Origin of the sequence: Streptomyces sp. MS19, from assembly GCF_047200595.1 — a bacterium.
Taxonomy (GTDB): Bacteria; Actinomycetota; Actinomycetes; order Streptomycetales; family Streptomycetaceae; genus Streptomyces.
This window is the reverse complement of record NZ_JBJZOH010000016.1, coordinates 1-57,671: the sequence shown is the minus strand read 5'-3', so window position 1 is coordinate 57,671 and position 57,671 is coordinate 1. Positions and strand designations below refer to the sequence as shown.

The following is a 57,671-nucleotide window of genomic DNA, read 5'->3' as shown; positions in this document are numbered from 1 at the left end:
CCCCGTGCGCCCGCCCGGCTCACCTGCCCCGGCTCGCCTTGACCCGTTCGGCGTCGGGCAGTTCCGGCCTGCGGGCCAGCGGCGCCGCGGCCGCTTCCGGCGCGCACGGGCGTCCTCCAGCTCCTCCCCGGATCCGGTATTTGGGCGATCCTCCGGGCTCCGGCGCCGCGGCGGCCGGGCATTCTGTGGTGTCGGCCAGTCGTCCGGCCGCGCCCTCGATGCTTCACTGACGGTCATGGACCTGAACACGGTGGTGGAGGTGCGCGACGCCCGCGATCCCACGCCCTGGCGCCCCGGCGACGCCTGGCTCGGCGGCGGCACGTACCTGTTCTCCGAGCCGCAGCCGCACCTGCGGCGCCTGGTGGACCTCAGCCGCACCGGCTGGACCCCCGCGCGGCTCCACGGCGACGGCTCGCTGGAGATCGCCGCTACGTGCACGATCGCCCAGCTGTCCCGTTACGCCAAGGGCCTCGCCGCCGCGGCGGCGCCGCTGTTCGAGCAGTGCTGCCGCGCGTTCCTCGCCTCGGCCAAGATCTGGAACATGGCCACGGTCGGCGGGAACCTCTGCAACGCCCTCCCGGCCGGACCGATGATCTCCCTGACGGCGGCGCTGGACGGCGACTGCCTGCTCCTCGCCCAGGACGGCACGCGCCGCCGGGTGCCCGTCGCGGACTTCGTCACCGGCGCGGGCCGCACCGTGCTGGCCGAGGGCGAGTTGCTGCGCTCCGTCACCCTGCCGGCCCGCGCGCTCGCCCGCCGCACGGCCTTCCGCCAGGCGTCGCTGTACGGCCTCGGCCGCTCCGGTGTGCTGGTGACCGGCACGGCGGACCCGGCCACGGGCGCCTTCGCCGTCACGGTCACCGCCTCGACGGTCCGGCCGGTGCGGCCGGCGTTCCCGCTGCCGCCGGACGCCGCCGCGCTGCGGGCGGCGATCGGAGCGGCCGTGGCCGACGGCGAGTGGTGCGACGACATCCACGGACTGCCCGCGTGGCGCAGGCACATGACGCTCCGGTACGCGGAGGAGATCCGCCGCGAGCTGGGGCGGGAGGCGGCGTGACGCCGGGGATCGAGGTGAACGGGCGCGCGTTCGCCGAGGAGCCGCGCCCCGGCCAGTGCCTGCGCACCTGGCTGCGCGAACGCGGCTGGTTCGGCGTGAAGAAGGGCTGCGACAGCGGGGACTGCGGGGCGTGCACGGTCCATGTGGACGGCGAGCCGGTGCACAGCTGCCTCTACCCGGCGTTCCGCGCCGCGGGCCGCCGCGTCACGACGGTCGAGGGACTGGCCGCCGAGGACGGCGGGCTCCACCCCGTGCAGCGGCGGTTCCTCGACGCGCAGGGCTTCCAGTGCGGCTTCTGCACGGCCGGGTTCCTCATGACGACGGCCGCGCTGGACGAGGAGCAGCTCGCCGACCTGCCGCGCGCGTTCAAGGGCAGTCTGTGCCGCTGCACGGGCTACCGGGCCATCGAGGACGCGGTGCGAGGCGTGTGCCACACCGAGGCGCCGGAGGCGGGTGAGGCGGTCGGCCGCAGCCTGCCCGCGCCCGCCGGGCCGGAGATCGTCACCGGCAGGGCCCGCTACACGTTCGACGTCGATGTCCCCGGCGTGCTGCACATGAAGCTGCTGCGCTCACCGCACGCGCACGCCCGCATCACCGCCATCGACACGTCCGCCGCGCTGCGCGTCCCCGGCGTGCACGCCGTCCTGACCCATCACGACGCGCCCGCGCGGCACTTCTCCACCGCACGCCACGAGCACCCCACCGAGGACCCGGCCGACACGCGCGTCCTCGACGACACGGTCCGCCACGTCGGGCAGCGCGTCGCCGCCGTCGTCGCGGACAGCGAGGCGGCGGCCGAGGAGGGCTGCCGCCGCGTGCGGGTGACGTACGAGGTGCTGCCCGCCGTCCTCACCCCGGAGGCGGCGATGCGGCCGGGCGCGCCCGTGGTGCACGACAAGGACGCGGCGGAGGCGCGGATCGCCCGTCCGGCGGACAACGTGGTCGGCGAGACGCACGTGGAGACGGGCGATGTCGCGGCGGGCTTCGCGGAGGCGGACGAGGTGTACGAGGGGGTGTACCGCACCCAGCGCGTGCAGCACGCCAGCCTGGAGACGCACGGCGCGGTGGCGTGGCTGGACGAGGAAGGGCGGCTCACCGTGCGCTCCAGCACGCAGACCCCGTTCCTGACCCGGCGCGGCCTGTGCGACCTGTTCGGCCTCCCGGCGGAGCGCGTGCGGGTCGTCGCGGGGCGGGTGGGCGGGGGGTTCGGCGGCAAGCAGGAGATGCTGGTCGAGGACGTCGTGGCGCTGGCCGTGCTGCGGCTGCGGCGGCCGGTGAAGCTGGAGTACACGCGGGCCGAGCAGTTCCACGGGGCGACGACGCGGCATCCGTTCACCGTCCGCGTGAAGGTGGGCGGGCGGCGGGACGGCACCCTGACGGCGATCCAGCTGCACGTGGTGGCGGACACGGGCGCGTACGGCAACCACGGGCCCGCCGTCATGTTCCACAGCGTGGGCGAGTCCCTGGCGGTCTACCGCGCGCCGCACAAGAGGGCCGACGCGTTCTCCGTCTACACGCACACCGTCCCGGCCGGGGCGTTCCGTGGCTACGGGCTCGGGCAGGTGACGTTCGCGCTGGAGTCGGCGCTGGACGAACTGGCGCGCGGGCTGGGCCTCGACCCGCTGGACTTCCGCGCGGCGAACGTCATCGGGCCGGGCGACGAGGTGGACACCCCCGGCGAGGACGACGACCTGCACAACGCCGGCTACGGCCTCGACCAGTGCGTCGGGATCATCCGCCGCGCGCGGGACGAGCCGGTGACGGAACCGGTGCCGGACGGCTGGCTCGTCGGCGAGGGCGCCGCGCTCGCGATGATCGCCACGGGGCCGCCCGGCGGCCACTTCGCCGACGCCACCGCTTCCCTTCTCCCAGACGGCACGTTCCAACTATCGGTCGGCACAGCGGAGTTCGGGAACGGCACCACCACCGTGCACCGCCAGATCGCCGCCGGCGAACTCGGCACCACTGTGGACCGGATCACGGTGCGCCAGTCGGACACCGACCTCGTACGGCACGACACCGGCGCGTTCGCCTCAACCGGCATCGTGGTGGCGGGCAAGGCGACGCTACGGGCCTCCCGCGCGCTCGCCGCCACACTGCTCGACTTCGCCGCCACCCGCCTCGGCGTGCCGCGCGACGCCTGCCGCCTCACCGGGGAAGCCGTGCTCCATCCCGCCGGACGTTTCCCCCTCAAGACCCTCCACGAGGCGGCCAGGACGGCCGGCGTCCCCCTGACCGCCGACGGCCGTTTCGACGGCACACCACGCTCCGTCGCGTTCAACGCGCAGTGGTTCCGCGTCGCGGTCGATCCGGACACCGGCGAACTCCGCATCCTGCGCAGCGTCCACGCCGCCGACGCGGGCACGGTCATGAACCCGATGCAGTGCCGGGGCCAGATCGAGGGCGGTGTCGCCCAGGGCCTGGGCGCGGCGCTCTACGAGACCGTGCGCATCGACGCACACGGCGAGGTGGAGACAGCGTCCTTCCGCCAGTACCGCCTCCCCCAGTACGCCGACATCCCGCGCACGGAAGTCCACTTCACGGAAACAGCGGACGCAATCGGCCCGCTGGGTGCCAAATCCATGAGCGAGAGCCCCTTCAACCCGGTGGCCCCCGCAATCGCCAACGCACTGCGCGACGCGACCGGTGTCCGCTTCACCACCCTCCCCCTGACCCGCGACCGCATCTGGCTCGCCCTCTACGAGTCGGCCGCCGACGGCCGGCTCGCAGGACGTCCCACGGCGGGAACGTCAGGCGGTCGCGGCCGCGCGGGCACCGCGGGAGTCGCGGGCGAGGAAGGTGCCGAGGATCAGCACGGTGGCCGGGGCGAGTGCGAGGACTGCCGTGCCGGCCACGAGATCCCACAGGTCACCGTTGTCAGGATCACCGGAGAGCAGGGCGATCAACGCCGCCCCGCCCCGGACGAGGCAGAAGAGGGCGAAGTGGAGCAGGACCAGCCGTACGCACCATAGGAGTTCCCACACGGTGCACCCCCGGGGGTGCCGGAGAGGGACAGGTGGCAGGGAGCGGGACCTCGCCCCATGGCACCAGCTGTCCGGGACAGCCCGTGGACGCATGAGTCCGAAGTTCCCGGTGGTCGTCGGCGGTCGGCGCGTTCTCGACCGGGGCGTCCGCGGCCGGACGTGACGAATTCGCCCAGGTCAGCCCCAGCGGGTGGTGGCCGGTGCGTGCGCGGCGCCGATTGCCGTGGCGATCGCGTCGGCGAGGGGGGTGATGTCGTCCTTCCGCAGTGTCGAGACCGTCAGGCGGATGCCGGGGGGAGCGGCCAGGCGGAAGCGTGCGCCCGGTGCGGGGACCCAGCCCGCCTGGGACAGCGCCGTGACGGCCGCCGTCTCGTCGGGGACGGGCACCCACACGTTCATCCCGCTGCGGCCGGTGGCGTGTACGCCGCGTTCGGCGAGGGCGGCGAGGAGTGCCGCGCGGCGGGCGTCGTACGCGCGGGCGGCGGCGGACGGGCTGTCCGCCCACAGCCGCTCCACCGCGTCCTGGAGCAGGTGGCTGACCCAGCCGGGGCCGAGGCGCTGTCTGCCGCGCACGCGGTCGACCGTCACGCCGTCGCCCGTCCAGACCGCGAGCCGCAGGTCCGGGCCGAACGCCTTGGCGGTGGAGCGGACGAACGCCCAGCGGTGGCTGTGGCCCGCCAGGGAGTGCAGTGGCTGGTCGACGATGCCGTGGCCGTGGTCGTCCTCGATCACGAGCGTGTCGGGGTGGTCGGCGAGCACGGCGCGCAACTCCCCGGCGCGCGCGGCGGAGACGGCGGCGCCCGTCGGGTTCTGGGCGCGTGTGGTGACGATGAGGGCGCGCGCGCCGCCCACGAGCGCCTGGGCGGCGCGGTCGGGCAGGGGCCCGTCGTCGTCCACGGCGACCGGGACGGGGCGCAGGCCGAGGGCGGGCACGAGGTCGAGGAGGCTGCCCCAGCCCGGGTCCTCGACGGCGACGGCGTCCCCCGGCCGCAGCCAGGCGGCGAGGACGCGTTCCACGCAGTCGAGGGTCCCCGAGGTGACGGCGACGGGCCCGGCGGGCACGCCCTCGCGGTCGAACGCGGCCCGCGCGGCGCGGGCGAGGCCGGGCGAGACCGGCGCGGTGCCGTACAACGCCGGGGAGCGCCCGGCGCGTTCCGCCGCCGCCGCGAGGGCCGGGCCGAGCGGGGGCAGGAGGGCGCGGTCCGGGTTGCCGTCCGAGAGGTCGCGGGCGCCGGGCGGGACGGGGGCGCGCACGGCGTCCCGCGGCGTGGAGGCGGGGCGGGCGCGCACGCGGCTGCCGCGGCGGCCCGCCGTCTCGATGACGCCCCGGTCGCGGAGGAGCCGGTAGGCGGCGGCGACGGTGTTGGGGTTCACGCCGAGCTGTGCGGCGAGGTCACGCAGGGGCGGGAGCGGCTGTCCGGGGCCGAGGGCGCCGCCGGCCACGCCCCGTTCGACGCTGGCCGCGATATCGGCGGCGCCGCACCCCTCGATCGTATATTCTCCTGACACAAAGCACAGTATGCACTAGTTCAAAGTCGTTTGCCAAACGGTCAGAAAGGAACGTCCGGTGCCCGAAACCGACAGCTACTCCCCCACTCCCCGCACCACGCCCACCCGGGGCCGCGAACGGGCCTCCTACGACCGCGCGCTGGTGCACTCCATCCTGGACGAGGGCTACCTCTGCCACCTCGGCTTCGTCCGCGACGGCGCACCCTTCGTCCTGCCGACCCTGTACGCGCGGGTCGGCGAGCGCCTCTACCTGCACGGCTCCACCGGCCAGCGCCCCGCCCGCGCCGCCGCCTCCGGCGGCCTGCCGGTGTGCGTGACGGTGACGCACGTCGACGGCATCGTCCTCGCCAAGTCCGCGTTCCACCACTCCATGAACTACCGCTCGGTCGTCGTGCACGGCACCGCGACGCCCGTGACGGACCCGGCGGAACGCGCCCTCGGCTTCGACGCCACCGTCGACCAGGCCGTCCCCGGCAGGGCCGCCGACTGCCGCCCGGCGAGCCGCAAGGAAAGCGCCGCCACGGCGCTGCTCGCCCTCGACCTCGCCGAGGTCTCCGCGAAGGTCCGCACCGGCGGCCCCAACGAGGACCCGGCGGACGCCGGTCTCCCGTACTGGAACGGGGTCCTGCCGGTCCGCACGGTGTACGGCCCGCCGCTCGCGGTCGGCGACCCCCGCATAACCGGGGCGAACTGGGACACCGCCGGGGACGCGGAAGCCCCCGCGTACCTCACGGCGTACGCCAGGCGCTGACCCGGCGGCCCCCCGCACCGGCGATGTCGCGTCTTCCGTGCGTCCGGTGGCCCCGGGCAGGGCAGCAGGAAGACATGCACGAAAGCGGACGGCCCGCCGGCCGCGACGACCCCGCGGCCGGCACCGGGCGGACGGCGGCGGTGGAACCACGTGTTCCGCCACGACGTCACATCCGCGAGCAGCACGGAGCGACCCTCCGCGCCATCGGTTCCCCCACGAGAAGGACCATCATGGCTGTTCATCACCGGCGTCCCGCCGCACTCACCACGCTCGCCGCCCTCGCCGTGCTCGCCGCGGCCGGATGCGCCGAGGACCCCGCCGAGTCGTCCGCCGCCGGGGACCCCCCGGCCTCCTCGGAGAGCCAGGACGCCTCCCCCACGACACCGCCGGACACCGGGGACGGGGACGGGGACGGGGACGCCCCGTCCGCCGCCGCGGGCGGCGCGGGCGAGGAGGCCGGCGGCGCGCCCGGCGAGGGCACGGAGACCGGCGCCGCCTCGGACGACTGGTGCACGACCGACGCGCTGTCGGCGGAGATCACCGGTCTCGACTCGGGCGCGGGCCAGCGCTACGCCGCGCTCGTCCTCACCAACACCTCGGACACGGCCTGCCGCACGGAGGGCTGGCCCGGCCTCCAGCTCACGGCCGAGGACGGCGGACCGCTCCCCACCAACACCGTGCGCGACGACTCGGAGGAGGCCGCCCAGATCACCGTGGAGCCGGGTGCCAGCGCGTGGGCCCAGCTGCACTGGACCGTCGTCCCGGGCGAGGACGACCCGGCCGACGGCTCCTGCGGGCCCGATCCGGCCGGGGTGCAGGTCATCCCGCCGGACGAGTACGACCCGACGGACGCCGCCTGGGACCTCGGCGCGGTCTGCGGCGGGGGCACCATCGAGGCGCTGCCGCTCGCCGAGGGCGCAGGGCCCGCCGCCTGACACGGCCCCGCGCACGCGCGCGGGCCGCCCTGACCCGCTGGATCCGGGCCACACCGCCCGGCACCACCAGCGGGTCGGCGGCCCGGGGCCGGGCGCGGCTCAGGCGGTCGGCAGCCAGCTCACATGGCCGGCCAGCAGCCCGTACCCGACGAAGGCCACGATGTCGATCAGCGCGTGCGCGACGACCAGCGGCATCACGCGCCCCCACCGCCGGTAGAGCCAGACGAAGATGACGCCCATCGCCACGTTCCCGAAGAAGCCGCCGACGCCCTGGTAGAGGTGGTACGAGCCGCGCAGCACCGAGCTGGCCACGAGCGCCGCGGCGGGCGACCACCCGAGCTGCTGGAGGCGCCGCAGCAGGTAGCCGACGACGATGACCTCCTCCAGCACCGAGTTCTGCACCGCGGAGGCGACGAGGACCGGGTACTTCCACCACTCGTCCGGCAGGGACTCCGGCACCACGGTGAGACTGGCCCCGGCGGCGTGCGCGCCGAGGTAGAGCAGCAGGCCACTGCCGCCGATGCCCGCCGCGACGAGCGCGCCCCACCCCAGGTCGAAGCCGGGCCGCCGCAGGTCGAAGCCGATGCCCCGCAGCCCGGGGCCGCCGTACGCGCCGCCGCGCTCGCGCAGCAGCAGGTGGGCGACGAGCGCGACGGGCACGAGCGCGGTGCTGATGCCGAACAGCTGCCACGCCAGGTCGAGCCACGGCCGGTCGGGCGCCCGGGACCCGTTGAGCGTCGCCGCGTGGTCGCTGAGGCCGCCCGGCCTGGTGAGGACCCCGGTGAACGAGATGATCGCGCTGATGCCGCTCGCGCCGAGCGACAGGGCGAGCACGAGCAGCAGTTCGTGGCGCAGCACGCGCGGCGGCACCCGCGGCGCCGTGTCCGGCGCCCCGGTGTCCCGCGCCACCGCGTCCCGTGGGGGCGTGGTCGAGCCCACTCCGTCTCCCGTCCGCACGCGCCGGGCCGCCCGTCCGTGCGCGGGCCCGGCGCGTGCGGCGGGGTCAGTCGCCGGTCGGCCAGGTGTGCACGGGGGCGTCCGTACGCGACAGTTCGCAGTACCGGCGTACGAGCCCGCGCAGCGCGCTCGTACGGTCCACTCCGTCCGCCACCAAGCGGTGGTACACGGCAGTCTGCCAGCCCGCGCCGGTGACGCGGCGGCGGCACCGTTCCCCGATGACGCCCAGGTAGTGCTCGCGGTCGGACGCGGCGACGCCCGCGGCGGCGAGGCCCTGGTCGGCGAGCGGCAGCAGGCGCTCGGGGATCAGCTCGTACGCCGGGCGGTCGCCCTCGCCCGGCCAGGTCAGGTGCGCCTCGACGCCGTTGCGGCAGGCCTCGTCGAAGTTGCGCTCCGCGTCGGCGAACGCGAGCCGGGTCCACACGGGGTCCGGGTCGTCGGCGAGTGCCCTGACGAGGCCGTGGAAGAACGCGGCGTTGGCGACCGTGTCGGTGACGGTGGGGCCGGTGGAGAGGATGCGGTTCTCGACGCGGAGGTGGGGGACGCCGTCGGCGATGTCGTAGACCGGGCGGTTCCAGCGGTAGACGCTGCCGTTGTGGAGGCACAGCTCGGTCAGCTCGGGGATGCCGCCGGAGTCGAGGACGGCGAGGGGGTCCTCGTCCGAGCAGACGGGCAGCAGCGCCGGAAAGTAGCGGACGTTCTCCTCGAACAGGTCGGCGGCCGAGGTGATCCAGCGCTCGCCGAACCAGGTGCGCGGGCGCACGCCCTGCGCGGCCAGCTCGGGCGGGCGGCTGTCGGTGGCCTGGCTGAAAAGCATCGGCCTGGTCTCGTGCCACAGCTCCTGGCCGAAGACGAACGGGGCGTTGGCGCCGACGGCGATCTGCGGGCCGGCGATGGCCTGGGCGGCGTTCCAGACGGCGGCGAACCGGTCGGGCGTCACCTGGGTGTGGAACTGCACCGAGGTGCAGGCGGCCTCCGGCGCGATGGACTCGAAGGACCGGTCGAGGGTCTCCGCGCCGCTGATGGCCAGGGTGATGGCCTCGCCGCGCAGCGCGAGGATCTGGTCGTTGAGCAGGGTGTAGCGGCCTTCGGGCGAGAGGGTGCCGGGGCCGACCTGCTCCGGTTCGATCGTCGGCAGCACGCCGGTCAGGACGAGCTGGGCGCCGAATTCGCCGCCCGTGCGGTCTGCGTATCCCACGGCGACACGCAGCTCTTCGGCCATATCGTCGAAGACCCGGCCGGAGAGCCGGTGGGGTGGCATATTGAGTTCGATCGTGAATTTACCCAGTTCGCTCTGGAAATCCTGGGTGGCCATTCGCGCGAGGAGGTCCCTGTTCACCATCCGCGGCGCCCCGTCCGAATCGGCGAGGCACAACTCCATCTCCAGGCCGATCAGATCGCGCGGCCCCTCGAAGCGCTCCTCGTGCAGCATGCGGTCCAGCGCGTCGAGACACTCGCGCAGCCGCGCGCGGAACCGCTGCCGGGCGGTCAGGTCGAACCGGTCGGCCACGACTTCTGCCCCCATGGGACACCTCCTGCGTCGGACAGTGTTCCGATACTGCCCCCGCCCCGCGAGACCTAACGTGTCCCGTCCGGCCCCCGGGCACCTCACACCGGCATATTCCACTGGAATACGCGCCCCTCGCGCCCCCCGTTCCGGCGTCCTGTTTTGTTCTTGCCGAAACATCACGGGTCGGCTACTGGAAACATGAAGAGAACACCCGGCGGATAACATTCCCCTACGGCGTGTCTCCTATTAAGAGGCGACCTACTCCAAAGCGAGAGGCGACCCATCATGCCCTTGAACGTTCCCCCGGTACCCGCCGGAGCGGAGGCCAGCGTCCTGGACGCCCTCCGCGAGCCCACCGTGTGGCTCCCGCTCCCGTTGCAGCGCCACCGTGAGTCGCTGCGGCTCGTGTGCCCCCTGCCCGTGCACGAGCTGGCCCCCGTCACCGGCCTGACCGTGCCCCCGCGCTCCCGGCTCGCCGGGTGGCGCTTCCTCCTCGACCGCGACGGCGTGACCGTGGGCGGAGCCCAGACCGATCTCACCGCGAGCGGCTGGGAGTTCTCCCACTTCTCCGCCGGGCCGTTCATCGCCTCGACGGCACGTGCCGTGGCGCTGGCGGAGTCGATGGCGACTCCGTTCCAGCCGCGGCTGCTGTCCGTCCCCGAGCTGTACATGGTCACACTGTGGCTGCACGCGGACCCGGCCGCCGACCCGGCGTCGGGCAGCCCCGAGCCGCAGGATCTGCTGGTGCCGCTGGCGCCGGCGCCGCCCGGCATCGCCGCCGAGCGCCCGGCGCGCACCGACGCGCTGCTGCCGCTCGTGACGAGCCGCCTGGCGCCGCTCGGCCTGGCGAGCTGACCGGACCGGGGCGTGCGCGGGCGGCCGTCGGCCCGCGTACGCCCCGGTGCCGTGCGTCAGCCCGCGTACTCCTCGACCGGCGGGCAGGAGCACACCAGGTTGCGGTCCCCGAAGGCGCCGTCGATGCGCCGGACCGGCGGCCAGTACTTGTCGTGCCCCGTGCCGTGCCCGGCGCCGAGCCCCGCGCCGCCCGGGTAGACGGCCTCCCGCCGCGTGTACGGGTGCGGCCAGTCCCCGGCGGTCTGCTCGGCGGTGTGCGGGGCGTTGCGCAGCGGGTTGTCGTCGCGCGGCCACTCCCCCGAGGCGACACGGTCGATCTCCCCGCGGATGGCGATCATCGCCTCGCAGAACCGGTCGAGTTCCGCCAGGTCCTCGCTCTCGGTCGGCTCGACCATCAGCGTCCCGGCGACGGGGAAGGACATCGTCGGCGCGTGGAACCCGTAGTCGATCAGGCGCTTCGCCACGTCGTCGATGGTCACGCCGGTGGCCTTGGTGAGCGGCCGGACGTCGATGATGCACTCGTGGGCGACCAGCCCGCCCGGCCCGGTGTACAGGACCGGATAGTGCGGCTCCAGGCGTTTGGCGACGTAGTTGGCGGCGAGCACGGCGGACTGCGTGGCGCGGCGCAGGCCCTCGGCGCCCATCAGCCGCACGTACGCCCAGGAGATCGGCAGGATTCCGGCGGAGCCCCAGGGCGCGGCCGAGACCGGGCCGGTGCCGCCGCCCTCCGGGCCCGCCGCGGGCTGGAGGGGGTGTCCCGGCAGGTACGGCGCGAGGTGCTCGCGGACGGCCACCGGGCCGACACCGGGGCCGCCGCCGCCGTGCGGGATGCAGAAGGTCTTGTGCAGGTTGAGGTGCGAGACGTCGGCGCCGAAGCGGCCCGGCCTGGCGAGTCCGACGAGCGCGTTGAGGTTGGCGCCGTCCACGTAGACCTGGCCGCCCGCGTCGTGCACGGCCGCGCAGATGGCGGTGATGTCCTCCTCGAACACGCCGTGCGTGGACGGGTAGGTGACCATGAGGACGGCCAGTTCGTCGCGGTGCCGCTCGATCTTGGCGCGCAGGTCGTCCGCGTCCACGTCGCCGTTCTCGCCGGTGGCGACGACCACCACCCGCATGCCCGCCATCACGGCGCTGGCGGCGTTCGTGCCGTGCGCGGAGGACGGGATGAGGCAGACGGTGCGCTCCGGCTGCCCGTTCGCGCGGTGGTGGGCGCGGACGGCGAGGAGCCCGGCGAGCTCCCCCTGCGAACCGGCGTTGGGCTGGAGGGAGACGGCGGCGTAGCCGGTGATCTCGGCGAGCGTGTCCTCCAGTTCGCGGATCAGCGTCAGGTAGCCCTCGGCCTGCTCGGCGGGGGCGAACGGGTGGAGGTCCGCGAACTCCGGCCAGGTGACGGCCGCCATCTCCGCCGTCGCGTTGAGCTTCATCGTGCAGGAGCCCAGCGGGATCATGCCGCGGTCGAGCGCGTAGTCGCGGTCCGCGAGGCGCCGCAGGTAGCGCAGCAGCGCCGTCTCGGAGCGGTGGCGGTGGAAGACGGGGTGGGTGAGGTACGCGTCGGTGCGCAGCAGTCCGGCGGGCAGCGCGTCGTCGGTGCGGGCGTCGAGCGCGTCGATCGCGCCGCCGTCCGCCGGGACGCCGAACGCGGCCCAGACGGCGGTGAGATCGGCGCGGCGGGTCGTCTCGTCGCAGCTGATGCCGACGTGGTCGGCGTCCGTGAGGCGGAGGTTGACGCCCGCCTCGCGCGCCGCCGCGACGACCTCGGCGGCGCGGCCGGGCACCTGGGCGGTGACCGTGTCGAAGTACCGCTCGTGGACGGTCTCCACGCCGCCGTCGCGCAGCCCGGCGGCGAGCAGGGCGGCGTACCGGTGGGTGCGGCGGGCGATGGCGGCGAGCCCGTCGGGGCCGTGGTGGACGGCGTACATGCCGGCCATCACCGCGAGCAGGACCTGCGCCGTGCAGATGTTGCTGGTGGCCTTCTCGCGGCGGATGTGCTGCTCGCGGGTCTGGAGGGCCAGGCGGTACGCCGGGTCGCCCGCAGCGTCGCGCGAGACGCCGACGAGCCGTCCTGGCAGGCTGCGCGCATACGCCTCGCGGACCGCCATGAACCCGGCGTGCGGGCCGCCGAAGCCCATCGGCACGCCGAACCGCTGGCTGGAGCCGACCGCGATGTCCGCGCCGAGGTCGCCGGGCGACGCCAGCAGGGTGAGGGCGAGCAGGTCGGCGGCGACGGTCACGACGGCGCCGAGCGCGTGCGCCGCCTCGATGACGGGCCGCGGGTCGCGCACCGCGCCGGAGGCGCCGGGGTACTGGAGGAGGACGCCGAAGACGCCGCGCTCGGCGGCCTCCGCCGGGATGCCGTCGGACAGGTCGGCGACGACGACCTCGACACCGGTGGGCTCGGCGCGGGTGGTGACAACGGCGACGGTCTGCGGCAGGCAGTCGGCGTCCACGAGGAACACGCCGTCCTTCACCTTGCCCACGCGGCGTGACAGGGCCATCGCCTCGGCCGCGGCCGTGGCCTCGTCGAGCAGCGAGGCGCCCGCGGTGGGCAGGCCCGTGAGGTCGGAGACGACCGTCTGGAACGTGAGGAGCGCTTCGAGGCGGCCCTGGGAGATCTCGGGCTGGTAGGGCGTGTAGGCCGTGTACCAGGCGGGGTTCTCCATGACGTTGCGCAGGACGACCGGCGGCGTGAACGTGCCGTGGTAGCCGAGCCCGATCATGGAGCGGGCGACCGTGTTGCGCGCGGCGAGGGACCGCAGTCCGGCGAGGACGGCGGCCTCGTCGCGGGCGTCGGGCAGGGCCAGCGCCTCGGTGGCGCGGATCGTCTCGGGGACCGCGGCGGCCGTGAGGTCGTCCAGGGAGCCGAAGCCGACCTGGGCGAGCATCTTGGCGTGGTCGCCCTCGCCGGGGCCGATGTGGCGGCCGGCGAACGGCGCGGCCCGTTCGAGATCGGAGAGCGGGGTACGGCTGACGGTCATGTGTGGAGGCTCCTCACGGGGCACGGCGACCTCGGGGCACCGGGCGGCGCTGCCCGGCCTGCCTCCCCCTCTGTCATCCGGGTGCGGTCCGGACCTGAGAGCTTCACCGGGCGGTCGTGCGCCCGGCTTGCACCGTCGGTGAGGGCGGCCGGCCCGGCTCGCGCCGGGTACGCCGTCCTGCTTTCCAGAGTGGTCTGACTCGTGCGGTACGTGGGCCTGAGAGATTCCGGGGAGGAGTTGCTCCTTCGGCGCCTGCCGTCCGGGGACGCCAGGGCTCTCCCGCACGAGGTCGTCAACCACTTCGAGCCTACCAGCGCCCCCCGCCGGGGCTACCGGGGGAACGCCCCGACTGGCCGCCCGGCCGGAAGTGACCTTTTGTTGGGGGTACAGGGCATCTGCCGGACCAGTGGCGATCAGTTGGAGGAACCCGTGCAGACCGACATCGACCCCCGCAGTCTGATCGGGCGCAAGGCCCTCGACCGCGACGGCACCAAGATCGGCACGGTGGACGAGGTCTACCTCGACGACGCCACCGGCGTGCCCGAGTGGGCCGCCGTGCGCACGGGGCTGTTCAGCCGGGACGCGTTCGTGCCGCTGGAGCCGAGCGAACTGGTCGGCGGCGTCCTGCGCGTGCCGTACGAGCGCGCGCTCATCAAGGAGGCACCGGACTTCGGCGTCGGCAGGCACCTGTCGCCCGAGCAGGAGCTCCAGCTGTACCACCACTACGGCCTGGACGTGCCGGGCGCGGCCCCGCCACCGCCCGACGCCGACTTCGGGCGGCTGGCACGTCCCGAGCCACCGGCGGGCGAGGCCACCGGCGAGAGCTGATCCGGCACGAGCGGCAGGGGCTCCCCCGGGCTCAGCGCCGGGTCGTCCACGGGGAACGTGCGCACCCGGCCCGGCGGGGTGTCCGGCCGTTCGAAGCGCACGGTCACCCGGCCCACGCCGCTGCCCTGCACCCAGCCGGGACCGTGCTCTGCGTGGCGGACGTCCTGCCCCGGCAGCCACCGCCGCTCGCGGGACGTCCCGGCCTCCCCCGCCGGACCCGGCGAGGTCTCGGGCGGCGTCCCGTCCGGCGGGGCGGATGTGGCGGTCTCACCGCCGTCGGCCGCCCGCACCGCCTGGGCGAACAGGTCCTCCTGCGTGAACCCGGCGAGCCCCGTGACGCCCACCCCCAGCAGCCGCACGCCCTCGGTCGTGTCCACGCCCTCCAGCAGCCGCGCGGCCGCCTCACGCACCACGGCGGGGTCGTCGGTCGGCCCTCTGAGCGTCTCGGAGCGGGTGAGGGTCGTGAAGTCGTAGCGCCGCACCTTGAGCACGACCGTGCGCCCCGAACGCCCCGCCGCGCGCAGCCGCTCCACACACCGGCCGGCAAGGCGCGCCACCTCGTACCGCACCCGGGCGCGGTCGGTGACGTCGGTGTCGAAGGTGTCCTCGACCGAGACGGACTTGGCGTCGCGCTCGGCGACCACAGGGCGGTCGTCCCTGCCGCGGGCCATGGCGAAGAGCCCGTGCCCGTGCGCCTTGCCGAGCAGCCGCAGCAGTTCCGCCTCGCCCGCCTCCGCGGCCTCGCCGACCGTGTGCAGCCCGGCCCGGCGCAGCGTCTCGGCGGTCGCGGGGCCGACGCCCGGCAGGGTGCGGACGGGCATCGGGGCGAGCAGGTCCCGTTCGGTGCCCGGCTCGATGAGCAGCAGCCCGTCCGGCTTGGCCTGCTCGGAGGCGATCTTGGCGAGCATCTTGGACCCGGCGAGGCCCACCGAGCCGGTCAGCCCGGTGTGGGCCAGGATGCGGCGACGCAGTTCCTCGCCCGCGGCAAGGGCCTCGGCGGCGGTGGCGGCCGTCCCGCCCGCCGCCAGATCGACGAACGCCTCGTCCAGGCTCAGTGGCTCGACCAGCGGCGACAGCTCGGCGAGCAGCGCCATCACGCGCTCGCTGACGGCCCGGTAGACGGCGAAGCGCGGGACGAGGAAGGCGGCGTTCGGCGTGCGGCGGCGAGCCTGGGCCGTCGGCATGGCGGAGTGGACGCCGGAGCGGCGCGCCTCGTACGACGCGGTGGCGACCACGCCGCGCGGCCCCAGGCCGCCCACCACGACCGGCTTGCCGCGCAGGCTCGGCTTGGCCGCCTGCTCCACCGAGGCGTAGAAGGCGTCCATGTCGAGATGGAGGATGGTCGGACTGCCGCGCACGTGTCCGATGGTGCCGTACGGGTCTGACATCCGGCGGGCGGCAGCACGGCGGCGCGCGCCCGGGTCACAGCCCCCGGTTGCGGCGGCGGGCCAGTTCGTCCGCGGGGTGGTCGGCGGTGACCGTCTCGCCGGTGAGCGCGTGCTCGGCGTGCAGGCCCTCCAGGGCGCCCTGGACGTCCTGCCAGACGGCGCCGACCGCGATGCCGAAGACGCCCCGGCCGTCCTGGAGCAGCTCGGCGAGGTCGTCGGGCGAGGTGCAGCGGTAGACGGCCGCCCCGTCGCTCATCAGGGTCATGCCGGACAGTTCTGCCAGGTCGGTGGCGCACAGGGCGCGCACGGCCGTCCTGATGGACTGGAGCGAGACACCGGCGTCGAGCAGCCGCTTCACGATCTTGAGGACGACCACGTCCCGGAAGCTGTACAGCCGCTGGGTGCCGGAGCCGTGGGCGGGGCGCACGCTCGGCTGGACCAGGCCGGTGCGGGCCCAGTAGTCGAGCTGCCGGTAGGTGATCCCGGCGGCGGCGCAGGCGCTCGGACCGCGATAGCCGAGCGCGTCCGGGGTGGGCCGCCCCTGCGGCGCGGCCGACGGCAGCTGACCGTGCCGCGCCGGGCCGGGAAGGGCGGTCGCGCCCCCGACCGCTCTGCTGTCGCCGTTACCTGTCACGCCGGCCTCCGTTCCGCATGTCCTGTCCGCGCCCTCGTCGCTCACCGGCTGTCACGGCGGGCACGCGCGCGGCGTTCCTCACAAGACATGCCCCGTCGACGCTGGGCATCCACACCCGTCGTGCGGGTGATCCTCCCGTGCACCGCTACTGGCTGCTCCTGCCGAAGTCCTCGGGAGAGATCTGGTCGAGGAACTCGCGGAACCGTTCCACCTCGTCCTCCTGCTCGTCGGGGATGATGATCCCCGCGTCGTCGAGGACCGCGTCGCTGCCGTAGATGGGGCTGCCGACCCGCAGGGCGAGGGCTATGGCGTCGGACGGCCTGGCGCTGACCTCGACCCCGCTGGCGAACACCAGCTCCGCGTAGAAGACGCCGTCCCGCAGGTCGGTGATCCGCACGGAGCTGAGCTCCTGTCCGACGGCTTCCAGCACGTTCTTGAAGAGGTCGTGCGTCAGCGGCCGGGCAGGGGTCATCCCCTGCTGGGCGAACGCGATGGCGGTCGCCTCCCCCGGTCCGATCCAGATCGGGAGGTAGCGATCACCGCCGACTTCACGGAGTAGCACGATGGGCTGATTGTTGGGCATTTCCACCCGTACACCCACGACGTCGAGCTGATTCACACAGCAACCCTAGGCGGTGCCCGGGGCATTTGGATAGTCGAGCACCGCCACGCGGCCCCCGGCGTGCCCCGGGCGAGTCGGTCAGAACCCCTGCCTGCTGGCGAAGAAGACCAGCCGGTACTTGCCGATCTGGACCTCGTCACCGTTCGCGAGCACCGTCGAGTCGATGGGCTCGCGGTTGACGTAGGTGCCGTTGAGGCTGCCGACGTCACTGGCGGTGAACGTGCCGTCCGGCTGCCTGCGGAACTCCACGTGGCGGCGGGAGACCGTCACGTCGTCCAGGAAGATGTCGCACTGCGGGTGGCGCCCCGCGGTGGTCAGCTCGCCGTCCAGCAGGAAGCGGCTGCCCGAGTTCGGGCCGCGGCGCACGATCAGGAGCGCGGAGCCGGGCGGCAGCGCGTCCACGGCGGCCTGGGCCTCCGCGGAGAGCGCGGGGGCGGGGTGCTGGCCGGTGATCTCCGCCTCGTAGGCCTCCAGGCCGCTGATCGAGATCGTGGAGGTCGTCTCGGAGGAGCCTTCGAGGCCGGGGCGCAGCGGGTTGCCGCAGTTGGAGCAGAACCGGCTGGTCCCCGCGTTGCGGTGGCCACAGCGCGCGCAGGCCTGGACGTCCGCGCTGGCGCCGCCGGGGGCGCCTATCCCGGCGGGGGCGCCGACCTCGTCACGGAACAACGGCCGCCCCTGCTCGGCACCGGACGCCGACGCTGGCGTGTCGCCATGCTGGCGGGCGCGGGGCCGGTCGGCACTGTGCATGCCGCTCTGACGCCTGCCGAACAACCGAGCGAAAAAACTCACCAGCGATCCCCTCGCACCTAGCCCGTCCCGCCGGCGGCGGGACGGTCCATTCTCTCTCACCGGCCGCCGCGGACGAACCGAGAACGTCCGCGGCCCCGTTCAGTTTCCCTTACACAGCGCCACCGGGGACGGGCAGCCCCCGGGTGGCCGGTCGGCTCACGGTGACGACTGAGCGTAGTCAGGCTGCTCCGCCCGCCGCAAGGCGTCCACCGTGATCCTCTCGGGCCGCTCAACGCTCACGGACGCCGAATCGTTCTCCAGGGACTGCACGACTCCCCCGGGGATGTTCAGCGCCGGCTCCAGATCCTGGGGCCGGCCGATGGCCCGGACGACGTACGGCGCGGAGACCGGCTCGCCGTCCAGCCGGACACCGCCGTTGCGGTCCGTGAACGCGGTCTCCGCGACGATCCTGACCTCGTTGATCTGGATGGCCTCGGCGCCCGCCGCGCGCAGTTCCTGCACCGCGTCGAGCAGCATATCCGCCCCGACGCCGCCCAGTGGGTCACCGATGCGCAGCGTGATACCGGGTCCCTCGGCGGCGACGGTCCCGGCGAGGATGCCGAGGCCGCGCTCGCGCTCCTCGTTCTGGCGGCGTGCCTCCTCGGCCTGGTCGGAGCTGGTCTCCAGCTCGGTCCGCTGGGCCTCCAGCTGCCGCTTCTCGTCCTCCAGGCGCGCCGTGCGGTCGTCGAGGTCGCTGAGGATGCGCACGAGGTCCTCGGGGCGTGCGCCGCGCAGCGCGGTGTCGTCGCTGCCGGCCGCGCGGACCTGGATGGCGAGGCCGAGGCCGAGGACGAACAGGAGGGCGGCGGCGACGAGCTGGCCGCGTGTGGCGCGCGGGGGCCATAGGGCGTCGAGGAGGAGCCGGGCGCCGGCCGGGGCGGCGGGGTCGGTGGCCTCGCCGTCCGGCGGGCCGCCGTCCGGGTGAACCGGCTCGTCGGCGGGCGGCGTGTCGGGCGCGGCCTCGCGGTCGTCCGCCGTCTCCGGGGGCGCCGCGTCCAGGGCCGGGGGCGCCGGGGTGGGCCGTTCGGGTCCGCCGGGCGGGCGGCGCGCGGCGGGCAGCCGGGGTGCTTCCGCCTCGCCCTCCCGCTCGCGCGGTCCGGCCGGCCCTGGGCGTTCCGGTGAGGTCACCTGGTCACGCTCCGAAGACATGGCGGCGGATGGCCGCCGCGTTGGAGAAGATCCGGATGCCGAGGACGACCACGACGCCGGTCGACAGCTGGGAGCCGACGCCCAGCTCGTCGCCGAGGAAGACGATCAGCGCGGCCACGGTGACGTTCGAGAGGAACGAGACGACGAACACCCGGTCGTCGAAGACCCGGTCGAGCATGGCCCGCAGCCCGCCGAAGACCGCGTCGAGCGCGGCGACCACGGCGATGGGCAGGTACGGCTCGACGCCGGTGGGCACCACGGGGGTGGTGAGCACCCCGGCCAGCACGCCCAGGACGAGTCCGATGACGGCGATCACTGGTCTTCCTCCCCTGTGTTCCCTGTGGCGCTCGCGCCGCCCGTGTCGTCGAGCGGCGTCGCCGTGCGGATGGCCGGGTTGGCCGCGGCAGGCAGCCGCAGGTCGTCGCGGAGCCGGGTGGCCACCCGTATCCCGTAGTCGTCGCGGAGTTCGGCGAGGTACGCGCCCGCGGGCGTCGCGTCGAAGCCGTCCGCGAACTCCGCGCCGCCGCCGATGGCGAGCAGCGTGTACGGCGGGACGAGCGGCCGGTTGTCCACCAGGACGGCGTCCCCCGCCGCGCGGATGGCGGACAGCGCGGTGAGCCGCTGCCCGTTCACGGATATCGCCTCCGCGCCCGCCTCCCACAGCCCGTTGACGACGCGCTGGAGGTCGCGGTCGCGGACGCGGCCCGTGTCGGAGAAGCCGTCGTCCCCCGTCGCTCCTCCGGCGTCCTGCGCGCGCTCCGCATCGTTCACGGTCAGCTCGACGCCGGGGCCCTCGACGGCGGTGGCCCCGGCGAGCAGGGCGGTCGGGCTGTCCTCGGCGCCCTCGTCGGCCAGGACGCCGCGCCGCATGGCGGCGACGTCCTCGCGCAGGGCGTTCACGTCCTCCTGGAGCGAGTCGAGCCGGTCGGTGCCGGCCTCGACGCGTTCCAGCAGTTCCTCGCGCTCCCGGGCGACGGTGGGAGCGGCCTGCCGGGCGTGGGCGGCGCCGAGCGTGACGACGAGGGCGGCGAGCAGGAGGCCGCCCGCGAGCCACAGCCGGGCGCGCAGGGGGCGGGGCAGCGGCGCCCCGGCCGCCGCCCGCCGTCCTCGCGCCGCCCGCGCGTAGCCCTCGTCGAGGGTGTGGCTCATGACGGTGGTCAGCAACGACATGGAGGCGTCGGGGCGCGCGGGGCGGCGCGGTCCTGACTCCTGCTGTGGCATGGCGGGCATGATTGCACGCCGCCCCCGGATTGATCGAAACGGGCCGGTGGCCGGGCCCTTCGGCCGGTGTGCGGCCGGTCAGTGTTCGGCGCTGTCCACGACTCCCGCCCAGACGTCGAGCAGTTCCTGGGCCGCCGCGTCGTCCGGTCCCTCGGCCCACAGGTGGGTGACGGCCTCGGCCGGGTCGGGCAGCACGAGGACCCACCGGCCGTCGGACTCGACGACGCGGACGCCGTCGGTGGTGTCCACGGACCGGTCGCCCGCCGCCTCGACGACGCGCCGCATCACCAGGCCCTTGATGGCCCAGGGGGTGGCGACGTCGCGGCTGAGGACGTGGGCGCGCGGGATGCGGGCCTCGATCTGGCTGAGCGACAGCTGCGTGCGGGCCACCAGGCCGATGAGCCGGGTGAACGCGGCGGTCGCGTCGAAGACGGAGCTGAACTCGGGCACGATGAAGCCGCCCTGCCCGTCGCCGCCGAAGACGGAGCCCTCCTTGTGGGCGACGCGGGTGAGGTCGTCGGGCGAGGTGGTCGTCCACTCGACCTCGGTGCCGTGGTAGGCGGCCACCTGTTCGGCGATGCGCGTGGTGGTGACGGGGAGGGCCACGCGCCCGCTGCGGCGTTCCGCGGCGATCAGGTCGAGCATGACCAGCAGGGCGCGCTGGTCCTCGATGATCCGGCCGCGTTCGTCCACCAGCGCGAACCGCTCGCCGACGGGGTCGAAGCGGACGCCGAAGGCGGCGCGGGCGGAGGAGACCATCTCGCCGAGCCGTACGAGCCCGGCGCGGCGTGCCTCGGCGGTCTCGGTGGGGCGCGCCTCGTCGAGGCCGGGGTTGATGGTGAGGGCGTCCACCCCGAGGCGGCCGAGCAGGCTCGGGAGGACGAGTCCCGCGCTGCCGTTGGCCGCGTCCACGACGATCTTCAGCCCCGACTCGGCCACGCCCGTCGTGTCCACGGCGCGCAGCACGGAGCCGGTGTACGCGTCGAAGACGCTGGCGGGGAAGGTCAGGTCGCCGATCTCGCCGGGGAACGCCCTGCGGTACTCCTGCCGGGCGTAGACGCGGTCGAGCTTGCGCTGGCCGCCCTGGGAGAGGTCGGCGCCGCGCTCGTCGAAGAACATGATGTCCACGGAGTCGGGGACACCGGGCGTGGTACGGATCATGACGCCGCCGGCGCTGCCGCGGGCGGTCTGCTGACGGGCGACCGGGAGCGGCACGTTCTCCAGGTCGCGCACGTCGATCGCGCTGGCCTGGAGGGCGGAGATGACGGCGCGTTTGAGGGCGCGGGCGCCGCGCGAGTGGTCGCGGGCGGTGGTGACGGTCGAGCCCTTCTTGAGGGTGGTGGCGTAGGCGCTGGCGAGGCGGACGGCCAGTTCCGGCGTGATCTCGACGTTGAGGATGCCGGAGACGCCGCGGGCGCCGAAGAGGTTCGCCTGGCCGCGCGACTCCCAGATGACGGAGGTGTTGACGAACGCGCCCGCCTCGATCGTCTTGAACGGGTAGACGCGGACGTTGCCCTGGACGATGGACTCCTCGCCGATGAGGCACTCGTCGCCGATGACGGCGCCGTCCTCGATGCGGGCGGCGCGCATGACGTCGGTGTTCTTGCCGACGACGCAGCCGCGCAGGTTGGTCTGCGGGCCGATGTACACGTTGTCGTGGACGACGGCGCGGTGCAGGAACGCGTCGGACTTCACGACGACGTTGGAGCCGATGACGGTGTGCTCGCGCACCTCGGCGCCGGCCTCGATCTTCGCGTAGTCGCCGACGTAGAGCGGGCCGCGGAGTTTGGCGTCGGGGTGGACCTCGGCGCCCTCGGCGATCCAGACGCCGGGGGAGATCTCGAAGCCGTCGATCTCGACGTCCACCTTGCCTTCGAGAACGTCCGCCTGGGCCTTGACGTAGCTCTCGTGGGTGCCGACGTCCTCCCAGTAGCCCTCGGCGACATAGCCGTAGACCGGCTTGCCCTCCTTCATCAGGCGGGGGAAGACGTCGCCCGACCAGTCGACGGAGGTGTCGGGTTCGACGTAGTCGAAGACCTCGGGTTCCATCACGTAGATACCGGTGTTGACGGTGTCGGAGAAGACCTGGCCCCAGGTCGGCTTCTCCAGGAACCGCTCCACACGCCCGTCGTCGTCGACGATGGTGATGCCGAATTCGAGCGGGTTGGGAACGCGGGTGAGGCAGACCGTGACGAGGGCGCCGCGTTCCTTGTGGTAGCGGATGAGTTCGGTCAGGTCGAAGTCGGTGAGGGCGTCACCGGAAATCACCAGGAACGAGTCGTCCTTGAGCGCGTCCTCGGCGTTCTTCACACTGCCGGCCGTACCGAGTGGCTTTTCTTCATGGGCGTACGTGAGGTCCATCCCGAGTTCCTCGCCGTCGCCGAAATAGTTCTTCACGAGGGAGGCGAGGAATTGCACGGTGACCACGGTCTCGGTCAGTCCGTGGCGCTTCAGGAGCCGCAGGACGTGCTCCATGATGGGACGGTTCGCCACGGGCAGCAGCGGTTTCGGCATGCTCGCGGTCATAGGGCGAAGCCGGGTGCCTTCGCCACCAGCCATTACTACGGCCTTCATATCGGAAGTGTCCTCCTTGAGGATTCGCCAGTCACTCCGACCGCGCCCGTCCGGAGGGGCCCGGGGTGGCTCCCCGGAAAAGTGCGGCACAAGCGGGCGCCGGGCCCCTGCGACACTGCCAGGGCGGGCTCAGTCGGCGGTGGAATGGTCCGTCGTCAGCAAGCGGCGGACCTGGACCACGTAGAGAATCCCTGCCCACCAGTACAGCCCTGTACCCCAGCCGGCGAACGCCCATCCGAAAATAGCAGCGAGTGATGCCAGCCATCCACTTCCGTCACTGAGCAGCAGGAGCGGGAAGGCGTACATCAGGTTGAAAGTCGCGGCTTTGCCGAGGAAGTTCACCTGCGGGGGCGCGTAGCCGTGGCGGTCGAGCACCCAGACGGTGACGAGCAGCATCAGTTCGCGGGCGACCAGCAGGGCGGTGAGCCACCAGGGCAGGATCTCGCGCCAGGTCAGTCCGACGAGGGTGGACAGGATGTAGAGGCGGTCGGCGGCGGGGTCGAGGATGCGCCCGAGGGCGCTGATCTGGTTCCAGCGGCGGGCGAGCTTGCCGTCGAGGTAGTCGCTGACCCCGCTGGCGGCCAGGACGAGGAGGGCCCAGCCGTCGAGGTCGGGGCCGTCGAAGACGGGTGAGAGGACGAGCCAGAGGAAGACCGGCACGCCCACGAGCCTGGCCATGCTGAGGATGTTCGGAATGGTGAGGACGCGATCCGTCTGGATGCGTGTCTCCTGGACCTCCACCCGGAAGCCTCCTGTGTCCCCGTGTCCCCGTGTCCGCTGTGCCTGTGCACCTTACCGGGCGCCCCGCGCGGCACGGGCGGAGGGGCCGATCGCCGCGACTTAGGCTTTTATGTGGTTTGCGGTCCTGAACGGGTCGGCGGGCGAGTGCAAGGCGGGAACGATGGAGTCCAGGCTTCGGGGTGTCGGCGTCAGTCACGGGGTGGCGATCGGTGAGGTCAGGCATCTGGGTACGGCGGTGCTGGACGCGCCCGACCGGCGGATCGGGCCGGACGATGCGCCGCGCGAGCTGGCCAGGGCGCGGCAGGCGGCGGAGGCGGTGGCGGCCGACCTGCGGGCGCGGGGGAACCTGGCGGGGGGCGAGGCGCAGGCCGTGCTGGAGGCGCAGGCGCTGATGGCGCTCGACCCGGAACTGCTGGCGGACGTCGAGCGGCGCATCGGGGTGGGCGCGGCGGCGGAGCGGGCGGTGTCCGACGCGCTGGCGGCCTACCGTGCCCTGCTCGCGGGCGCGGGCGAGTACCTCGCGGGCCGGGTGGCGGACCTGGACGACGTGCGCAACCGGATCGTGGCGCGGCTGCTCGGCGTGCCGATCCCCGGCGTTCCGGACAGCGAGGAGCCGTACGTGCTGATCGCCAGGGACCTCGCCCCGGCGGACACGGCGCTGCTCGATCCGCGGCTGGTGCTCGGCTTCATCACCGAGGAGGGCGGGCCGACGAGTCACAGCGCGATCCTGGCGCGTGCGCTGGGCGTGCCCGCGGTGGTGGCGCTCCCGGGCGCGCGGGAGGTCGCGGAGGGGACGGTCGTCGCGGTGGACGGGAGTTCGGGCGAGGTCGTGGTCGATCCGGGGCCGGAGCGGCGGGAGGCGCTGACGCGGGCGGCGGAGGAGCGGCGCGCGGCGCTGACGCGTTCCCGTGGGCCGGGGACGACGTCGGACGGGCACAGGGTGCCGCTGCTCGCGAACATCGGCGGGCCGGGGGATGTCGCGGGGGCCGTGGCGGCGGGCGCGGAGGGGGTGGGGCTCTTCAGGACGGAGTTCCTGTTCCTGGAGCGGGCGCAGGCACCTTCGGAGGAGGAACAGGCCGCCGTGTACCGGGAGGTGCTGGAGGCGTTCCCCGAGGGGCGGGTGGTGGTGCGGGTGCTGGACGCGGGCGCGGACAAGCCGCTGGCGTTCCTGACGCCGGGGGACGAGCCGAATCCGGCGCTCGGGGTGCGGGGGCTGCGGGCGCTGCTGGCGCATCCGGAGGTGCTGGGGACGCAGTTGCGGGCGCTGGCGCGTGCGGCGGAGGGGCTGCCGGTGCATCTGGAGGTGATGGCGCCGATGGTGTCCGACCGGGCGGACGCGCGGGCGTTCGCGGAGGCGTGCGGGGAAGCAGGGCTGCCGGCCAAGGCAGGGGTGATGGTGGAGGTGCCGTCGGCCGCGCTGCGCGCGCGTTCGCTGTTGCAGGAGGTGGAGTTCCTGTCGCTGGGGACGAACGACCTGGCGCAGTACGCGTTCGCGGCGGACCGCCAGTTGGGCGGGGTGGCGCGGTGGCAAGACCCGTGGCAGCCCGCACTGCTCGACCTGGTGGCGATGGCCGCCGAGGCGGCGGGGGCCGAGGGCAAGAGCTGCGGGGTGTGCGGGGAGGCGGCGGCGGACCCGCTGCTGGCGGCGGTGCTGACGGGGCTCGGTGTGACGAGTCTGTCGATGAGTCCGGCGGCGATCGCGCCGGTGCGCGAGACGCTGGGGCGGCACACGCTGGCGCAGTGCGAGCGTGCGGCGGCCGCCGCGCGGGCGGCCGAGAGCGGTCCGGCGGCGCGGGCGGCGGCGCAGGGGGTGCTGTCCGGGGAGTGAGCGCCGGGGCGTGGCGGTGGGCGGGTCCGGGGGCGCGCCGCGCCGTGCTCCTGTGCGCGGCGCGGGCGGGCCGTGTTCAGGCGCCGAGGCGGTTGATCTCGCGGCTGGTGAGGATGGGCGGCAGGTCCTCGGTGGTCCCCACGAGGGCGATCATGGCGCGGCCCAGGGTGTCCGTCGTCGTCGTGTGCCGGGGCAGGAGCCGGTGGAGGAGCGGGTAGAGCCAGGACGTGGCGGCGTAGAGCAGGCGGTAGGAGCGTGTGCGGGAGCGGGCGCCGTGGCGCGGCCTGATGTAGGCGGGCCGGATGATGCGGGTGCGGGGTGAGAGGGCGAGGAGGGCGTTCTCCGTGCGCCCTCTGACGCGTGCCCACATGGTGGAGCCGGACTCGGAGCTGTCCGCGCCGGAGCCCGAGACGTAGACGAACGTCAGGTCCGGGTTGCGGGCCAGCAGCGTCCTGGCCGCCGCGAGCGTGTAGTCGTGGGTGATGACGGTGTATTCGGCCTCGCCGAGTCCGGCCGACGAGATGCCCAGGCAGTAGAAGCAGGCGTCGGGTGTGCCGAGTGCCTCGGCGAGGGCGGACAGGTCCGTGAAGTCCGCGTGCACGAGCTCGCGGAGCTTGGGGTGCGCGCGGCCGAGCGGGCGGCGGACCACGGCGACGACCTCGGTGACGGTCTCGTCCAGGAGGCAGGCGCGCAGCGTGCCCTGGCCGATCATGCCGCTCGCGCCGAAGATGACGACCTTCATGCGGACTCCTCGTCAGATCGCGCCCGGTAAGCGGAGCTTCCTCCGATTGGAGCCCGAGCGTACCGCGCCCCCGCGGCCCGGCACCACGGGCGGCGTCCGCCGGCGGACGCGAAGGCCGGGGTGCGCGGGGCCGCCGGCCGGGGCGGACCCCGGTGCGACATGTGAGGGGGGTGGCATGGCGGTGTGGGATGTGGGGCCGCACGGCCCCCGGTGCTGTCCGGGGGCCGTGCGGGGGTCCCGTGCCGTCAGCTTTCCGGGCAGGCGGGCCGGGCGATGGCCGGTGCCGCCCGGTAGACGACGTCCGGTTCCGGGGCGACAGGCTCGCCGGTCAGGGCGTCCGTGCAGTAGGCGGTGAAGACCTCTCCTTCGGTGAGCGCGTGCAGGCGCCCGCCGCGCAGGCTCCAGCCGCAGACCTGTTCGGGCCACTCGCCGGTCTCCCCCGGCGACGAGCGCAGGACCAGGCCGCCGGGGTCCTCGGTCGCCAGACCGGCCGCGAGGACGGTGCACAGCACCAGCGCGTCGGCCTCGGCCAGCCGGATGCCCCCTTCGGCGGCCGTGTCGGCGCGCAGGGCTGCCGTGAGCGGACCCGCGCCGGTCAGCAGGCTCGCCACCATGTGGTGCGCGCCCGGCCCTGTGCGTTCCAGGACGCGGGTGAGCAGCGAGGCGGCGCGCTGGAAGGCGCAGCGCACGAGCGGCGCGCCGCAGTCCGCGCAGGAGCCCGCCCCGGCCAGCAGGTCACCGGCCCGTTCCCAGGTCTCCTGCCATCGCTGCTCGGCCAGCAGGGCCGGCACGAGCGTGCCGAGCGGCTGCCCCTCGTACGGGACGGTGGCGCCGCGCCCGGCGATCTCGGCGGTGTAGCGGGCGCGGCTGGCCGCGCTGTCCTGGTCGAGCCCCTCCTGGCCACAGAACTCGGCGAAGTCCGCCGGGTCGAAAAGCGCGACGCTCGTGTGGCCGTGGCGCCTGGCCAGGGAGCGCAGCAGGTCCTCGGTGTCCCGGAGGTACCCGGCGTGGTCGGCGTGCGCGAAGGTCGGGTAGCGGCGCATGCGGGCGAAGCCGACCTCGTCCGCGACCACCGCCACCGTCCCCGCGCTCTCACGCCAGCGCGCCGCGCGTCCCGGGCCCGTGCTCCCCCGGCCGCCGTTCCGCCTGCCGCCGCCCCTGCGGGCGCGTCGGGTGCTGGATGCCATGGCTCCCCCTCTTCCTCGTCTCGCTGTGCTTCTCGTGGTGCGGCGCGGTCACCCGTGCCGTGCCGGAGCCGTGCCCGCGGCCCCGCTCACGCGGGGTGCGGGCAACGGACCAGCACATCACTCAGAGTAGTCGGCACCACTGACAGCGGCGCGCTCGCGGGCGAGCCGCTCGTAGAAGCGCAGCAGTTCCGGGGCGTCGACCGAGCCGGGATTGACCGCCTCGGTGAGCGCGGCGCCCTGGAGCAGGCGTTTGACGGGCACTTCGAGGCGCTTGCCGGTGAGGGTGTGCGGCACGGCGGGGACCTCGACGATCTCGTCCGGGACGTGGCGCGGGGAGAGTTCGGCGCGGATCGCCGTCCTGACGCGCTCCCGCAGCCCGTCGTCCAGCACCGCGCCCTCCGCGAGGCGGACGAACAGCGGCATCCAGTACCCGCCGTCGCGCTCCTCCACGCCGACGACGAGCGACTCGCGGATCTCCGGCAGCCTCTCCACCGTCTCGTAGATGTCGGCCGAACCCATGCGCACGCCCTGCCGGTTGAGCGTCGAGTCGGAGCGGCCGTGGATGACGACGGTGCCGCGCGAGGTGACGGTCACCCAGTCGCCGTGCCGCCACACGCCGGGGTACACGGCGAAGTAGCCGTCGCGGTACCGGGCGCCGTCCGGATCGTTCCAGAAGCCGACCGGCATGGACGGCATCGGCGCGGTGACCACCAGCTCCCCCACCGCGTCGGTCAGCGGCTCGCCCGCCGGGCCCCACGCGGCGAGCGCCGTACCGAGCCCGGGGGCCTGGAGCTCGCCCACGTACACCGGCAGCGTGGGCACGGCGCCGGCGAAGCAGCTGCACACGTCCGTCCCGCCGCTCACCGAGGCGATCCACAGGTCCTCCCCCGCCTCCTCGTGCAGCCAGCGGAAGCCGTCGGGCGGCAGCGGCGAACCGGTGGTCGCCACGCAGCGGGTCGCGGACAGGTCGAGGTCGCGGCCCGGCCGGACGCCCGCCTTGGCGCACGCCATGACGTACGCCGCCGAGGTGCCGAAGACGGTCGCCCGGGTGCGTTCCGCGACGCGCCACTGCGCATCGGTGCCGGGATGGGCGGGGCTGCCGTCGTAGAGGACGGCCGTGGTGCCGGTGAGGAGCGCGGAGACCAGGAAGTTCCACATCATCCAGCCGGTCGACGTGTACCAGAACAGCCGGTCGCCGGGACCGAGGTCGCAGTGCAGCCCGATCTGCTTGAGGTGTTCGAGCAGGATGCCGCCCTGCGAGTGCACGATCGCCTTCGGCAGGCCCGTCGTGCCGGACGAGTAGAGCACCCACAGCGGATGGTCGAACGGCACCGGGTCGTACACGGCGGGCGCGTCGCCGCTCGTGACGTCGTCCCAGGCCAGCGCCCCCTCGGGCGGCGCGCTGCCCAGCAGCGGGACGTGGACGACGGCGCGCAGCGTGGGCAGGCCGCGGCGCAGTTCGGCGACGGTCGCGGTGCGGTCGTGGGCCCGGCCGCCGTAGCGGTAGCCGTCCACCGCGATCAGGACGACGGGCTCGACCTGCTGGAAGCGGTCGAGCACGCTGCGCGCGCCGAAGTCCGGCGCGCAGGACGTCCACACGGCGCCCACGGCGGCGGTGGCGAGCAGGGCGACGACGGCCTCGGGGATGTTCGGCAGGTAGCCGCTCACGCGGTCGCCCGGCCGGACGCCCAGGTCCCGCAGCGTGGCCGCGAGGTTGGCGGTGGCCCGGCGCAGGTCGGCCCACGTGACGGGCTCGGGCGTGAGCCGTTCGTCGATCCGCAGCAGCGCCGGGGTGTCGGCGCGCGCGGGGTCCTCGGCGGTGCGCAGGGCGTGCTCGGCGTAGTTCAGCGTCGCGCCGGGGAACCAGCGGGCGCCGGGCATGGCCGCGTCGGCGAGCGCCGCCGTGTACGGCGTCCTGAAGCGTACGGCGAACCAGTCGGCGACCGCGCGCCAGAAGGCGTCGGCCTCCGCGACCGACCAGCCGTGCAGGGCGGCGTAGTCCGCGGCGGGGTCGCCCGCCCTGGGGGTGGGAGCGCCGTACCGGTCGGCCGCGAAGGCGTGGAACGCCGTCAGGCGGGCGTCCGCGATCTGCTCCTGCGCCGGGCGCCACAGCGGGGCCGGCGTCGCGGGGTGCGGGGTGGTGTCGGTGGGCATGGCGGCTCCAGGGTGCTCGTGGCGCGGCTGGTCAGGACGATGCCAGGTGACCGGCGCGTACACCAGGCCCTTGCCCCGGCCGCCGCCCGTCACGCACCACCCGGATGCCGCGCGGCGGGCCGCTCCCGCTGTCGTGCGCGGGGCGCGTCCGGTACGTGTGGAGGGTGCGCCGCCGATACACCGCAGCCGTCGGGCTCGCCGCAGCCGTGGGAGTCGTCGGCGTGCTCGCCGCAGGGCTCGCCGGTACGCCGCGGCACGGGGGCGGCGCGGACGGGGCCGACAGGTCGCGGGCGCCCGAGGAGTTCGTCGCGCTGCGGGACGTGGCCCCCGGCATCGGGCAGGACATCCGCTACGCGGGGGACCACAACTTCGTCGGCGAGCCCGTCGACGGCTACCGCGACGCCGAGTGCCTGCTGACGGAAAAGAGCGCGCTCGCGCTGCGCCGCGCCCACCGCTCCCTGCGCGGGCGCGGCTACGGGCTGCTGGTCTACGACTGCTACCGGCCGCAGCGCGCCGTGGACCACTTCCTGCGCTGGGCGGACGACCGCGGCGACACGCGGACGAAGGACGAGTTCTACCCGCGGGTGCCCAAGGACCGGCTGTTCGACGAGGGTTACCTGGCCGAGCGGTCGGGGCACAGCCGCGGCAGCACCGTGGACGTGACGCTCGTCCGGGACGGCGAACCGGTGGACATGGGCACGGACTTCGACTTCTTCGACCCGCGCTCGCACGTCGGGGAGCGCGACCTGACGAAGGAGCAGCGCACGGCCCGTGCCACCCTGCGTGGCGCGCTGACGCGGGAGGGCTTCGTCCCGGTGACGACCGAGTGGTGGCACTTCGGGTACGAGCCGGAGCCGTTCCCCGACACCCACTTCGACTTCCCGGTGGCGCGCGAGGCGCTGCGCGGGGACGGGCGGGAACGGGACGGCGGGACGGACGGCGGGAGCCCGGAGCCACCCCCGTAGGTCCCGGGCCCCGTCGTCGCAGCGTGGGACGGCGTCGGGTGCGGGAACGGTTCGCCGGGAGCCCCCGTTGTCACCGGTTCGCGACACTCGTGGCGCGCCGGAGATCTTTGGCCCGGAACGACGGCGTGTCAGACCGGTCCCGCGCGCGTCCTGCTCAGCGGAAACCGGCGTGCGGCGGCTGGTTGAGGAGCGGCGCCGCCCGTTTCACCAGGACCGCCATCTCGTAGGCGACCTCGCCCAGGTCCGAGTCCGCCTCGGCGAGCACGGCCAGCGCGCTCCCCTGCCCCGCCGCGGTGACGAGGAGGAAGGCGCCGTCCAGCTCCACCAGCGTCTGGCGCACCGCGCCCGTCTCGAAGTGACGCCCGACGCCGCGCGCCAGACTGTGGAAGCCGGACGCGACCGCCGCGAGCTGCTCGGCGTCGCTCTGGGCGAGCCCGCGCGAGCCGCCGCGCGGCAGGCCGTCGGAGCCGAGCAGCAGGGCGTGTCTGATACCGGGGACGCGGTCCGTCAGGTCGGCCAGGAGGCCGCCGGGCCCGGCGCCGTCGCCGCCGTGGCCGCCGTACGGAGGGCCGGCGGCCGTGTCCTTGGGTGCGCTCATCGGTCCTGCCTCACGGGTGTCGCTGGGGACGGTGTGTCATTCGGGCGGGCGTCCGCGCCGCCCGCCGTTCTGCTCCCTGCCGCGCTGCCAGCCGCGCTGGAGCGCCGCCATGCGGGCGCGTGCCTCCTCGGCGTCCGGTACGGGGTCGCCGTCGTCGGGGCCGGGGTGGCCGGCGGGCTCGGGGCCGGGGTCGGTGGGGACGGCCTGCACGCGGCGTACGCGGCGGGGCAGGCCGGTGGCGGTGGTGGGGGGTGTGGTGGGCTCGGCCGGGCCGGTCCCGGGGACGGGCGGGGCGGGGGCGGCGGGGGCGTCCTCCGCGCCGGGGCCGACGGGGCGCCCGTGGTCGGCGACGAGGACGGGCGCGCGGTGTCTGCGCGGCAGGTCGGGGCGGGCGCCCGTGCGTTCGGCGGGGCGGGCCCGTTCGTGGCCGCCGTCGGTCTCCCGGGATCGGCCCGGGTCCTGGCCGCCGTGCGGGACGTGCCCCTCCAGTTCCACGGGCCCGTCCACCGCGCCACCGTGGAGGGCGGGCCTGCCGGGGGTGCCCGGGAGCCGCGCGGCGGGCTCCTCCCTGGCCTCGGACAGCAGTTCGCCGGGGATGAGGGTGACGGCGGTGGTGCCGCCGTACGGCGACTCGCCGAGCGCGACGCGGATGCCGTGCCGCGCGGCGAGCCGTGCGACGACGAACAGGCCGACGCGGTCCGTGTCGGACGGTTCGAAGTCCGGGTCGCCGGTGAGCCGCCGGTTCGCCTCGTGCAGCGCGTCGGCCGTCATGCCGAGGCCCCGGTCGTGGATCTCCAGCGTGAAGCCGTGCGGGACCCGCTCGCCGCTGACCTGCACGGCCGTGTGCGGCGGGGAGAACAGCGTGGCGTTCTCCAGCAGTTCGGCGACGAGGTGGACGAGGTCGGCGACCGCGCCGCCCTCCACGGTGAGCGGCGGCAGCATGCGGACCTCGATCCGTTCGAAGTCCTCGACCTCGCCGACCGCCGCGCGCACGACGTCCATCAGCGTCTCCGGCTTGCGCCACTGGCGCGCGGGCGCGGCGCCCGAGAGGATCACGAGCCCCTCGGCGTGCCGCCGCATGCGGGCGGCGAGGTGGGCGGCGCGGACGAGGTCGCCGGCGTCCTCCGGGTCGTCGGTCCTGCGCTCCAGCGACTCGATGAGGTTGAGCTGCCGGTGCAGCAGCACCTGGCTGCGGCGCGCGAGGTTCACGAACACCTCGGAGACGCCGCGCTGCGTACGGGCCCTGTCGACGGTGGCGGAGACGGCGGCGCGCTGGAGGGTGTTGAGCGCCTGGCCGACGCGGCCCATCTCGTCGGGGCCGTAGTCGAGCAGCGGCGCCTCCGTCTCGACGTCGATGTGCTCCCCGGCCGCGAGTCTGCGGGTCACGCCGGGCAGCCGGACCTCGGCGGAGTCGGTGGCCTCGCGGGCGAGGGCGCGCATGTCGCGGACGAGGCCGCGGCCGACGCGGACGGCGACGTACGCGGTGAGCGCGAGAGCGGCGAGGCCGAGGCCGGCGAGCAGCACGGCGCGGTCGCGCGGGCCCGACGCGCCCGGCGCGACGGCGTCGCGGTAGCGGTCGCGGGCCTGGTCGGCGAGGCGCTCTAGTTCGTCCAGCGCGGTGGTGGTCGCGGCCTCCCAGCGGTCGGACTGGACGGTGGCGGTGCGGCCCGCGAGGAGGTTCTCCTCCGCGCCGGTGAGCACGCCGACGGTGCCGCCGCCGGTGAACTCCTCGAACGCCTCCCGGTCCTCCACCGGCAGCTCGGGCAGGGCGGTGTCCAGGGTCAGCCGCCGCTGCGCCACGAGGTCGGTGAGCGCCCGGAGTTCGCCGTCCGTGGTGCGGCCGAAGGCGAGCGCGCCGGCGACCAGCGCGTCCTCCTGGGAGAGCAGGTCGCGGACGCGCCCGAGGCCGACGACGGCCCCGCCCTGCGCGTCGTGGTCCGGGTCCGCGGCCGGGCGCAGGGCGTCGAGCAGGCGGAACGCGGGGGTGATCACGTCCGTGTACGCGTCGAGTGCGGCCGGGCGCGAGGTCGTGTTGCTGCCCACCGCCTCACGCAGGCGGGCGAGTTCGTCCAGCGCGCCGAGCAGGCCGTCGAGCCGGGCGCGCGTGGTAATGCCGAGGCCGTCGCCCGCGTCGTCCGCGAGCCCGCGCACGCGCTCCGCGGCGGCGTCGGCCGCCTCGCGGGTCGCGGTCAGGGCGTCGAGGCCCTCGGCGCGGCGGGGGTCGGCGAGGTGCACGAGGGTCTGGCGGCGTTCGTCCTGCACGGCGTCGACCACGTCGAGCACGGGGTCCGTCAGGGTGTCGGCGGCGTCCCCGGACGCGCCCGCGCGCCGCGCGTCGGACATCGCGACGGCCGTGGCCAGGGCCCACAGCACGACGAGGGACAGCGACGGCACCAGGACCAGCGCCGCCACCTTCCGCCGGATCGACTTGCCGCGAAAGCGCATGCCCTCCCCTTGGATCGAATCGGCCTGTGGGTCGCCGCGTCCGCCAGCGCGAGCCTACTACCGGCGCTGGGACGGGGGGTGCGTATCGGACGGGCCGGACGGGGCCGCGCGCGGCGCGAGTTGGCGTACAGGCGCTTCATCCTCGTCCGTCCCCCGGGACCGCGCAAGGCGTTCTACCATGGACACCGCGGGCATTTCCGCGCATCCGACGGTGCAGGAAGCGAAGGCGGCGTGTACGCGAGACAGCGTATGCCGGACCCGGTGCGGGCGGCGTGTGTGCGTGCGGGGATCATCATCGCGCTGACCCTCAGTCAGCTCGTCGTCGTGCTGCTGAGCACGCTGGCCGGATCGTGGCTGGCGTTCCCCATGCTGGTGGCCACGCTGGCGAGCAGCGTCGTGTCCACCTGGTCGGTGCTCGACATCTGGGTCACCCGGCAGCAGTGGCGGCAGCGGCACGGGGTCGTCTCCGCGCCGAGCAGCGCGGCGCGGGAGCGGCCGCTGCGGCGGTCCTGACGCGCCGCCGGGCGCCTCAGGACGCGGGGACGGCGGCCTCCGCCTCCCCCGGCGCGGGCGGCGGGCGGCGGTACACGCGGGTCGCCGTGATCTCGCCGTGGACGGTCGCGGCGTCGGGGTCCGCACGGGGCAGCCCCGGCCGCAGGTGCTCCTCGACGCTGATGTACTTCAGGCCCGCGCGGAGGTCCGCGTCGTTCCGCAGCCGGATGACGAGGGGGAACTCGGCCAGCGCCGTCGTGTCGAACAGCCCTGTGGTGTAGAGGAGTTGTACGCCCAGGGCGTCGGCGACGGCGCGCTGGAGCTCCAGCAGGTACGTGGCGTTGGCGCGGCCGATGGGGTTGTCGAGGAACAGCGTGCCCGCGTGCCGGTGGCGGTCGTGGCCACGGTCGTTGCTGCGCAGGGCGGCCATCGTGCAGTAGAGCGCGATGGCGGCGGTGAGGAGCTGGCCGCCGGAGAAGACGTCGCCCATCTGCCCGACGGGGACGCGTTCCGCGCGCAGTACGGCGTCCGGCTTGAGGATCTCGACGCGCACGCCGCGCGGCTGGAGCGCCGCGTGGACGCCGCGCAGGAGCAGCGACATGCCGTCGCGGCGCAGGTCGGAGTTCTTCTTGACGGCGGCGCTCGTGGTCTCATCGACGACCTCGCCGAGGCGTTCGGCGAGAGTCGCCTGGTCGGGGTCCTCGAAGCGGATGCGCAGGAACTCCTGTCCCGACCACTCCCCCAGCCCCTCGGGCAGCCGGGACAGCCGCTGCGCGGCGCGGAGCGTGGCGAGGGACGACTCGACGAGGCCGCGCAGGCGGTCGGTGATGCTGTCGCGGTTGCGTTCGAGCTGGGCCAGTTCGTCGGTGAGGACGCGCAGGCGCGGGGCGAACGCCTCGGACCAGGCGGCGGCGTGCGCGGGCAGGGCGGCGGCGGGCAGTTCGCGGATCTGCTGCCTGGCGGGCGTGCGGACCTGCTCGTAGCGTGTGGAGTTGGCGTGCCGGACGAGGCGGTCGGACGCCTCGCGGACGGCGGCCTCGGCGGTGGCGAGCGCCGCGGCGCTCGCACGGAGGGCGCGGCGCGTGTCGGTCGCCGTCTGCCTGGCCTCGGCGAGGGTGCCCGCGTACGGCTCCTCCCCGTCCTGCCCCGCGGCCGCGGGGGCGTCACCTTCGGCGGGGTTCTGACCCGGGGGCGGGTCGCGCAGCAGGTCGCGCAGGAGGGCGGCGATCTCCTCGAAGCCGCCGGCCGCGTCCTGGGCCGCCCGGTGGTCGCGCAGCAGGTCCTCGTGGGTGTCGCGGGCGGTGGCGAGGGCGTCGTCGTGGGCGGCGAGGGCGGTGGTGGCCTCGCGCAGGAGGTCGCGGGCGCGGTCGGCGTCGGCGGGGACCGCGTCGGGGGGCAGCTCGATGTGGCTGGTGCCCTCGGCGGGGGCGAGCCGTTCCGCCTCGCCGCGCAGGCGGCCGAGCTGCTCGCTGGCGGCCGACGCGCGGGTCTCCAGCAGCTGTACGAGGGACTCGGCGCGGGCGGCGGCGGCCTGCCGCGAGGGGCCGTCGGCGCCCTCGGTGCCCTCCAGCAGGCGGGCGGCGCGGGTGCGGACCTTGTTGCTGAGGCGGTCGAGGGCGGCGAGCGCGGCGCTCTCCTCGCTCTCGGCGCGCGCCTGCTCCGCGCGGAGGTCGGCGCCGACGCCGACCTTCTCGTAGAGCTGGGACGCCGAGCGGTACGCCTCGCGCAGCGCGGGGAGCGACGCCGGGCTGCCCTGGCGCTTCCCCTTGGCGTCCTTCTCCGCCTTCTCCGCCTTCTCCGCGCCGGACGCCTCCGGCCCGTCGGCCCGCGCGGGGTCGTCGGCGAGGGAGGGGTCGTCGGCGAGGTCGGGGGCGCCGGTGACCTCGGCCCGTTCGGCACGGAGCGCGCGGGCCGTGCGGCGCGCGTCGTCGGCCGCGCGCTGGACGCTGCGGCGGTCCTCGTCGGCGGCGCGGGCGCGGTCGAGGAACGCGGCGGCGCGTGCCTCGGCCTCCGCCGTCTCGGCGGCCAGCTCCCGCAGCCTGGCCTGCTGCCTGGGCCGCTCGCGCAGGCGGAACGCGAGCCCGGCGAGCGCGTCGGCGGCGCGGCGGGCGCGCTGTGCGGCGTCCTGCCGCTCGTCCCGCGCCCGTGCCGCCTCCGCCGCCGCGTCCTCCGCCTCGGCGCGGGCGGCGTCGGCCTCGGTGCGGCGGCGGTGGGCGGCCTCGGCCTCGGCGGCGGCGCGCTCGGCGGCGGCGGCGAGTTCGGCGAGCCGTCCGGCGGGGCAGCCGGCGCGCCAGGAGGCGAGACGCGCGGCGAGGGCGCGGTCCGCCGCGGTACGGGCGGCGAGGGCGCGGATGTCGGTGTCCCGGTCGGCGGCGCGGCGGCGCAGGGCCTGCCGTTCGTCGTCGGCGGCGCGCTCGTCGTGCATCGCGGGGTTGGGCGGCACGAGGAACACGCCGCTGTCCCGGTCCGCCGGGGGCGGGGTGGGGGCGAGCAGCGCGGCGGCCGTGCCCACGGCGACGGCGGAGCGCGGGAGGAGGGCCGCCTGGGCGAGGACCTCGCGGGCCCGCGCGTGGCTCGCCGGGTCGGTGACGACGACGCCGTCGACCAGTTCCGGGCGGGCGGCCAGGACGGTGGCGTGGTCCGCCGGGTCCACGGCCTGGGCGAGGTAGCGCCAGCCGGGGAGCGCCGGGATGCCGTGCTCGCCGAGGTGTTCGACGGTGGCCAGGACGTCGGGGCCCGGGGGCAGGAGGCCGCCGTCGCCGAGGGCGGCGAGGATGCGGGCGTCGTCCGCCGCGGTGGTCCGCAGGTCGAACAGGCGGCGTTCGTCGGCGGTGGTCCGTTCGTCGAGCAGGCCGGCCAGTTCGCCGGCGGCGCGGTCGAGTTCCCCGGCCGTGAGCGCGGGAGCGGCGCCGGAATCCTCCGCGGCCGTGCCGGCGGCGGGCAGGCCGAGCAGTTCGGCGAGGCGCGGCTCCGCGGCGAGCGCGCCTGCCGTGCGGTGCTCGCCCTGCCACGCGGCGCGGGTGGCGTCCGCCGCGTCGGCGGCGCGGGCCGCGGCGAGTTCGGCGCGGCCGTGCGCGGCGGTGGTCTGCCGGGCGTGGTCGGCCGTGCGGGCGGCGGCCTCGCGGGCGGACTCGAACGCGGCGGCGGCGGTCTGGGCGGCGTCCTCGGCCGCGAGGGCGGCGCGGGCCGGGTCGGCGCCGTCCAGCCATCCGGCGCCGACCGCGCGTTCGGTCTCCTGGTCCATCTCGGCGAGCCGCTGCCGCAGGTGCTCGGCCTCGCTGCGCGCGCGCTGCGCCTCGGTGGCGGCCGTGGTGGCGTCGTGGTGGGCGGCCTCGGCCCCGGCCTGGAGGGCGGCGGACCGCTCCTCGTGCCCGGTGGCGACGCGTTCGCTCTCGGCGGCCGCCGTGTGCAGGGCGCGTACCAGCGCGGCGGCGGCGCGGCTCCTGGCGGCGAGGGCGGGCGCGGCGTCCCGTTCGGCCTCGCGGATGGCGGCGGCCACCCGGGCGGCGCGGTCGGCGGCCGCGCGGTGCTGGAGGACGGTCTCGGCGGCCTGCCAGGCGGCCTGGAGGGTGCGGGCGTCGGTCAGTTCGCGGCGCTGCGCGGTGGCGGCCTTCTCGGCGGCGGCGAGGGCGAGCGAGGCGTGGCGGTAGGCGAGTTCGGCGGCGGTGCGGGCCGCGAGGCCGCGGGTGCGCTCGGCGTCGGCCACCGTGCGTGCGGCGTCCGCGACCCGGTCGGCGAGGACGGCGGCGCGCTCCCGTTCGTCCCGGCCGCGCGCGGTGAGGCGCCGCGCGAGGGCGCGGGCGCGGCGCTCGGCGGCGGTGTGGACGGCGCGGGCCGCGTCGCGCTCGGCGGCGGACTCGCCGATGCGGGTGAGGAGGTCGACGGAGCCCGCGGTGAAGTCGCGCTCGGCGGACAGTTCGGCGCGGCGGCCGAGCTTGTGGGCGAAGCCGTGGACAAGGTCGGCGAGGCCGTCGGTGTCCCGGGTGTCGGTGACGGCGCGCAGCAGCAGGTCGGTGAAGTCCGCGTCGCGGCGGACGGCGAACAGACCCGCCGCCTCGCCCTCGTCGGCGTTCATCTCGCGCTGGTAGCGGAAGAGTTCGGGGTCGAGGCCGAGGGCGCTGAGGTGGTCGATCCAGCGCTCGTGGATCTCCTCCCAGACGACGTCGAGGTTCGGGTACGCCTTGGCCGTCTCGGTGAGGACGTCGCGGAAGCCCTTCATGGTGCGGCGCCGTCCCCTGGCCCCCGAGGCGCCGTCGGCGCGCGGGCGCAGGGCGGTGGACTCGGCGACGGGCAGCGAGTCGAGGCTCATGCCGGGGCCCGGCCGGAACGAGTACCAGGCCTCGGCGAAGCGGCGCGGGTCGCTGGAGACCTGGTGGCCGCGCCACTCGCTGACCTTGCCGACGACGATGGTCTCGCCGGTCAGGGTGTGCTGCCATTCGAGCGCGACATGACCGCAGTCGTCGGCGAGGAGGAACTTGCGCAGCACGCCGGAGCTGGCGCCGCCCAGCGTGTTGCGGTGGCCCGGGAGCATGACGGAGAAGATCAGCTTGAGCAGGACCGACTTGCCGCCGCCGTTCTCCAGGAACAGGACGCCGGCGGGGGCGGGTCGGCGGGGCGGGCCCTGCGGCTCGTCCTCGAAGAAGTCCGCCTGGGCGGGCGCCGGTTTCGGCACCGGGTCGCCGACGCCCCGCAGGTCGAGGACCGTGTCGGCGTACCGGGCGCCTGCCGGGCCGATGGAGTAGAGGCGGATGCGGGCCAGCTCGTACATCGGGTGGGGTCCTTAGCCGTGGAACGGGAGGCCGGCGTCCGGCACCAGGCCGAGCGCGTCGTCGTCGGTGGGAGGCACGAGGGAGCCGCTGCCGTCGCCGACCGGGACGACGCCGAGTGCCAGCAGTTCGGCCATGGCGCTGCTCGCGGCCAGCTCGCGGACCTGAAGCTGGTAGCGGGCGGTGGTGCGGTAGGTCCCGCCGCCGTCGTCGCCGGTGCGCTGGAGGAAGCCCGAGTCGGCGAGGAACGCGACGGCCTTGCCGACGATGCCGGTGGTGGAGCCGGCGAGGCGCCGCGCGTCCTTGGTCGCGCCGGTCGCGGTGCGCCGCGACCAGACGCGCCAGGCGGCTTCGAGGCCGGGGGCGTCGGTGGCCGGGTCGGTGTTCTCGCCCTCGGCGGCGGCCTGCTCCTCCAGGCGGCGGCAGGCCTGGCGGACGAACGCCTCCACGCCGTTGACGGTGACGCGGCCGATGTAGCCGTCGTCGGCGAGGTCGGCGGGGCGGGGGAACGCAAGGGCGGCCACCGCGAGATGGGCCAGGCCGTGCAGGAAGCGGTCCGCCGTCTCGGCGGCGGCGCGGCGGGCGTACTCGCTCATCCGCACGGCGAACACGGAGTCCTCGGCCGCCGCGACGGCCATCCCGGCGCGCGGGGACACTTCGAGGACGACCAGGCCGAGCCCGGCGGCGACCGCGTCGGCCAGCCGGGCGAACGGCGGCTCCTCCTGGTAGCGGCGCAGCAGGGCGCCGTACTCGGCGTCGCGCGCCGGGGACGTCCTGGGCTGAAGGCCGAAGGACACCAGCCGTGCGGCGTCGGCGGCGTCGGCCGGGGTGACGGGTGCGGCGGGGGGCCGCTGCGTGTCGGTCATGCGGTGCCTTCCGTCCGCTCGGCGGCCATCCCGGCCGCGTCCAGCAGGGCGGTGCCGACGATGAGGTCGGCGCCGCCGATGTCGGGGTCCGTCAGCTCGGTGCCGTCGTCCACCGCGAACAGCAGCCGGGGCTCGCCCTGGCGGTAGGCGGTGCCGACCGGGGGGCTGGCGGCGTGGACGGCGAGGAGGGCGACGAGGTGGGGCAGTTCGGGGTCGCGGCGGCGTGCCTCGGCGAGCAGGCCGGACAGGCGGCGGGGCGCGTCCTCGGGGAGCCGCAGCAGTTCGAGGGCGGTGGCGAGCTGCTCCTCGCTGAAGCGGCTGTCGTCGGGGGTGGCGACGAGGTCGGGCTCGGGCAGTTCGGCGCCGAGGTGTTCGCGGGGCGCGGGCGGGGTGAGGAGCAGTTCGGTGAGGTCGGTGAGGCGTACGGCGCCGGGCGGGCGAGGCCCGGTAGCACGGGCGAACCAGGCGTCGGTGACGCGGACGGCACGCTCGACCGGCTCGGTGAGCAGCGGCGCGAGGAGCTGGCCGTACAGGTCGGCGCCCGCGCGGACGGCGGGGGCGCGGAATGCCTGCCGGTCCTGCTCGGCGCGGAACAGCGGTCCCGCTTCGAGCAGCCGGGACTGGAGCTGGGTGTGGCGGCGGATGCAGTCCTTGACGATGTCCACGAGTTCGGCGGCGCGCAGCCGGTGCCCGGAGGCGGTGGCCTCGTCGCGGGCGCGGCGGATGTTGGTGAGGATCGCGTTCTCGTGCCGGTAGCGGTCGGCGATGTGGTCGAGCGCCTCGGTGATCATGTCGGGGACGGCGTGCAGCCAGTCGACGGAGCGCACGTCGCGGCGGGTGCTCTCCAGGGTGCGCCGCAGGGTCTCGGCGTACTGGACGGTGCGGTAGCGGGCCTGTTCGGCGGCGAGCTGGGCGTCGGCGAGGCGGCCCCTGGCGACGAGGACGTCGAGTTTGACCTCGGCGGCGATCTGGGCGCTGGTGACGTCGGTGTCGAGGGCGCCGACGAGGACGTTGACCGCCTCGTCGGTGGTGCGCAGCCACACGCCGCCGCCGGGGCCGGGGACCTCCTCGATGAGCTTGAAGTCGTAGTCGCGGCGCACGTACGCGCCCTCGGGGCCGAAGGTGCCGTAGACGGCGCGGAAGCCGCGGTCGACGCTGCCGACGTTGATCAGGTTGTCCAGGACCCAGCGGGCGACGCGTTCGTGCTCGGCGGCGGGGCGTGCCGGGGCCTGCGCGGCGACGCGGGGCAGGAGGCGGGCGACGACCAGTTCGTGGTCGGCGCCGGTGTCGAAGTCCATGGCGAGGGTGACCGCGTCGATGGCGGCGAGCGCGACCTCGGCCATGCTGTAAGTGCTGTACTCTCCCGCGAGGTTGGCCTTGCGGACGTCGAGGTCGTGCAGCGGCGCCGTGCAGGCGAGCGCCCGGAGGCGGCGCGCCAGGCCTTCGTCCGCGGCGGGGCCCGGCGCGGGTCGGCCGTGGGGTGGTCTGAGGCCGGCGGGCGGTCCGTCCGGCAGGGCTGCTGCGGTCACGTGGCACACCCTAGGCGGTGACACTGACATCGAGCGATTCGGGCCGGATGCGGCTGTTGTCCCGGTCGGGGAACGGGCTCAGCGCGGGCGGTGGTTGCGCGCCAGCAGGAGGGCGACGTCGTCCGTGGGCGTGGTGGGCCGCAGGCCGTGCAGGACGCGGTCGCAGGTCTCCTCCAGGGAGCCGGACACGTCCCGGAGCAGGTCCCGCATCGCGTTCAGCCCGGCGTCGATGGGCGCGTCGCGCTCCTCCACCAGCCCGTCGGTGAACAGGGCGATGGTGGCGCCGTCCCGCAGGTCGCGCCGGTGGGAGGTGAACGGGACGCCGCCCACGCCGAGCGGCACGGCGTTGGGGAGGTCGAGGAGTTCGGCGGTACCGTCCGGCTGGACGAGGACGGGCGGCAGGTGGCCCGCGCTGGCGATGTCGCAGTGGCCCGCGACGGGGTCGAGGATGGCGTAGACGCAGGTGGCGGTCGTGTCGCCGAGGGACTCGACGGTGTCCTCCAGGTGGCCGAGGAGCGCGTCGGGCGTCAGGTCGAGCCGGGCCAGGGCGCGGATGGTGGACCGCAGCTGGCCCATGATGGCGGCGGCGTGCACGCCCTTGCCCATGACGTCGCCGACGACGAGGCCGATCCGCCCGCCGGGCAGCCGCAGGACGTCGCACCAGTCGCCGCCCGCCTCGCTGATGGCGGGGAGGTAGCGCAGGGCGACATCGATGTCGTCTCCCTCGGGAAGCTGGGGCCGCATGCTGCGCTGGAGGATCAGCGCGGTGTTGCGTTCGCGGCCGTAGAGCCGGGCGTTGTCCACGCTGATGGCGGCGCGCGCGGCCAGTTCGGTGGCGAGGGCGAGGTCGTCGGTGTCGAACGGGCTGCGGTTGCGCGTGCGACAGAGGGTCAGGGTGCCGAGGACGTCGCCGCGCGCGGTGAGGGGGACGACGAGCGCCGAGTGCACGCCGGTGTCGGCAAGGATGGCGGCGGCCTCGCCGTCCCGCGCGATCCCCTGCAATTGGTCGGGCCCGAGGCGGGGCAGGAGCCGGCCCTTGCCGGTGCGGACGACGCCGGTCACGATCGGCGAGGCGTCGTAGCTCCCCGCCCTGCCGACCGGGTAGGCCGCGCAGCCGGACCGGCTGCCGTCGCAGGCGGTCGCGGCGAGGGTGCGGAAGCGTGCGGGGCCCTCGCGGGCCACGGACGCGCCGGGCGCCTCGTCCAGGACCGCTTCGAGGATGTCCACGGTGGCCAGGTCGGCGAGCCGGGTGACGGTGGCCCCGGCGAGTTCGCGGGCGGTGGTGGCCAGGTCGAGTGTGGTGCCGATGGCGGCGCCCGCCTCGGCGATCAGGGCGAGCCGGCTGCGGGCGGCGGCGAGTCCGGCGACGGCGTTGCGGCGTTCGGTGATGTCGATCGCGAGGCCGACGACGCCGCAGGTGCGGCCGCGCGGGACGGCGACGCGGTAGTAGGAGACGGACCAGACGTGCTCGTGCGCCGGGTCGGCGGGCGGCCGGGCGGTGACGCTCTGGCCGAGGAGCGGTTCGCCGGTCTCCAGGACGTGCCGCAGCGCCTCCTCGATGGCCGACAGGTCGGTCTCGCGCATCACCTCGCCGAAGCCGTGGCCGATCAGACGGTCCGCCGGCACGCCGACCATCTCCTGGAGCGCCGCGTTGGCCCGCACCCAGTGGAGCTTCGCGTCGAACAGGCCGATCGCCAGCGGCGACTGGTCCACGATGGCGGCCGACAGCGCGAGGTCCGTCTCCAGGCGGCGCACCGTGCCGGTGTCCGCCGCGATGACGAGCGCGCGCGGGTCGCCGCCCATGCCGGCCGTCCACTGGGCGCGGAACTCGGCGCGCCGCAGCAGGCCGTCGGCGAACCGCACGGGCAGGCTGCCCGACCAGTCGGGGCCCCCGGGGTGACGCAGCCACATCTCGGCGAGGCGGCGCGGCCTGCCGGGGCCGAGGAGCTGGGTGACGGGGCGGCCCGTGACGGCCTCGGCGGAGTGGCCGAAGAGGCGTTCGGCGCCTGAGCCCCACAGGAGGACGCGGCCCGCCTCGTCCAGGACGATCCCGGCGATGGTGAGGGTGTCGAGCAGGCTGCCGGGCAGGGTGACGGCCTCGCGTCCGCCGGTGGTGTGGCGGGACGTCTCCTCGGCGGGGTGCCCGGGGGCGGGGGCGCCGTCCTGGGTGGCGGCGCCGTCCGGGGTCTCCGGGGTGGGGTCTGTGGTCATGTCCGGTCCCGGTTCAGTTCCGGTCCAGGGGCTGTTCGGTCCAGATCGTCTTGCCCGCTCCGGTGTAGCGGCTCCCCCAGCGGTGGGCGAGCTGGGCGACGAGGAACAGGCCGCGGCCGCCCTCGTCGGTGGGGCGCGCGCGCCGCAGGTGCGGCTGGGTCTCGCTGGGGTCGGACACCTCGCAGACCAGGCTGTCGTTGAGGATGAGCCGCAGCCCGATGGGGCCCCCCGCGTACCGGATGGCGTTGGTGACGAGTTCGCTGACGATGAGTTCGGTGGGGAACGCGTTCCCTGTCAGGTTCCAGCTCTTGAGCTGGCCGATGACGGCGTCGCGGGCCCGGCCGACGACCTCCGCGTCGGCCGGGAACTCCCAGTCGGCGGTGGCGTCGGGCGGGAGCGGCTGGACGCGTGCGACGAGGAGCGCCACGTCGTTGTCGGGCGCGCGGCCCGGCAGCAGCGCGTCGAGCAGGGCGCGGCCCGTGTCGGCGGGCGAGCGGGAGTGCGCTGCCTCCTCGGTGACGCGCTCGCGCAGCAGCGCCATGCGCTCCTCGGAGCTGCGGCCGTCGGGTCCCGTCGCGACGAGTTCCTGGCTGAAGAGGACGAGGAGGCTGCCGGGGTCGAGCCGGACCCGCACGGATTCGAACGGTGTGCCGCCGACGCCGAGGGGCGGCCCCGCCTTCAGGGCGATCTCCTCGGCGGCGCGGCCCGGCAGCGCCAGCAGGGGCGGGACGCGGCCTGCGGCGGCCAGGACGCACTGGCCCGACACGGGGTCGTAGACGCAGTAGAGGCAGGTGGCGCCGACCGCGCCGCCGGGGCTCGTGCCGCCGTCGGGCTGGGTGTCGGCGAGCCGGATGGCCAGGTCGTCGAGCCGGGTGAGGAGTTCGTCGGGGGCGAGGTCCAGGTCGGCGAGGGTCTGCACGGCGGTGCGCAGCCGCCCCATCGTGGCGGTGGCGTTGAGGCCGTGGCCCGCCACATCGCCGATGACGAACGCGACGCGCGCCGACGACAGGGGGATGACGTCGTACCAGCTGCCGCCCAGTCCGGCCGCTGTGGCGGCGGGAATGTAGCTGCCCGCCGTGTGGGCGCCGGGGAGTTCGAAGACGGGTTGCGGAAGCAGGCTGCGCTGGAGGGTCTCCAGGGTGCGGTGTTCTCGGGTGTAGCGGCGGGCGTTGTCGAGGCTGAGGGCGGCGCGGGAGGCGATCTCCTCGGCGAGGTCGGCGTCCATGCGGGAGAACGGGGGGGTCCGGGGCGAGCGCCACAGCGCCAGGACGCCCAGTTCCTGGCCGCGGGCGCGCAGTGGCACGAGCATCCGCGAGCCCGGCGCGGGCGGCAACAGCCCGATGCCCTCGCCGGCGTACGGGCCCTCCTCGGTGACCGTGCCGACCGGGACGGAGACGACCGAGTCCTCCGGCGGTTCGAGGACGGCGTGCTTCCGCAGGCCCGCGATGCTCTTGCCCTGGACGCGGAAGACCGCCCCCGCGCGGTGCAGCCCGTCGGGCCAGCCGCCGTCCGCGCTGATCGCGGCGACGCGGCGTACGGGCGGGCCGATCAGGGTGGGCCCCGGGTCGTCCCCGCCCAGCACGGCGTCGCCGAGGTCGACCGTGGCGATGTCCGCGAAGTCGGGCACGAGCAGCCCGGCGAGTTCCTCGGCGTTGCGCGTGACGTCGAGGGACGGCCCGATGCGTTCGGCCGCGGCGTGGAGCATCGCGAGGCGGCGGCGTGCCAGGTGCTGCTCGGTGATGTCGGTGTAGATGCTGACGACGCCGAGGACGCGGCGGTCGGTGTCCTTCAGGCGCAGGGCGGTGACGGCGAGGACGCGGTCGCGTTCCGGCTCGGCGGCCAGGCGGGCGGAGTGCTCCCAGTAGATGAGCGGCTCACCGGTGGCGGCGACGCGTTCGAGCCGTTCGAGGGTGTGTGCGGCGTCGTCGGCCCGCATGAGGACGTCGAGCGGCTGCGGCAGCTCGGGCCAGGCGGGCGTGGGCTCGTCCGTCACGTGGCGGCCCGACGTGGCGTTCATGCGGGTGACGCGCAGCGTTTCGTCGTGGATGGCGATGCCGACCTGGTGCTGGGCGAACAGCGCCCGCAGCAGCGCCTGGTCCTCCTCCTGGCGGCGCGCGGCGCGGCCGGGCGTCAGGACGGCGAGGAAGCGGGGGCCCACGCCGGGCCTGGTGTCCATCGGGAAGAGGTCCAGCCGGACGTCCACCACGCGGCCGTCCTGGTGGCGCAGCCCCACGGTGCGGTGGGCGGGGGAGCCCGTCCCGGCGAGCGCGGCCCATGCCCCGGGGTCGGCGAGCAGGTCGGGCAGCAGCCGTCCGGCGAGTTCGTCGAACGGGCGGCCGGTCAGCTCCTCGGTCAGCCCGCCCGCGTCACCGGCGCGGGCCCGTATCTCGCCGTCGGCACCGACCACGAGCAGCAGCGACGCTCCGCCGGGAAGCTGACCGGCGGGCGGGTGCGGGGTGGCGCTCACGTTCCTCCCTCGGCCTGACTGCCGGACCAGAGCCCTCCCCTGCCGACCACTGTGGCGCAGCGGCGGTGGCGTGGCGAGCCGGGTGCGGCCGTACGGGTCAGCGCCGCAGGGATGCGGTCGCGCGGGGGCGGGAGTGCAATGGAAGGGCGGGCGCGCGGGCTCGCGCCCCGCGACGGGAGGAGGCGCACGATGACGGCACCACCACGGCTGCTCAGGGCCCTGCCGCCTGAGGACCGCGACCGGCTGATGACGCTCGCCCGGGAGGTCTCGTTCGGCCAGGGGGAACGCGTCTTCGAGGAACGGGGGCGCGCGGACCGGTTCTGGATCATCAGATCGGGGACCGTCCGGCTCGACCTGCGGCTCGGCGGGCGGCGGCCCACGGCCGTGTCGTCGCTGGACACGGGCGACCTGCTGGGCTGGTCGTGGCTGTTCCCGCCGTACGAGTGGGACTTCGGCGCGGAGGCGCTGAGCCCGGTGCGGGCGTACGAGTTCGGGGGCGCGGAGGTACAGGCGCTGTGCGACGGGGACCCGGTGTTCGGCTACCGGCTGCTGCGGGTCGTCACGGAGATTCTGGCCTCCCGGGTCCGCTCGGAGCGGACCCGGCTGCTCGACCTGTTCGCGCCGCACGCGGGGCAGGGCTGACGGGGGCCCTCAGGGCGCGGCGGGGCCGTCGAGCCGTCCGCGCACGGCGGTCTGGACGGCGGCCTCCTCGGCCGGGTCGGCGGCGAGGCGGCGCAGGCGCTCCATGACGCGCGTGTCGCCCGTGGTCGCGTGGCGGGCGCCGGTCTCGCGCGTGTCCTCCTCGCAGTCCCAGAGGCACTCGACGGCGAAGCCGGCCGCGAAGCCGGGATCGACGCGGGCCAGCGCCCGCGCCGTGTGGCCGCGCAGCTGGGAGGAGGCGGTCTCGCGGTAGATGTACCGCAGGAGCGGGGCCGCGGGGCGGACCGTGAGGCGGCCGACGCCCTCGACGAGCGGCTGGGTCTCCGCCGCGTTGGCGCCCTCGGCGCGCAGGACCCGGTGCAGGGCGGCGAGTACGGACGGCGCGTCGCTCTCCTCGCCGCGGCGGGCGAGGACGGTGGCGGCCGTGGTGCCGAGCGCGTCCGTGCGCCCGGCCCACCGCCGCGCCTGCGGCAGGACGCCGGGGCCGCACATGCGGGCGAAGGCCGTCAGCGCGGCGCGGGCCACGTCCGGGTCCGCGGCGGCCGCGGCCGCCTCGATGAGCGCGCACGCGTCCGGGTCGTCGCGCTCGGCCAGGTGCCTGAGGGCGGCGGCGCGGACCGGCGGCTCGCCGTCGGCGGCGGCGCTGAGCAGCGCCGGGCGGTCCTCGGGGCCCGCCACGGCGGACAGGCAGCGGGCGGCCGGTGCCTCGCGCCACTGGCGGGGGACGGACTCGTACCCTTCGAGTGCCCAGGCGAGGACGGCGGCGACGCTCCAGCCGGGGCGGGGGCCGGCGGGCCTGAGCTGGCGCTGCCAGCGGGTGAAGTGACCGCCCTCGGACGCGCGGGCGAGGCGGGCGCGCTGCGCCGGGCGGGCGGGGTCCTCGGCCCACAGGCGCCAGGGGCGGGGTTCGAACGCGTCGCGGACGGCGGTGACGAGCGCCGCCTCGCCCTCCTCCGTGGCCGGGAAGCGGTCCAGGACGGCCGGGCCGAGGGCGCGGAGCCCGGCGTCGTCGTCGCGGACGGCCAGCTCGTCGAGGGCCCACCGCCAGTTGGCGCCGGAGGCCGCGTAGCGGCGCAGCAGGTCGAGGGCGGCGCGGTTGTCGTACGAGGTGAGGTGGCCGAGGACGGACAGGGCGAGGCCGGTCCTCTCCTCCTCGGGCCGGGACAGGTCGTCGGGGTGGAACAGGTGCGCTGCGAGGGCGCCGAGGTCCGCGCCCAGTTCGGCGTAGAGCCGGGCGTAGTAGAGGGAGCGGTGTTCGAGCTGCCAGTCCAGGCGGGGGTCGTGGAGCACACACAGGTCGAGGGCGGCCACCGCCTCCGGCCGGGGCGCGGCCAGTGCGTGCAGCCAGCCGTCGCCGCGCCCTCGCTGGAGGAGCCCGAGGAGGCTTCCGCTGGGCGCTATGTCTGTTTCGGTGGGACTGGCGAACATATGAGTCAGCATCCGGTGCGGTTGTGCCGGTGGCAACGGGATTTCCGGTCCGGCGGCTCCGCCGGGGGTGCGGAGCCGTGCTCCACCTTGCCATCCCTAGGCGCCTCGGCCCTAACGAACGGCGGTCCCGGGCGGCTGATTCCCGCCCGGAGTGGGTAGGGCTGTGCGAGAGTCGGGGCACTGTCGGGGCGGGCCGCACGGCGCGGCCGGGCGCGTGTCCCCGAAGTCGCCCCCACGCCCTTCCGCCCCTGCCGGGCGGCGCCCCGCGCGGACGCGGTGACTGGCGGCGGCGACGGCGGGGCACGGCGGGCACGTCAGGACCAGGGGCGTACGCGGTGCGACGGCCCCGCGACCGGTGGGAGGCGGCGATGGGACAGCTCGACGAGGCGGGCGGCGCGCTGGAGCGGCCCCGGGCTGCGCCCGGCGGCGCGCGCACCGGCCGGGCCGAGTGGGACCTCCTCACCGACGAGGCGCGGTGGTCGCCCGGCCTCTACGCGATCTTCGGCAGGGTGCCGGACGACGGGCCGCTCACGCTGGACGAGCTGCCCTCCTGGCTGCTGCCGGAGGACCAGCCCGTCCTGACGGCGGCCGTCACGGGCTGCCTGGTGGACGGGCGGGCGATGGACTGCCGGTTCCGCGTCCTGCGGCCCGACGGGACGCTGCGGACCGTCCGTATGGCGGGCGGGCCCGTGGTGGACGCGGCGGGCGGCACGGTCGCCATGTGGGCGCGGATCGAGGACGTGGCCGCCGGGCGGCGCGCGCCGGCGGCGCCGCGCCGCGCGGCCGCGCCGGGGACGCTCGAACTGGCCGCGCGCCTCCTGCCCGGCGGGCGGGGCGGCGCCACGGGCGGCAAGTGGCACGACGTGCTGGCCCTGGCGGGTGGCGGGCTGCTGCTGAGCGTGGGCGACCTGTCGGGGAACGGGGCTGCGGCCGCCGCGGACACGGCGACGGCGCTCGGCGGCGTCCGCGGGATCGCGCTGACCGGCGCGGGCCCCGGGTGGCTGCTGGGGCACCTCGGCCACCTGCTCGACCGGGGCGCGCAGCCGGTGCTCGCGAGCATCCTGTGCTGCCGGTACGTCCCGGCGACCCGGACGCTGACCTGGGCACAGGCCGGGCACCCGGCGCCGCTGCTGTGCAGGGACGGGCGGGGGCGCGCGCTGCCGCGGCCGGCCGGTCCGCTGCTCGGCGCCGTGTCCGACGCCCGCTACGCCGAGCGCACCGACCGGCTCGAACCGGGCGATGTCCTCGTCCTGCACACGGACGGTCTCTTTTCGGCCATCCCCGGGGCGAGGGCACCCGACCACACGGGGGACCCGCGTCTGCGGGCGCTCGCGCCCCGGCTGTCGGCCGCCGGGTCCGCCGAGGACGCACTGCGGGTGGTCACCGGGGCGTGCGGCGAGGCGGACCGCGAGGAGGAGGCGTGCGTCCTGGTGGCGCGCGTCGGACCGTAGCCGCGCGCCGGGTGCGGGCGCCGCGCGCGGCGCCCGCACCTCGTCAGATCAGGCGCGTGCCGAGGGCCGAGGTGTCCGTACGCCGGGGCGCCGGCATGGCCTGTTCCAGCTCCTCGCGCAGCTCGGCCATACGGGGCTGGCCCGCGTACCGCCCGGTCAGCCGGTACATCTCCCGCAGCCGGTCCCACGTGCGGTGCGACGAGTTCTCGCCGATGCCGGCCAGCGCCAGCCGCGCCGAGCGGTCCGCCTGCTCCGGGTCGTCCGCGATCAGGCAGGCGGACGCCAGGGAGATCTGGTCGAACAGCCGGGACCTGGCCTTCGCGCCGTCGCGCAGGTCGAGCGCCCGTTTGGCGTGCCGCTCGGCGGTACGGGCGGCGGCCGGCTCGTGCTCGGCCAGCGTCCGGTGGGCCAGGGCCTGCATGCCGTGCAGGTCCGCCTCGTCGAACATCTGCATCCAGCCCGGCGGCGGCACGTCCCCGTCGCCGGAGACGAACAGCTCCTCCGCCTCGCCCAGCCTGCGGCGCATCGCCTGCCCCTGGCCGCGCGCCGCCTCGGCCCACGCCTCGATGGTCGCGAGCATCGCGCGGGTGCGCGGCAGGGCCTCGTCGCCCATGCCGGAACGCGCCAGCTGCATGAGGTCGAGCGCGTCGTCGGGGCGGCCGAGGTGCACCATCTGCCGGGCGGCGCGGGACAGCGCCTCCCCGGCGCGCGGCGGGTCGCCGCCCTCGCGCGCGGCGTGCGCGGCGATGACGAAGTACTTCTGCGCGGTGGGTTCGAGGCCGATGTCGTGCGACATCCAGCCCGCGAGGGCGGCCAGGTCGGCCGCCACTCCCCACAGCCGCCGCTGGACGGCGGCCGGGTTGTGGTAGGCGAGCATGCCGCCCACCTCGTTGAGCTGGCCGACCACCGCCTTGCGCTGGAGTCCGCCGCCGCGCGCGGCGTCCCAGGCCCGGAACACCTCGACCGAGTGCTCCAGGGCGTCGATCTCGTCGGACCCGACCGGCGCCGCCTCGTACCGGTCGAGACCGGCGGCGTCCGCGTCGTGCGGGGAACCGTGTGGGGGGGCGCCCAGGGGGGCGCCGAGCCAGTCGTACAGGGCATCGCTGAGCACTGATCCCGCGGCGAGCGCGGCGCCCGCGCCCACCATGCCGCGTCGGTTGAGCATGAGATCCATTCCCGTGAATTCGGTGAGGACCGCGGCGGTGCGACCCGGCGACCAGGGGAGTCCGCGCGGGGACGGCTGGCTCCCCGCCTCTCCAGGCCGGCGCAACCCGAGGTCCTCGATGGTCACGACACGGCCGAGTCGCTCGGTGAACAGCGTCGCCAGCACCTCGGGAACGGGATCGCGGGGGATCTCCCCCATGTCGATCCACCGCCGGACGCGCGAGGTGTCCGTCGCCAGCTGGGGGCAGCCCTGGGCCGCCGCCTGCCGGTTCACGAGTCTGGCCAGCTCGCCCTTGGACCATCCGGTGAGCCGGAAGAGGTCCGCGAGGCGGGTGTTGCTTCTGCTGCTCACGTCAAGCCCCCAGGATCTCGGCTGAGTTGACAGTAGCCAACGCGCAACGCGCCCAACCGCATTCGCCAGGGTTCGCCAGGGTGCGCCACGTGGTGTGCCACCCGTAAGAGGGAGTGATGTAGACACCGCGTCACTCCGGTCCGGCACGGCCGGCACTTCCCCAGGGGTGCCAGGCTCCGCCGGGCCGGGGGGCGCCGTGAACCTTCCGGCACACGAAGGGACCATGCCCGCTTATGTATCCGTCACCCTCACCCGTGGCCAGCCGGGTCCGGCCGCAGTCGCGCGGCACGGCAGGCGAGCCGTACGCCCCGGGCCCCGACGACCGTTCCCTCCGACACCGCCGCGCGGTACCGGGGCGGGCGGCCGGAGGGCGCCTGGACTTCTCGGGAGCGCGAGGGGAGCGGCTGCGCGACGCGCTGGCGGCCGTGCACGAGATCTGCCCGGAGTTCAGCCCCGCGCAGGTGCTGCGGGACGCGGGCCCCGCCGTCGTCCTGGCCGGTACGGCGGGGCGGCGGGCCGTGGTCGCGAAGTGCCTGCCGGAGCGCAGCGGGGCGCGGGCGGAGCGGTTCCGGCTGGAGATAGCGGCCTACCGGACGTTCGTCCGGCTGCGGCCGCCGGTGCGCGTGCCGCGGCTCATCGCGGACGACCCGCACCGCTGCACGCTGCTGACGGAGTTCGTGCCGGGGCGGGCGGCCGCGCAGCGGCGGCATCCGGTGGGCGTGCCGTCGTCGGCCGACCAGCGCGCGATGCTGCACGCGCTCGCCCGGGTCAACTCGTGGTCGCCGCCGGAGGACGCGTTCCCCGATGCCGTGAACTACCCGGCGCAGCTCACGCGGTTCCACGCCCTGGGGCTGCTGACCGACCGTGACGTGAGCGATCTGCACGCGCTGCTGTGCGGCCTCGCCAGGCCGGGACGTGAACTGCCGCGCGAGTTCAGCCACGGCGCGGCGCGGCTGGGGAACGTCCTGCTGTCGCCGACAGGCCCTGTGCTGGTCGGCTGGGACTCGGCGGGCTGGTACCTGCCGGGGTACGACCTTGCGACGCTGTGGACCGAGCTGGGCGAGGCCACGGGGACCCGGCGCCGCATCAGCCAGACGGCGCACGCGGACGGGCGCCGCGGCCGGGACGCGTTCCTGGTGAACCTGATGCTGGTCCTCACGCGGGAGATCCGGCAGTGCGAGGAGAATGTGCAGCGCGCGATGCGGGACGCCGTGGTGGCGCCGCCCGGCGGCCTGTCGTACGGCGAGGAGCAGCGGCTGCGCCTGCGGCGGCTGCACGACGACTGGGCGCTGGCGAGGCGCGCGGTGCGTGCCGCCGTGGGGACCCGTTAGGGCCCCTCAGCCAGGCACCGCAGCGGCGCGTTCGACGGGGAGGAGGCGCGTTACCAGCGGTCCGGCGACGAGGCGGACGGGGCGGGCCGCTGAGGTGAAGGAGCGTCGGGCGGGGCCGTCAGCGCTGGAACATCTCGGCGGGGAGCGGCTTCAGCAGCTGGTACAGCTCGTCGGTGATCGGCCGGTCCCAGCTGGCGATCGTGACGAGCACGCCGTCGCTGCGGTCGAACTGGACGCAGGAGACCCGGCTCTCGCTGCACGTGACGCGCCGGACGATCAGCAGGCTGTCCTCGTGCATCACGGGGACCTCCTCGGTGCCGGTCGTCTCGACCTCCTCGTCGATCTCCAGGGCCGCGAGCAGCTGGTGGACCTCGAAGGGGACGTCGCCCTCGGCAACCTCCCGGGCGGGCGAGCCCTCCGGGAGGTTGCCGATGACCATGGCGGGGCCGCGTCCGCCGAACAGGTCGTACCGCAGCACCACGCCCTGACAGCTGCCGTCCGGCGCGGGGAGCAGTCCGGCGCCGAGCACTCCAGGCCAGTCCCCCGGGTCCATGGCGAGCACGTCGAAGTCGGGGCCTGCGGGTGAAGCGGCGCTGCGGCGGCGGAGAAACGACATGCCGCCATGGTACGTGGGCCGCGTCACGCGCCGGGGGTCCCGCGTTCCCACAGGGCGGCCACCTGCCGGTGCAGTTCGGCGGCCTCCGCGGTGCGGCCGAGCTGCTCCAGGCACAGCGCCTCGTCGTTGCGGCTGGCGAGGGCGTCGGGGTCGCGCGGGCCGAAGATCCGCTCGCGCGCCCGGCGCACCTCGCGGTAGACGGACAGGGCGTCCTCCCAGCGGCCGAGCCAGCCGAGGGCGACGGCCATCTCCCGGCGGCTGACCAGGGTGTCGAGGTGGTCGGGGCCGAGGGTGGAGGCGCGCAGGGCCCACACCTCGTGCGCCTCCGTGAGTGCCTCGTCCCAGCGGTCGAGCCGCCCGAGGCTGATGCCGTGGCCGTGCCGGGCGCGCAGGGTCTCGGGGTGGGTGGGGCCGCCGGTCCTGGCCCTGGCGGCGATCAGCGTCTCGTACAGCTGGAGCGCCTGGTCGGGGCGCCCGAGGCGGCCGAGGCAGACGGCGACCTCGTAGTGGGTGTCGAGGGTGGCGGGCGCCTCGGGCCCGAGCACGTGGGCGCGGGACCCGGCGACCTGGAGGTGGCCGGCGAGCGCCTCCTCCCAGCGGCCGAGGCGGCCGAGGGCGTGGTACGCGGCGGCGTGCGCGGCGAGGGTGGCGGGGTCCTCGGGGCCGAGCGCCTGCTCGCGCGCCCCGGCGACGGCGCGGTGCACGTCGTACGCCTCCTGCCAGCGCCCCTGCCGCCCGAGGTCGAGAGCGGCGCGGTGGTGGCTCTCCAGGAGGGCCAGGTACTCGCGGCCCTGGCCGCGTACGGCGGCGGGGGCGGGGCGGACCAGCGTGGGCACCATGCCGGTCCACTGGCCGGTGAGTCCGGCCGAACGGTCGGGCGGGGGAAGGCGCGTGGCCCAGGAGCCGGAGGCGCGCGACCCGGCGCGCATGCCGCGGGTCCAGGCGGGGAGGCGTTCGGCCGGGCGCTGCTGGTGGGGCACCCAGGGGGCCGGGGCGGGCGGGTGGGAGACGGGCCGCAGGGCCTTGGCGAGCTGCGAGGCGTCGTCGGGCCGGTCGTCGGGGTCCTTGGCGAGCAGGGTGAGGATGAACGCGTCGAGTTCGGCCGGGAGGTCGGGGCGGCGGACGCTGGGCGGTTCCGGCGGGGTGTCGCGGTGGCCGATGAGGATGGACCAGGGGTCCCCGAGGTCGAACGGCGGCGCGCCGGTGGTGATCTCGTACAGCACGCAGCCGAGGGAGTAGAGGTCGCTGCGGTGGTCGACGTCCACACCGGCGATCTGCTCGGGCGACATGTAGTGCGGGGTGCCCATCGCCATGCCGACGCTGGTGAGTTTGGACGTGAGGCCCATGCTGTCGGCGAGGCGGGCGATGCCGAAGTCGCAGATCTTCACCGTGCCGTCGGTGAGCCGCATGATGTTGGCCGGTTTGAGGTCGCGGTGGACGATGCCCTGTTCGTGGGTGTAGGCGAGGGCGACGGCGACCTGCTCCGCGATGTCGGCGATGTCGGGCACGGGCAGCGGGGTGCCGTCGCGGCCGGCGAGGAGTTCGCTGAGGTTGCTGCCGTCCAGCAGTTCCATGACGAGGAAGAGCACCCCGTCGTACTCCCCGAAGTCGTGGACGACGGTGACGCCGCGGTGCTGGAGCGCGGCGGCGACGCGGGCCTCCCGCCGGAACCGTTCGCGCAGCGTGCGCAGGAACGGCTCCTCCTGCCGCGGTCCCACCGGTTTCAGGCACTTGACCGCGACCTTCCGGTCGAGCGCCTCGTCCCGTGCCCTCCAGACCTCCCCCATGCCGCCACGCCCGATGAGTTCGAGCAGGTGGTACCGGCCCTGGATCAGCATGCCTTCGGCCATAGCGTGTCCATCGCCCCCCGTCAGTCGGCTGCGCCGCCCCCTCCGCCTTCCAGTATGGCCGCCGTACGGGGGACGTTCCTATGCCAATGCGCGGGAACAGCGGGAAATCGGCGGGGTGGGGGCGGGAGCCGCAAGGGCACGCGCGGCAGGGGAAGTTCGCTCGTTCGTGTGGGCCGTCGACGGCCCGGTGTGACCCGCACGGTGTGCCGTCGCGGGCGTCAGGCGGCGGCCGGGGCGCCGCGGAAGCGGGAGGCGGCGAGCGTCCCGGCGACGGCGGCGACGACCGTCGTGTGGTGGTGCTCGCGGAACGCCTGCTCCGGGTCGTCGGGCACGTGCCGCCCGTCGCGGGGGACGAGGCCGTCCTCGCGCTGGACGGCGGCGAGGACGGCCCACTCCCCCGGGTCGCAGCGCGGTTCGCTCAGGCAGGCGTCCACGATGAGGAGTTCGGCGACGAGGTCCCACTCCTGGATCTCGCGCCAGACGTCGATCCAGACCGGCAGCCAGGTCGTCAGGTAGTCCTGGAGTTCGTCGGGCAGGCCCTCCGGTCTGGCGCCCCAGTCGGTGAGGTGGAAGACGGTGTGCGTGACGCTGTAGGCGGTCATCCAGTCGATGGCCCAGGGCTCGGGGGTGTGGCCGAGCCAGGTGGCGCGGGTGAGCGTCGGCCAGTCGAGGCCGTGGTCGACACCGGCGGTGCGGGCGGCGTTGGCGACGGCGAGACGGCGGTTGGGCATCTGCTCGGCGCCCCGGAGGGACGTCAGGCCGTGCAGGTGGGTCAGCAGGGTGTGAAGGCGCTCGTGGCGGTAACCGGCGCGTGCGAAGTGGGTGTACACCTCAAGCGGGTCGGTCATCGCCATGTAGCGGAGCTGGCGTTCGTAGAGCAGGTCGCCCTCGCCGAGCTGGGTCCAGGCGAAGGAGAGCAGTTCGCGGGCCACCGCCAGGTCGGCGGCGGACGCGAGGCCCTCGCGCAGGACCAGCGATCCGGCGAGGGCGGATTCGCCGAGCGGCTTGTAGACGCTGTCCGGGTCGGCCAGTTCGGCGGTGGTGCCCGGCGGCAGGGCGCCGTGGTGGCGGTTGGTGTGCAGCCAGCCGAGGGCGGCGGCGGCGATCCCGTGGGCCACGGTGCGGACGGACGGCGGGCCGGGGGGCTGGTGGGTCATGCGGGTGGCCTTTCCTGGTGCTCGGCCGCGCCGTCGCCCTCGGGGCGGGGGGCGGCCGTGGTGAGGAGGAAACGCGCGACGGCGGTGTCGAGCCGGGCGCGCGTGCTGCCGCCGCCGCACAGGTCGATGTGGGTGAGGACGGCCCTGGTGTCGAGGGCGGGGACGGCGCCGCGCTGCTCGGTCAGGGCGAGCCAGCGCGCGAGGCGGGCGGCCGTCGGGTGGTCGCGGCGGAGGAGGGCGCGGGTGGTACCGAGGGCGAGTGCGCGCGAGTGGCGGGTCGCCTCGGTCTGGAGCGCGTCGTCCGCGCCGGGCAGGGCGAGCGCCGACAGGGGCGCGAGGTGGGCGGACCAGGCGCGCCAGGGCGGGAGCCCTTGGCGGGTGTCGGGGCGCAGGCCGGGGGACGGGGACGCGTCGGTGCCGTGCAGGGTGCTGTGCGGGGCCACGGGGAGCGGGTCCCCGCCGAAGCGGAGGTGCAGGCCGGCCGTCGCGCGGTCGCGGCGTACGGTCGCGGGCGGGTCCGCCGGGCTGGGCGGGAACACGCGGAACGCCTCGGTGACGGCTTCGTTCCCGTCCGGGTCGAGGGGTGCGCCGCACAGGAGCGCGGGGGCGTAGAGATCGGGGCCGAGGACGCGGACGGCGGCGAGGTACGCCTTCGTGTCGCCGGGGGCCGCCGGGAGGACGGGACCCTGGGTGCCCGTGAGGGCACCCAGGACGCGCCCGGCCAGCGCCTCGGTCGCCAGGAAGAACTGCGCCTGGGGCGAGACGTCCGGTTCCGACATCGGTGACTCACTTTCCGCCGGCGGTGCCGGGCGCGGTTTCTCGTTGGTTCACCGGCACGGGGCGCCGGTTACTTGCGGAACTCCTTCGGCTCCCGCGGGGAGAGCAGGAGGAGGAGCAGCAGCAGGCCGCTGGCCTCGGGCGAGTGGACGGGAGCACCGCTGATCTCGGTCTCCGGCGCGGCGGTCAGGGCGGTCAGCGCGGTCAGCTCGGCCTGGGTGGCGAGCGGCGCGGGAGCGGTCGTCTGGAAGGGCATGACGCCTCCAAGGGGACGTCCCGTCCTGGGACGGGATCGGCTTGCGTCCGGCGGACGGTCCCACCGGACCGGCGGCCGGGGCTCCGGGAGGGACACCCGGCGCCGATGATTACATGCCGCAGTTCATTCGACACTATGAGTGATCATGGTCTATTTCATCCATTCGAGTGACCGGTGTCCCGACAGGTCATCGAAGGTCGTCCGCCTGGGTGATTGCTCAGCCGAGGAGGCCGGGGAGGCCGGCCGTCGAGGTCTCCGGCGGCGAGCACGGCGTCCTGGAGGACGGCGCCGCACAGGACTGGCGCCTGCTGTCGCGGTGTTCCGCGCCGGGGGTGCCGCCCGGCGTCCGTGTGCGGTCGCGGGAGGGCTCGCGCCGGGGTGGCGGACCGTACGGCGAGGCGAGCGCCGCGCCACGCGGTACGGACGTCCCGCAGAGGAGCCGGACGGGAAGCCGAGGGTGGCGCCGGGACTCCACGGGATGGGCCGGGGTACGAGCGGCCCCACCGACGAGAGCCGTGCCGGACAACGACCGGCCCCCACAGCCGCCCGCGAGGTGCCGCGGCGCGGGAGCGGCCTGGCAGGGCGGGCGGTGGCCGCGCGGCGGGCGCCGGGGATCACATGGCCCCGTACCGCCGGTGGCGGCGTCCGCGGTTGCGCGGACGCCGGGCGCGCGGGTGTCGTGGGCAGGCGGCGAGGCCAGGGGGACATGGCCGGGAGACCGGCGCGGCGCCTGACCGTGGCCCGGGGGATTCCGCCTCTTCCGGGTCGGCCCGCGCCGCCGCACCCGACCGCCGTGCCGGCACGGCCTGTGGCGGAGTGACGACGCGGTGCCCGGCGTGATCCGTACGCGGAACACACGCACGCCTGCCCGGGAGGGGGGGGGGGGGGGGGGAGAGGAGG

General features: G+C 75.4%; 42 protein-coding genes and 1 riboswitch. Of the genes, 12 read left to right on the top strand and 30 right to left on the bottom strand.

From position 1 onward, the window contains the following. Positions 1-235 precede the first annotated feature (235 nt). Positions 236-1,057 (top strand): FAD binding domain-containing protein, encoded by an 822-nt coding sequence (locus tag ACL02R_RS17355; protein WP_412797823.1) that lies wholly within the window; start codon positions 236-238, stop codon positions 1,055-1,057. Next, a complete protein-coding gene (locus ACL02R_RS17350) occupies positions 1,054-4,029 on the top strand; it encodes a molybdopterin-dependent oxidoreductase (RefSeq protein ID WP_412797822.1) in 2,976 nt (991 codons plus the stop codon). Before ACL02R_RS17355 ends, ACL02R_RS17350 begins: the two co-directional genes overlap by 4 nt. 189 nt (positions 4,030-4,218) lie before the next feature. Here ACL02R_RS17350 and ACL02R_RS17345 read toward each other — a convergent pair whose 3' ends face one another. Further along, a complete protein-coding gene (locus ACL02R_RS17345) occupies positions 4,219-5,550 on the bottom strand; it encodes an aminotransferase class I/II-fold pyridoxal phosphate-dependent enzyme (protein ID WP_412797821.1) in 1,332 nt (443 codons plus the stop codon). A gap of 58 nt (positions 5,551-5,608) precedes the next feature. On the opposite strand from ACL02R_RS17345, the gene ACL02R_RS17340 reads away from it, so the two are divergent. After that, the gene (locus ACL02R_RS17340) at positions 5,609-6,301 is read left to right on the top strand and encodes a pyridoxamine 5'-phosphate oxidase family protein (RefSeq protein WP_412797820.1); all 693 of its coding nucleotides are present in this window, start codon (positions 5,609-5,611) and stop codon (positions 6,299-6,301) included. A gap of 230 nt (positions 6,302-6,531) precedes the next feature. Further along, positions 6,532-7,236: a DUF4232 domain-containing protein gene (locus ACL02R_RS17335; protein ID WP_412797819.1), complete on the top strand. Its 705-nt coding sequence runs from the start codon at positions 6,532-6,534 to the stop codon at positions 7,234-7,236. A 99-nt stretch (positions 7,237-7,335) separates the two neighbouring features. On the opposite strand, the gene ACL02R_RS17330 is transcribed toward ACL02R_RS17335, so the two are convergent. Further along, positions 7,336-8,145 (bottom strand): CPBP family intramembrane glutamic endopeptidase, encoded by an 810-nt coding sequence (locus ACL02R_RS17330; RefSeq protein WP_412797875.1) that lies wholly within the window; start codon positions 8,143-8,145, stop codon positions 7,336-7,338. A gap of 94 nt (positions 8,146-8,239) precedes the next feature. Then, complete coding sequence (locus ACL02R_RS17325; RefSeq protein ID WP_412797818.1) at positions 8,240-9,718, bottom strand: glutamate--cysteine ligase; 1,479 nt, start codon at positions 9,716-9,718, stop codon at positions 8,240-8,242. 270 nt (positions 9,719-9,988) lie between these two features. On the opposite strand from ACL02R_RS17325, the gene ACL02R_RS17320 reads away from it, so the two are divergent. After that, positions 9,989-10,558, top strand: coding sequence for a hypothetical protein (locus ACL02R_RS17320; RefSeq protein ID WP_412797817.1), 570 nt, complete (start codon positions 9,989-9,991; stop codon positions 10,556-10,558). A 56-nt stretch (positions 10,559-10,614) separates the two neighbouring features. Here ACL02R_RS17320 and gcvP read toward each other — a convergent pair whose 3' ends face one another. Then, a complete protein-coding gene (gcvP, locus tag ACL02R_RS17315) occupies positions 10,615-13,533 on the bottom strand; it encodes an aminomethyl-transferring glycine dehydrogenase (protein WP_412797816.1) in 2,919 nt (972 codons plus the stop codon). Positions 13,534-13,727: 194 nt separating this feature from the next. After that, positions 13,728-13,825: riboswitch (glycine riboswitch) on the bottom strand. A 137-nt stretch (positions 13,826-13,962) separates the two neighbouring features. Here gcvP and ACL02R_RS17310 point away from each other — a divergent pair. Continuing rightward, entirely contained in the window at positions 13,963-14,361 is a 399-nt protein-coding gene (locus ACL02R_RS17310) for a PRC-barrel domain-containing protein (RefSeq protein ID WP_412797815.1), read from the top strand. On the opposite strand, the gene ACL02R_RS17305 is transcribed toward ACL02R_RS17310, so the two are convergent. The 9 genes from ACL02R_RS17305 to ACL02R_RS17265 form a co-directional block, all read right to left on the bottom strand. Then, positions 14,256-15,719 carry a DNA polymerase IV gene (locus ACL02R_RS17305; RefSeq protein WP_412797814.1) on the bottom strand — a complete coding sequence of 488 codons (1,464 nt, stop codon included), beginning with the start codon at positions 15,717-15,719 and terminating at the stop codon, positions 14,256-14,258. The two genes, ACL02R_RS17310 and ACL02R_RS17305, sit on opposite strands and share 106 nt — an antisense overlap. 64 nt (positions 15,720-15,783) lie before the next feature. Next, positions 15,784-16,383: a MerR family transcriptional regulator gene (locus ACL02R_RS17300; RefSeq protein ID WP_412797813.1), complete on the bottom strand. Its 600-nt coding sequence runs from the start codon at positions 16,381-16,383 to the stop codon at positions 15,784-15,786. Positions 16,384-16,528: 145 nt separating this feature from the next. Further along, positions 16,529-17,002 carry a bifunctional nuclease family protein gene (locus ACL02R_RS17295; RefSeq protein ID WP_362958962.1) on the bottom strand — a complete coding sequence of 158 codons (474 nt, stop codon included), beginning with the start codon at positions 17,000-17,002 and terminating at the stop codon, positions 16,529-16,531. An 81-nt stretch (positions 17,003-17,083) separates the two neighbouring features. Then, positions 17,084-17,794: an FHA domain-containing protein gene (locus tag ACL02R_RS17290; RefSeq protein ID WP_412797812.1), complete on the bottom strand. Its 711-nt coding sequence runs from the start codon at positions 17,792-17,794 to the stop codon at positions 17,084-17,086. Between the two features lie 156 nt (positions 17,795-17,950). Then, positions 17,951-18,943, bottom strand: a complete 993-nt coding sequence (locus ACL02R_RS17285) for a DUF881 domain-containing protein (protein ID WP_412797811.1) — start codon at positions 18,941-18,943, stop codon at positions 17,951-17,953. Then, positions 18,927-19,259 carry a small basic family protein gene (locus ACL02R_RS17280; RefSeq protein WP_362958953.1) on the bottom strand — a complete coding sequence of 111 codons (333 nt, stop codon included), beginning with the start codon at positions 19,257-19,259 and terminating at the stop codon, positions 18,927-18,929. Before ACL02R_RS17280 ends, ACL02R_RS17285 begins: the two co-directional genes overlap by 17 nt. Continuing rightward, on the bottom strand, positions 19,256-20,164 hold the full coding sequence (locus ACL02R_RS17275) for a DUF881 domain-containing protein (protein ID WP_412797810.1): 909 nt from the start codon (positions 20,162-20,164) through the stop codon (positions 19,256-19,258). The genes ACL02R_RS17280 and ACL02R_RS17275 overlap by 4 nt, the downstream gene beginning before the upstream one ends. Before the next feature lie 78 nt (positions 20,165-20,242). Continuing rightward, entirely contained in the window at positions 20,243-22,738 is a 2,496-nt protein-coding gene (locus tag ACL02R_RS17270) for a sugar phosphate nucleotidyltransferase (RefSeq protein WP_412797809.1), read from the bottom strand. 129 nt (positions 22,739-22,867) lie between these two features. Then, on the bottom strand, positions 22,868-23,479 hold the full coding sequence (locus tag ACL02R_RS17265; protein WP_362958945.1) for a CDP-alcohol phosphatidyltransferase family protein: 612 nt from the start codon (positions 23,477-23,479) through the stop codon (positions 22,868-22,870). Positions 23,480-23,639: 160 nt separating this feature from the next. Here ACL02R_RS17265 and ptsP point away from each other — a divergent pair, with 160 nt between their 5' ends. Continuing rightward, positions 23,640-25,307 (top strand): phosphoenolpyruvate--protein phosphotransferase, encoded by a 1,668-nt coding sequence (gene ptsP, locus ACL02R_RS17260; RefSeq protein ID WP_412797808.1) that lies wholly within the window; start codon positions 23,640-23,642, stop codon positions 25,305-25,307. A gap of 76 nt (positions 25,308-25,383) precedes the next feature. On the opposite strand, the gene ACL02R_RS17255 is transcribed toward ptsP, so the two are convergent. From ACL02R_RS17255 to ACL02R_RS17245, 3 genes are all read right to left on the bottom strand, one after another. Further along, positions 25,384-26,049, bottom strand: a complete 666-nt coding sequence (locus ACL02R_RS17255; protein ID WP_412797807.1) for an NAD-dependent epimerase/dehydratase family protein — start codon at positions 26,047-26,049, stop codon at positions 25,384-25,386. A 245-nt stretch (positions 26,050-26,294) separates the two neighbouring features. Then, on the bottom strand, positions 26,295-27,236 hold the full coding sequence (locus ACL02R_RS17250) for a hypothetical protein (protein WP_412797806.1): 942 nt from the start codon (positions 27,234-27,236) through the stop codon (positions 26,295-26,297). Between the two features lie 117 nt (positions 27,237-27,353). Next, positions 27,354-29,390: an acetoacetate--CoA ligase gene (locus ACL02R_RS17245; protein WP_412797805.1), complete on the bottom strand. Its 2,037-nt coding sequence runs from the start codon at positions 29,388-29,390 to the stop codon at positions 27,354-27,356. A 164-nt stretch (positions 29,391-29,554) separates the two neighbouring features. Between ACL02R_RS17245 and ACL02R_RS17240 the strand changes: the two genes are divergently transcribed. Continuing rightward, positions 29,555-30,355 (top strand): M15 family metallopeptidase, encoded by an 801-nt coding sequence (locus ACL02R_RS17240; protein ID WP_412797804.1) that lies wholly within the window; start codon positions 29,555-29,557, stop codon positions 30,353-30,355. Between the two features lie 154 nt (positions 30,356-30,509). Here the strand turns inward: ACL02R_RS17240 and ACL02R_RS17235 are convergent, their stop codons facing one another. Next, positions 30,510-30,953: a roadblock/LC7 domain-containing protein gene (locus ACL02R_RS17235; RefSeq protein ID WP_412797803.1), complete on the bottom strand. Its 444-nt coding sequence runs from the start codon at positions 30,951-30,953 to the stop codon at positions 30,510-30,512. A 36-nt stretch (positions 30,954-30,989) separates the two neighbouring features. Further along, the gene (locus ACL02R_RS17230) at positions 30,990-33,398 is read right to left on the bottom strand and encodes a nitrate- and nitrite sensing domain-containing protein (protein ID WP_412797802.1); all 2,409 of its coding nucleotides are present in this window, start codon (positions 33,396-33,398) and stop codon (positions 30,990-30,992) included. 231 nt (positions 33,399-33,629) lie between these two features. On the opposite strand from ACL02R_RS17230, the gene ACL02R_RS17225 reads away from it, so the two are divergent. Further along, positions 33,630-33,911 carry a hypothetical protein gene (locus tag ACL02R_RS17225; protein ID WP_412797801.1) on the top strand — a complete coding sequence of 94 codons (282 nt, stop codon included), beginning with the start codon at positions 33,630-33,632 and terminating at the stop codon, positions 33,909-33,911. A 16-nt stretch (positions 33,912-33,927) separates the two neighbouring features. Here the strand turns inward: ACL02R_RS17225 and ACL02R_RS17220 are convergent, their stop codons facing one another. From ACL02R_RS17220 to ACL02R_RS17200, 5 genes are read right to left on the bottom strand one after another with little or no spacing between them, the layout of a single operon-like run. Next, positions 33,928-38,658, bottom strand: a complete 4,731-nt coding sequence (locus tag ACL02R_RS17220) for a hypothetical protein (protein WP_412797800.1) — start codon at positions 38,656-38,658, stop codon at positions 33,928-33,930. Between the two features lie 12 nt (positions 38,659-38,670). Beyond that, positions 38,671-39,522, bottom strand: a complete 852-nt coding sequence (locus tag ACL02R_RS17215) for a hypothetical protein (RefSeq protein ID WP_362958921.1) — start codon at positions 39,520-39,522, stop codon at positions 38,671-38,673. Further along, positions 39,519-41,075: a hypothetical protein gene (locus tag ACL02R_RS17210; protein ID WP_412797874.1), complete on the bottom strand. Its 1,557-nt coding sequence runs from the start codon at positions 41,073-41,075 to the stop codon at positions 39,519-39,521. The genes ACL02R_RS17215 and ACL02R_RS17210 overlap by 4 nt, the downstream gene beginning before the upstream one ends. A gap of 54 nt (positions 41,076-41,129) precedes the next feature. Beyond that, positions 41,130-43,262, bottom strand: coding sequence for a SpoIIE family protein phosphatase (locus ACL02R_RS17205; protein ID WP_412797799.1), 2,133 nt, complete (start codon positions 43,260-43,262; stop codon positions 41,130-41,132). Positions 43,263-43,275: 13 nt separating this feature from the next. Beyond that, positions 43,276-45,729, bottom strand: a complete 2,454-nt coding sequence (locus tag ACL02R_RS17200) for a SpoIIE family protein phosphatase (RefSeq protein ID WP_412797798.1) — start codon at positions 45,727-45,729, stop codon at positions 43,276-43,278. 189 nt (positions 45,730-45,918) lie between these two features. On the opposite strand from ACL02R_RS17200, the gene ACL02R_RS17195 reads away from it, so the two are divergent. Beyond that, the gene (locus ACL02R_RS17195; protein ID WP_412797797.1) at positions 45,919-46,371 is read left to right on the top strand and encodes a cyclic nucleotide-binding domain-containing protein; all 453 of its coding nucleotides are present in this window, start codon (positions 45,919-45,921) and stop codon (positions 46,369-46,371) included. Positions 46,372-46,380: 9 nt separating this feature from the next. Here the strand turns inward: ACL02R_RS17195 and ACL02R_RS17190 are convergent, their stop codons facing one another. Then, the gene (locus ACL02R_RS17190) at positions 46,381-47,817 is read right to left on the bottom strand and encodes a HEAT repeat domain-containing protein (RefSeq protein WP_412797796.1); all 1,437 of its coding nucleotides are present in this window, start codon (positions 47,815-47,817) and stop codon (positions 46,381-46,383) included. Positions 47,818-48,185: 368 nt separating this feature from the next. Here ACL02R_RS17190 and ACL02R_RS17185 point away from each other — a divergent pair, with 368 nt between their 5' ends. Further along, the gene (locus tag ACL02R_RS17185; RefSeq protein ID WP_412797795.1) at positions 48,186-49,268 is read left to right on the top strand and encodes a SpoIIE family protein phosphatase; all 1,083 of its coding nucleotides are present in this window, start codon (positions 48,186-48,188) and stop codon (positions 49,266-49,268) included. Between the two features lie 43 nt (positions 49,269-49,311). Here the strand turns inward: ACL02R_RS17185 and ACL02R_RS17180 are convergent, their stop codons facing one another. Further along, complete coding sequence (locus ACL02R_RS17180) at positions 49,312-50,784, bottom strand: hypothetical protein (protein ID WP_412797794.1); 1,473 nt, start codon at positions 50,782-50,784, stop codon at positions 49,312-49,314. A gap of 233 nt (positions 50,785-51,017) precedes the next feature. Here ACL02R_RS17180 and ACL02R_RS17175 point away from each other — a divergent pair, with 233 nt between their 5' ends. Then, on the top strand, positions 51,018-52,115 hold the full coding sequence (locus tag ACL02R_RS17175) for an aminoglycoside phosphotransferase family protein (protein ID WP_412797793.1): 1,098 nt from the start codon (positions 51,018-51,020) through the stop codon (positions 52,113-52,115). 118 nt (positions 52,116-52,233) lie between these two features. Here ACL02R_RS17175 and ACL02R_RS17170 read toward each other — a convergent pair whose 3' ends face one another. The 5 genes from ACL02R_RS17170 to ACL02R_RS17150 form a co-directional block, all read right to left on the bottom strand. After that, positions 52,234-52,731: a hypothetical protein gene (locus ACL02R_RS17170; RefSeq protein WP_412797792.1), complete on the bottom strand. Its 498-nt coding sequence runs from the start codon at positions 52,729-52,731 to the stop codon at positions 52,234-52,236. Positions 52,732-52,754: 23 nt separating this feature from the next. Next, the gene (locus ACL02R_RS17165; RefSeq protein WP_412797791.1) at positions 52,755-54,581 is read right to left on the bottom strand and encodes a protein kinase domain-containing protein; all 1,827 of its coding nucleotides are present in this window, start codon (positions 54,579-54,581) and stop codon (positions 52,755-52,757) included. Positions 54,582-54,799: 218 nt separating this feature from the next. After that, a complete protein-coding gene (locus ACL02R_RS17160) occupies positions 54,800-55,738 on the bottom strand; it encodes a DUF6895 family protein (RefSeq protein ID WP_412797790.1) in 939 nt (312 codons plus the stop codon). Then, positions 55,735-56,517: a hypothetical protein gene (locus tag ACL02R_RS17155; RefSeq protein WP_412797789.1), complete on the bottom strand. Its 783-nt coding sequence runs from the start codon at positions 56,515-56,517 to the stop codon at positions 55,735-55,737. Before ACL02R_RS17155 ends, ACL02R_RS17160 begins: the two co-directional genes overlap by 4 nt. 68 nt (positions 56,518-56,585) lie before the next feature. Continuing rightward, complete coding sequence (locus ACL02R_RS17150; protein ID WP_362958883.1) at positions 56,586-56,771, bottom strand: hypothetical protein; 186 nt, start codon at positions 56,769-56,771, stop codon at positions 56,586-56,588. Positions 56,772-57,671 lie beyond the last annotated feature (900 nt).

Coding starts and splice junctions, on each gene's coding strand:
- ACL02R_RS17355 (WP_412797823.1), top strand. CDS start 236: ATGGACCTGAACACGGTGGTGGAGGTGCGCGACGCCCGCGATCCCACG.
- ACL02R_RS17335 (WP_412797819.1), top strand. CDS start 6,532: ATGGCTGTTCATCACCGGCGTCCCGCCGCACTCACCACGCTCGCCGCC.
- ACL02R_RS17325 (WP_412797818.1), bottom strand. CDS start 9,718: ATGGGGGCAGAAGTCGTGGCCGACCGGTTCGACCTGACCGCCCGGCAG.
- ACL02R_RS17320 (WP_412797817.1), top strand. CDS start 9,989: ATGCCCTTGAACGTTCCCCCGGTACCCGCCGGAGCGGAGGCCAGCGTC.
- gcvP (WP_412797816.1), bottom strand. CDS start 13,533: ATGACCGTCAGCCGTACCCCGCTCTCCGATCTCGAACGGGCCGCGCCG.
- ACL02R_RS17285 (WP_412797811.1), bottom strand. CDS start 18,943: ATGTCTTCGGAGCGTGACCAGGTGACCTCACCGGAACGCCCAGGGCCG.
- ACL02R_RS17275 (WP_412797810.1), bottom strand. CDS start 20,164: ATGCCACAGCAGGAGTCAGGACCGCGCCGCCCCGCGCGCCCCGACGCC.
- ACL02R_RS17270 (WP_412797809.1), bottom strand. CDS start 22,738: ATGAAGGCCGTAGTAATGGCTGGTGGCGAAGGCACCCGGCTTCGCCCT.
- ptsP (WP_412797808.1), top strand. CDS start 23,640: ATGGAGTCCAGGCTTCGGGGTGTCGGCGTCAGTCACGGGGTGGCGATC.
- ACL02R_RS17255 (WP_412797807.1), bottom strand. CDS start 26,049: ATGAAGGTCGTCATCTTCGGCGCGAGCGGCATGATCGGCCAGGGCACG.
- ACL02R_RS17250 (WP_412797806.1), bottom strand. CDS start 27,236: ATGGCATCCAGCACCCGACGCGCCCGCAGGGGCGGCGGCAGGCGGAAC.
- ACL02R_RS17245 (WP_412797805.1), bottom strand. CDS start 29,390: ATGCCCACCGACACCACCCCGCACCCCGCGACGCCGGCCCCGCTGTGG.
- ACL02R_RS17235 (WP_412797803.1), bottom strand. CDS start 30,953: ATGAGCGCACCCAAGGACACGGCCGCCGGCCCTCCGTACGGCGGCCAC.
- ACL02R_RS17230 (WP_412797802.1), bottom strand. CDS start 33,398: ATGCGCTTTCGCGGCAAGTCGATCCGGCGGAAGGTGGCGGCGCTGGTC.
- ACL02R_RS17220 (WP_412797800.1), bottom strand. CDS start 38,658: ATGTACGAGCTGGCCCGCATCCGCCTCTACTCCATCGGCCCGGCAGGC.
- ACL02R_RS17215 (WP_362958921.1), bottom strand. CDS start 39,522: ATGACCGACACGCAGCGGCCCCCCGCCGCACCCGTCACCCCGGCCGAC.
- ACL02R_RS17205 (WP_412797799.1), bottom strand. CDS start 43,262: ATGACCACAGACCCCACCCCGGAGACCCCGGACGGCGCCGCCACCCAG.
- ACL02R_RS17195 (WP_412797797.1), top strand. CDS start 45,919: ATGACGGCACCACCACGGCTGCTCAGGGCCCTGCCGCCTGAGGACCGC.
- ACL02R_RS17190 (WP_412797796.1), bottom strand. CDS start 47,817: ATGTTCGCCAGTCCCACCGAAACAGACATAGCGCCCAGCGGAAGCCTC.
- ACL02R_RS17185 (WP_412797795.1), top strand. CDS start 48,186: ATGGGACAGCTCGACGAGGCGGGCGGCGCGCTGGAGCGGCCCCGGGCT.
- ACL02R_RS17175 (WP_412797793.1), top strand. CDS start 51,018: ATGTATCCGTCACCCTCACCCGTGGCCAGCCGGGTCCGGCCGCAGTCG.
- ACL02R_RS17170 (WP_412797792.1), bottom strand. CDS start 52,731: ATGTCGTTTCTCCGCCGCCGCAGCGCCGCTTCACCCGCAGGCCCCGAC.
- ACL02R_RS17165 (WP_412797791.1), bottom strand. CDS start 54,581: ATGGCCGAAGGCATGCTGATCCAGGGCCGGTACCACCTGCTCGAACTC.
- ACL02R_RS17160 (WP_412797790.1), bottom strand. CDS start 55,738: ATGACCCACCAGCCCCCCGGCCCGCCGTCCGTCCGCACCGTGGCCCAC.
- ACL02R_RS17155 (WP_412797789.1), bottom strand. CDS start 56,517: ATGTCGGAACCGGACGTCTCGCCCCAGGCGCAGTTCTTCCTGGCGACC.
- ACL02R_RS17150 (WP_362958883.1), bottom strand. CDS start 56,771: ATGCCCTTCCAGACGACCGCTCCCGCGCCGCTCGCCACCCAGGCCGAG.